Source organism: Corynebacterium suicordis DSM 45110 (assembly GCF_015351405.1).
Lineage (GTDB): Bacteria > Actinomycetota > Actinomycetes > Mycobacteriales > Mycobacteriaceae > Corynebacterium > Corynebacterium suicordis.
Map to the genome: position 1 here is coordinate 230687 of NZ_JADKMY010000003.1, position 57671 is coordinate 288357.

39 protein-coding genes (1 of these 39 cut by a window edge) are annotated in these 57671 nt (G+C 61.0%); 17 read left to right on the forward strand and 22 right to left on the reverse strand.

What is annotated here, in order from left to right:
• Positions 1 to 211 precede the first annotated feature (211 nt).
• Both IRY30_RS09465 and IRY30_RS09470 read left to right on the forward strand, forming a co-directional pair.
• Complete coding sequence (locus IRY30_RS09465; protein ID WP_194557177.1) at positions 212 to 562, forward strand: hypothetical protein; 351 nt, start codon at positions 212 to 214, stop codon at positions 560 to 562.
• A 68-nt stretch (positions 563 to 630) separates the two neighbouring features.
• A complete protein-coding gene (locus tag IRY30_RS09470; protein WP_194557267.1) occupies positions 631 to 1008 on the forward strand; it encodes a hypothetical protein in 378 nt (125 codons plus the stop codon).
• A 169-nt stretch (positions 1009 to 1177) separates the two neighbouring features.
• Here the strand turns inward: IRY30_RS09470 and IRY30_RS09475 are convergent, their stop codons facing one another.
• Both IRY30_RS09475 and IRY30_RS09480 read right to left on the reverse strand, forming a co-directional pair.
• Positions 1178 to 2962 carry a VanW family protein gene (locus IRY30_RS09475; protein WP_228503370.1) on the reverse strand — a complete coding sequence of 595 codons (1785 nt, stop codon included), beginning with the start codon at positions 2960 to 2962 and terminating at the stop codon, positions 1178 to 1180.
• Positions 2963 to 3054: 92 nt separating this feature from the next.
• Positions 3055 to 4281 (reverse strand): glycoside hydrolase family 3 N-terminal domain-containing protein, encoded by a 1227-nt coding sequence (locus IRY30_RS09480; RefSeq protein ID WP_194557178.1) that lies wholly within the window; start codon positions 4279 to 4281, stop codon positions 3055 to 3057.
• Positions 4282 to 4613: 332 nt separating this feature from the next.
• Between IRY30_RS09480 and IRY30_RS09485 the strand changes: the two genes are divergently transcribed.
• Both IRY30_RS09485 and IRY30_RS09490 read left to right on the forward strand, forming a co-directional pair.
• Entirely contained in the window at positions 4614 to 4823 is a 210-nt protein-coding gene (locus tag IRY30_RS09485) for a DUF2613 domain-containing protein (RefSeq protein WP_194557179.1), read from the forward strand.
• Between the two features lie 87 nt (positions 4824 to 4910).
• Complete coding sequence (locus IRY30_RS09490) at positions 4911 to 8393, forward strand: DUF3367 domain-containing protein (protein ID WP_228503454.1); 3483 nt, start codon at positions 4911 to 4913, stop codon at positions 8391 to 8393.
• On the opposite strand, the gene IRY30_RS09495 is transcribed toward IRY30_RS09490, so the two are convergent.
• Positions 8324 to 9499, reverse strand: a complete 1176-nt coding sequence (locus IRY30_RS09495) for an acyltransferase family protein (protein WP_194557180.1) — start codon at positions 9497 to 9499, stop codon at positions 8324 to 8326. The two genes, IRY30_RS09490 and IRY30_RS09495, sit on opposite strands and share 70 nt — an antisense overlap.
• 166 nt (positions 9500 to 9665) lie before the next feature.
• Here IRY30_RS09495 and IRY30_RS09500 point away from each other — a divergent pair, with 166 nt between their 5' ends.
• Both IRY30_RS09500 and IRY30_RS09505 read left to right on the forward strand, forming a co-directional pair.
• Positions 9666 to 10913: a DUF3068 domain-containing protein gene (locus IRY30_RS09500; protein WP_194557181.1), complete on the forward strand. Its 1248-nt coding sequence runs from the start codon at positions 9666 to 9668 to the stop codon at positions 10911 to 10913.
• Between the two features lie 222 nt (positions 10914 to 11135).
• On the forward strand, positions 11136 to 12860 hold the full coding sequence (locus tag IRY30_RS09505) for a hypothetical protein (RefSeq protein WP_228503373.1): 1725 nt from the start codon (positions 11136 to 11138) through the stop codon (positions 12858 to 12860).
• On the opposite strand, the gene IRY30_RS09510 is transcribed toward IRY30_RS09505, so the two are convergent.
• A complete protein-coding gene (locus tag IRY30_RS09510) occupies positions 12811 to 13950 on the reverse strand; it encodes a glycosyltransferase family 4 protein (protein WP_194557183.1) in 1140 nt (379 codons plus the stop codon). The genes IRY30_RS09505 and IRY30_RS09510 overlap by 50 nt on opposite strands.
• 52 nt (positions 13951 to 14002) lie before the next feature.
• On the opposite strand from IRY30_RS09510, the gene IRY30_RS09515 reads away from it, so the two are divergent.
• The 4 genes from IRY30_RS09515 to IRY30_RS09530 all read left to right on the forward strand — a co-directional run bounded on the left by IRY30_RS09515 (position 14003) and on the right by IRY30_RS09530 (position 19549).
• The gene (locus tag IRY30_RS09515) at positions 14003 to 14806 is read left to right on the forward strand and encodes a class I SAM-dependent methyltransferase (protein WP_194557184.1); all 804 of its coding nucleotides are present in this window, start codon (positions 14003 to 14005) and stop codon (positions 14804 to 14806) included.
• A 307-nt stretch (positions 14807 to 15113) separates the two neighbouring features.
• Entirely contained in the window at positions 15114 to 16343 is a 1230-nt protein-coding gene (locus IRY30_RS09520; protein ID WP_194557185.1) for an acetyl-CoA C-acetyltransferase, read from the forward strand.
• A 51-nt stretch (positions 16344 to 16394) separates the two neighbouring features.
• Positions 16395 to 18665: a 3-hydroxyacyl-CoA dehydrogenase NAD-binding domain-containing protein gene (locus IRY30_RS09525; protein WP_194557186.1), complete on the forward strand. Its 2271-nt coding sequence runs from the start codon at positions 16395 to 16397 to the stop codon at positions 18663 to 18665.
• A 161-nt stretch (positions 18666 to 18826) separates the two neighbouring features.
• Positions 18827 to 19549, forward strand: coding sequence for a DedA family protein (locus tag IRY30_RS09530; protein ID WP_194557187.1), 723 nt, complete (start codon positions 18827 to 18829; stop codon positions 19547 to 19549).
• A gap of 33 nt (positions 19550 to 19582) precedes the next feature.
• Here the strand turns inward: IRY30_RS09530 and IRY30_RS09535 are convergent, their stop codons facing one another.
• From IRY30_RS09535 to IRY30_RS09550, 4 genes are all read right to left on the reverse strand, one after another.
• Positions 19583 to 21040 carry a YeeE/YedE thiosulfate transporter family protein gene (locus IRY30_RS09535; protein ID WP_194557188.1) on the reverse strand — a complete coding sequence of 486 codons (1458 nt, stop codon included), beginning with the start codon at positions 21038 to 21040 and terminating at the stop codon, positions 19583 to 19585.
• A 286-nt stretch (positions 21041 to 21326) separates the two neighbouring features.
• The gene (locus tag IRY30_RS09540) at positions 21327 to 23150 is read right to left on the reverse strand and encodes a phosphoenolpyruvate carboxykinase (GTP) (RefSeq protein WP_194557189.1); all 1824 of its coding nucleotides are present in this window, start codon (positions 23148 to 23150) and stop codon (positions 21327 to 21329) included.
• 106 nt (positions 23151 to 23256) lie between these two features.
• Complete coding sequence (locus tag IRY30_RS09545; RefSeq protein WP_194557190.1) at positions 23257 to 23646, reverse strand: DUF6802 family protein; 390 nt, start codon at positions 23644 to 23646, stop codon at positions 23257 to 23259.
• Positions 23646 to 24503, reverse strand: coding sequence for a hypothetical protein (locus IRY30_RS09550; RefSeq protein ID WP_194557191.1), 858 nt, complete (start codon positions 24501 to 24503; stop codon positions 23646 to 23648). Before IRY30_RS09550 ends, IRY30_RS09545 begins: the two co-directional genes overlap by 1 nt.
• Positions 24504 to 24548: 45 nt before the next feature.
• Here IRY30_RS09550 and trmB point away from each other — a divergent pair, with 45 nt between their 5' ends.
• The 7 genes from trmB to IRY30_RS09585 all read left to right on the forward strand — a co-directional run bounded on the left by trmB (position 24549) and on the right by IRY30_RS09585 (position 33622).
• Complete coding sequence (trmB, locus tag IRY30_RS09555) at positions 24549 to 25379, forward strand: tRNA (guanosine(46)-N7)-methyltransferase TrmB (RefSeq protein WP_194557192.1); 831 nt, start codon at positions 24549 to 24551, stop codon at positions 25377 to 25379.
• Positions 25376 to 26035, forward strand: a complete 660-nt coding sequence (locus IRY30_RS09560; RefSeq protein ID WP_194557261.1) for an NYN domain-containing protein — start codon at positions 25376 to 25378, stop codon at positions 26033 to 26035. The genes trmB and IRY30_RS09560 overlap by 4 nt, the downstream gene beginning before the upstream one ends.
• 114 nt (positions 26036 to 26149) lie before the next feature.
• Entirely contained in the window at positions 26150 to 28516 is a 2367-nt protein-coding gene (locus IRY30_RS09565; RefSeq protein WP_194557193.1) for an MMPL family transporter, read from the forward strand.
• On the forward strand, positions 28516 to 29595 hold the full coding sequence (locus tag IRY30_RS09570; RefSeq protein ID WP_194557194.1) for a lysylphosphatidylglycerol synthase transmembrane domain-containing protein: 1080 nt from the start codon (positions 28516 to 28518) through the stop codon (positions 29593 to 29595). Before IRY30_RS09565 ends, IRY30_RS09570 begins: the two co-directional genes overlap by 1 nt.
• A gap of 30 nt (positions 29596 to 29625) precedes the next feature.
• Entirely contained in the window at positions 29626 to 30033 is a 408-nt protein-coding gene (locus IRY30_RS09575; protein ID WP_194557195.1) for a DUF3054 domain-containing protein, read from the forward strand.
• 138 nt (positions 30034 to 30171) lie between these two features.
• Positions 30172 to 32274, forward strand: coding sequence for a PhoX family protein (locus IRY30_RS09580; RefSeq protein ID WP_194557196.1), 2103 nt, complete (start codon positions 30172 to 30174; stop codon positions 32272 to 32274).
• Between the two features lie 106 nt (positions 32275 to 32380).
• Entirely contained in the window at positions 32381 to 33622 is a 1242-nt protein-coding gene (locus IRY30_RS09585; protein WP_194557197.1) for an MFS transporter, read from the forward strand.
• Here IRY30_RS09585 and IRY30_RS09590 read toward each other — a convergent pair.
• From IRY30_RS09590 to glf, 14 genes are all read right to left on the reverse strand, one after another.
• Positions 33619 to 35238 carry an AMP-binding protein gene (locus IRY30_RS09590; protein WP_288814811.1) on the reverse strand — a complete coding sequence of 540 codons (1620 nt, stop codon included), beginning with the start codon at positions 35236 to 35238 and terminating at the stop codon, positions 33619 to 33621. The two genes, IRY30_RS09585 and IRY30_RS09590, sit on opposite strands and share 4 nt — an antisense overlap.
• 287 nt (positions 35239 to 35525) lie before the next feature.
• Positions 35526 to 37082 (reverse strand): acyl-CoA carboxylase subunit beta, encoded by a 1557-nt coding sequence (locus IRY30_RS09595; protein ID WP_194557198.1) that lies wholly within the window; start codon positions 37080 to 37082, stop codon positions 35526 to 35528.
• A 51-nt stretch (positions 37083 to 37133) separates the two neighbouring features.
• On the reverse strand, positions 37134 to 42152 hold the full coding sequence (pks13, locus tag IRY30_RS09600) for a polyketide synthase Pks13 (protein ID WP_194557199.1): 5019 nt from the start codon (positions 42150 to 42152) through the stop codon (positions 37134 to 37136).
• A 206-nt stretch (positions 42153 to 42358) separates the two neighbouring features.
• Positions 42359 to 44215 carry a FadD32-like long-chain-fatty-acid--AMP ligase gene (locus tag IRY30_RS09605; RefSeq protein WP_194557200.1) on the reverse strand — a complete coding sequence of 619 codons (1857 nt, stop codon included), beginning with the start codon at positions 44213 to 44215 and terminating at the stop codon, positions 42359 to 42361.
• A gap of 249 nt (positions 44216 to 44464) precedes the next feature.
• Positions 44465 to 45388 (reverse strand): cutinase family protein, encoded by a 924-nt coding sequence (locus IRY30_RS09610; RefSeq protein WP_194557201.1) that lies wholly within the window; start codon positions 45386 to 45388, stop codon positions 44465 to 44467.
• A gap of 108 nt (positions 45389 to 45496) precedes the next feature.
• A complete protein-coding gene (locus IRY30_RS09615) occupies positions 45497 to 46054 on the reverse strand; it encodes a DUF732 domain-containing protein (protein ID WP_194557202.1) in 558 nt (185 codons plus the stop codon).
• Positions 46055 to 46186: 132 nt separating this feature from the next.
• Positions 46187 to 48118: an alpha/beta hydrolase-fold protein gene (locus IRY30_RS09620; protein WP_374708560.1), complete on the reverse strand. Its 1932-nt coding sequence runs from the start codon at positions 48116 to 48118 to the stop codon at positions 46187 to 46189.
• 508 nt (positions 48119 to 48626) lie between these two features.
• Positions 48627 to 49649 carry an alpha/beta hydrolase gene (locus IRY30_RS09625; protein ID WP_194557204.1) on the reverse strand — a complete coding sequence of 341 codons (1023 nt, stop codon included), beginning with the start codon at positions 49647 to 49649 and terminating at the stop codon, positions 48627 to 48629.
• 161 nt (positions 49650 to 49810) lie between these two features.
• Positions 49811 to 50836: a decaprenyl-phosphate phosphoribosyltransferase gene (locus IRY30_RS09630; protein WP_194557205.1), complete on the reverse strand. Its 1026-nt coding sequence runs from the start codon at positions 50834 to 50836 to the stop codon at positions 49811 to 49813.
• Complete coding sequence (locus IRY30_RS09635) at positions 50833 to 51372, reverse strand: phosphatase PAP2 family protein (RefSeq protein WP_194557263.1); 540 nt, start codon at positions 51370 to 51372, stop codon at positions 50833 to 50835. Before IRY30_RS09635 ends, IRY30_RS09630 begins: the two co-directional genes overlap by 4 nt.
• A gap of 161 nt (positions 51373 to 51533) precedes the next feature.
• Positions 51534 to 53639 (reverse strand): glycosyltransferase, encoded by a 2106-nt coding sequence (locus IRY30_RS09640; RefSeq protein ID WP_194557206.1) that lies wholly within the window; start codon positions 53637 to 53639, stop codon positions 51534 to 51536.
• Positions 53640 to 53830: 191 nt separating this feature from the next.
• The gene (locus IRY30_RS09645) at positions 53831 to 55852 is read right to left on the reverse strand and encodes a hypothetical protein (RefSeq protein WP_194557207.1); all 2022 of its coding nucleotides are present in this window, start codon (positions 55850 to 55852) and stop codon (positions 53831 to 53833) included.
• Between the two features lie 142 nt (positions 55853 to 55994).
• A complete protein-coding gene (locus tag IRY30_RS09650) occupies positions 55995 to 56843 on the reverse strand; it encodes a GDSL-type esterase/lipase family protein (RefSeq protein WP_194557208.1) in 849 nt (282 codons plus the stop codon).
• 292 nt (positions 56844 to 57135) lie between these two features.
• Positions 57136 to 57671: the end of a UDP-galactopyranose mutase gene (gene glf / locus IRY30_RS09655; RefSeq protein ID WP_194557209.1), read on the reverse strand. 634 nt of this gene lie beyond the right edge of the window; the window shows 536 of its 1170 coding nt (coding positions 635-1170); its start codon lies beyond the right edge, outside the window — the gene reads right to left on this strand; its stop codon occupies positions 57136 to 57138.

The window sequence follows — 57671 nt, forward strand, 5'->3', positions numbered from 1 at the left end:
GGTGAACACAAGCTTAATAATAATGTTTTTACGTGCAAGAATCGCCGATTTTGGGCTCCTAGCCGCAGGCAATCCTCAGTCTTGTTGAACAATTTGCAGGCTTTCTACCTGTCAATTTGCTGTAACGCTCCGGTTATCCACATGTGAGACAGATCGAAAGATCCTCCACACCGGGGTTCAATATTCACAACTTCACGGAAGGCTTTACAAGATGCGCAACCTACGCAACTCTGCACTGGCAATCGCCACCGCAACCACCCTCACCCTCGGCGGAATGACCGTCGCTGGCGCCCAAGAGGGAGACGTTCTTCCCAACAACGAGTCGAACGTCAACCTCTCTGAAACCGGTTCTTCTGCCGGTTCCCTCGGCGACGCTCTCGAGTTCGATCAGGAACTCAACCCACGCGACATCTTCGGCTCTGACAAGTCCGAGTTCGAAAACGCCCCAATCTGGAGCCAGGTTCTGTACGGCACCGGCATTGCTGCAGTAACCGCTTCTATCTTCGGCCTGGTCATCGCCCCAATCGCGAACTTCATCTACGCCAACTTCCTCGCTCAGTAATTAACTCAGCGTCCCCCGTTTCACCCAAACCGTCCCCCGTTTCACCCAAACAAAGAAGGAATACTTTCATGAACAACTTCCGCAAGGGCGCTCTGGCTCTGGCCACCGCTTCCGCACTCACCTTGTCCGGCACCGCAGTCGCAGGTGCACAGACCCCAGCAGAAGAGCCAGCAGGCTCCACTGCCCTGTCTTCCACCGAAGACAGCGACAACACCGCTACCGGCTCCTCCAACCTGCTGTGGAAGATCGGCAACGTACTCGGCGCCGATCAGGCAGTGTCCGGTGAGGACATCTTCGGATCCACCCAGACAGAGAACCAGCCTGCTTGGGCTGCAATCTTCAAGTTCGGCACCATCGCTGCTGTTATCGGCACCATCACCGGCACCATCACCGGCATCGGCATTGGCATCGCCAACGAGCTGAAGAACCGCGGCATCATCATCTAAGTAACGCTATCGGGCTTCCCGCCCCTAGCTTCACGCTGAAGATGACCTCATGGTCTCTTGCGAAAAGGCTCCCTCGTTTCGCACGAGGGAGCCTTTTCTTATGTCTTCTTTTCCCCGCCTAGACCAACGCTGACCTACGCTGGCGGGGCTAGCCGGGTGGTAACTCTGACTAGCTACAGGTCACGATCGGCTGGGGATCGTACACGGTGGTTTGCGTCTCGCGAGAGAGCTCCTTGCCGCTCAGGTCCCGGATCACGCGGGTGTCTGTGGTGGTAAATCCGGGAGCTCCAGAAGAAGGAGAGCAGTGATCATTCTTGTCCACGGTGCGCTTCTCCGGCTGAGTCGGATTGGTGCGTGGGCCAGAAATGGATTGCACGTCCACCTGCTTTTGTCCCTTGATCCGCACGGTCACGGAATCGCCGCTGACAAAGCTCTCAATCCGCACTGGGACATCGAAAGTGTTCCTGAACTGCAGGTCAATCGCGCCTTCGTAGACGGTTGCCTCGCGCCCGGCTGGGTAGCGGCTGATGTAGTAGGAGTGTGGCGTGTGGGCCACGTCCTCCATGCCCGCGAAGTAGGAGGCGTTATACAGCGTGGTGGCGAACTGGCTGATGCCACCGCCCACGGCCTCTGATGCGCGACCATCGATGATGATGCCCGATTCCACAAAGCCCTGCGCAGTTCCGCGGGGTCCGGTGTGTCCGTTCAGGCTGAAGGTCTCGCCCGGAAGGACGATTGCGCCGTCGACCATGCTGGCGGTGCGGCTGATGTTCGTGCCGGAAGCTCCGGAGAAACCACCGGTGGTGAATTCGCCCATCACTTCATCGAAGGAAGCCTTTTCTGCTTCTTCGGTGGTGTATTCCGCAGGCTTGTCCTCGTAGACCACCTGCCAATCGCGCTTCTTTTCATCCATGGCTTTTTCCTCGATGCTGCCGAGGGTCTTATCCCATTGGATAATCACGCCGTCCTGGTGAGGTACCACTCCAAGTGAACCGCCAGAGGTGGTGAAGGAAGCGTTGCGGAACTCCTTCTCGGTGGAGTTCAGCTGCTCAGCGAGGATCTGCTGGGCAGCCTCGTTGTTCCAGTTGGGCCGCAGAGCCTCGGCATCTTCCGGCTTCTGGTTGCCGGAAACATCTGGCACGAAAGTCAGGATCCGACCCATGTCAGAAGGCTGGATGACTCCCTTGACATCATTGCGGCCGAAGAAGTTGATGGGCGCTGAGGTGGCCGGCTTGATTACATCGCGCTCCAGCTCGCGGGCATCTTCGGCGGAGATCTTCGCCTCGGTCACCGTGGCCTCGCCATTGACTGTGCGGGTGGTGTTCAACCAATCGCTGAGCACCAGCTCGCGCAGCTGGGAAGGCTCAATGGTCTGACCCGGCACATCGTCCTTGACGTTGGCTGCACCGAAATCATCGATGGAGAGACCAGCGTTCTCCGGCTGGCGGGTCAGTTCGCGGGACAGCCGATCCATGGTGCGGTTGAAAGGATCATCCGCCACCGCAGAGATGATGCCCACTTCGCGTTCCTGGAAGAAACTCTGGATGCGGGTGATGGGGTTCAGCGGTTGCTGACCTGCCTGATCCACGGTGGCTCCCCAGTTCACCTGCAGTCCGGACTGACCGGGATCCATTTGGGTGGACATATTTCCGGCGTTCACGATCACCGGTTCGCGGACTTTATCGCCCAGATCCAGCCGCAAGCGCTGCTCAGCTTGCTCTTCGGTCATCCCCCCGATGGCCACTCCACCCACGGAAGTTCCCCGCGGCACGCGGCCTTCCGACATCACCATATCTACGCCATACAATATGCCGGAGATGCCGACGATAGCGATGAGAATCCATGCCCACACGGGCACTCTCCGACGCGCCCGGCGCCCACGCTTCGCTCGCTTGCTCACGAAAGTCTCCTGCTTCACACTCGACTGCATCACATGCAGTGCCTGTGCCTGCATTTGTCTCCGTACAGTCTAACGTGTCAGTGCCGTGGGCTGGGAATTTCCCCAGAGTGCAGAAAACAGTGTGCACAAAGCAGAGTGCGCAAGAACTACAGCGCCGCGCGGATCACCGCATCGTGCACATGCTCGCTGGAGATCCGGCCCTCTTCGATAGCCTTGCGAACCGCAGCCACCGTATCTTCCACTCGGATACTCCCGGCAGCTGTCAGCGCTTGGTCTGCGCCGGCCTCAAGGGAGGCGACGGCGGCGTCGGGTCCCGGATGCAAGTTCGTCACGGCCTTCATGCCGGTGAGATCGTCGGTGAAAATCGGTCCTGCCAGGGGCTTTGCCCCACCAGCCACCGCGCCCTGGGAGTAACCGCCGGCACGCAGGAGCTGATAGACAGCCGGGTTCAGTGAAGCAGGAAGCTCCGCGCCGATTGCGCCTTGGCCGTCAATGCCTGGCGTCTGCATGTGGCCTACCATCGCCGCCATCCCCGGCATGTTCGCGAGCTGCGCGAAAGGCACCATGTCCTGCTGATCCAGTTGATCCAGGGGTGGGGTGGTGACGGTGCCCATGTGAGAATCGCCCTGCGCGTGGCCGTGGCCGGGGAAGTGTTTCATCACGGGCGTAATCCCCGCGTCCAGCAGCCCCTGCGCATAAGCGGTGGCGTACTGGGAAACCACCGCGGGATCATCGCTAAACGAGCGCGAGCCGATGGCATTATCCTCCACATTCTCCCCACCAGCCAGATCCAGCACTGGCGCGAAGTCCATGGTGATCCCCAGGTCACGCATCTTTTTCCCATGTTCGAACATCATCCCGCGCACCTGTTCCGGGGTGTTGTTCTGGGCCATTTCTTTAGCCGACGCCAACTCTCCCACAACTCCGCTCAAACGCTGCACCAAGCCGCCCTCTTCATCCACGGAAATGACCAGGTCTCCCCCGGCGCGCTCCTGAAGAGAGGCCAGGGAACGGGATGGATCGCCCTGCCCATTAAGTATGGAGAAGTCAGCTCCGGTGCCCATGAATAAATGCCGCACGCCCAAGTCCACGGCTCGCTCGGCCTGCTCATAATCCGTGACTCCTACGGCCAGCAAGGCACCCGCCAGCTCTTCGGCGGGGATGGCGCGGATGCAATCCTGGGCTACTGCTGCCTCAACTCGCTGGCATTCCGCGATTGACGGATGCTCGGAGAATCCCTGAGCAGTGGGAGGCGGGGTTTCCGAAGTGGTGTGGGTGGTGGTTTGAGACGGCTGGGTGGTGTCCGCTTCATCTGTGGCGGTGGAACATCCAGCCAACACCAGTACGGAAAGGAGAGCTAATCGGCGACGCATACTACTAACCTAACCACTGCGCAGACACGCAGCCGAATAGTGCTCCGGATGGCCCCGGGAAAGCCCAGAGAACTGCGCCGCTGGAGAAACTATCGGATTAGCGCGTCAAAATTGCTTTGTACCTAAACCTTTTTGGTAGAGTCACCATTAATGATGTGGAGCACGACCACTGCTGCCATCTGAAACGGCCGAGTGTGAATCTATACATCTGCCCAGCAAGTCGGATAGCATCAGCAATCATCGCAGGGGCTTTTGAACTTCTTGGTTTGAACTGGATTGCTTCAGCTTCACAATTAAGCTCTGCACATTTATGTAGGTAAAGGAATTGGCACATGTCTTTTGAGAACGAGTACCAGCGCAAGCGCTCTGTAGGCCCAGCAATTGCCGCTGTTGTAGTTGGCGTGATTCTCGGCGGCGCTGCAGCCCTCGGCGCTGGCGCAATGGCTGATAACTCCGTGCTGCCTTCTGCAGAGGAAATCGCGGTGAACCGGGATAACGCTTTCCTCGGCTCCGTGCAATACGGTGGCCGTATTGAAGGTTAGGCGAGAACCGTTACTCGTCTTTCTTCCCGCGCGTGGCTAATTAGTCTCCTCGCGTGGCTAGCACTCGCTTTTCTCCAAGCCCCCGGTCTGGTTGTTGCTGATACCAAGCACGATCTCACAGCAGACCCGTGGGGCTTTTTGGCGCAGGCGCTGACTCCCTGGACCAACATCTTCCCCTTGGGCCAGCTGCAAAATCAGGCCTATGGCTACCTTTTCCCACATGGTTTATTTTTCGGCCTGCTCTCTTGGCTGCCCGATTGGATAACCCAACGGCTGTGGTGGGGGCTGCTGCTCTTCATCGCCTTTGCCGGGACTTTCAAGCTTCTGGAGCGCGCTGGGGTGGGAACCCGCAGCTCCCGGGTGATCGCGGCGATTCTCTACGCGCTGTCCCCGCGCATCCTGGCCACCCTGGGTGCCATCAGTTCCGAAGCCTGGGTAGTAGCACTGGCACCCTGGGTGCTCCTCCCCGTGGTGTGTGCCACCACCTCAACATCCCGGAAATACACCCGCCTCATGGCGCTGAACTCTGCCCTCGCCGTGCTGCTGCTGGGCGCGGTGAATGCTGTGGCCACCGTGGCGGTCATCATCCCGGCGGTGATGTGGTGGGGGGCTTCACTACTCAATAGGAAGCACCGCAAACAGGCGCTTTACTTCGGTCTATGGTGGATCCCCGCGGGCATCGCCGCATGTTTCTGGTGGGTGGGACCGCTTCTCATCCTAGGCCACTACTCACCGCCATTCACGGATTTCATCGAATCCTCCGGCCTCACCACCCGCTGGTTGAATCTCATGGAGGTGCTGCGCGGCACCACCAGCTGGACCCCGTTCCTCTCCTCGGAGCGTGCGGGCGGATTCGCGCAAGCCACGGAACCCGTATTCATCGTGGCCACGCTCGTGGTGGCATTGGTGGGCCTATGGGGAATCATGCAGCGCAGCATGCCTTTTGGCTGGCGCTGGTTGAGCATCCTGTTGGCGGGCATCTTGATCATGACGCTCGCGGTGGATCCATTCTCCCCGCTGAGCAGCGCCTACCGGCATTTCCTGGACACCTCCGGCGCTCCCCTGCGCAACCTGCACAAATTTGACCCGCTGGTCCGCTTGGCACTGGTTGCCGGGGTGGCCCATGCTCTGCGGGGCATCCGCTGGCCGGGACTATCCCGCCAGGGATGGGCTGAGTGGAAGCACCCAGAAAAAAATCTTCACGTGGTGCAGGGAATTGCCACTGGTTTATTGGTGGTGTTGGTTACCGCCACCGCGTGGTCTGGTCGCATCGCTCCGGCTGATGGATACAAGGCTGTTCCGGAATATTGGCAAGAGGCCGCGCAGTGGCTCAATCACAATGCCGATGGGGTGCATCAAAGCAACCATGAGGTAGCCCGCACTCTCATCCTCCCAGAGGCTCGGTTTGCGCGGCAGACCTGGGGAAATACCCGCGATGAACCCGCCCAGCCACTGCTGGATGTGCCATGGGTTGTCCGTGATTCCATTCCCCTGGTGCAACCCTCCGCTATCCGCGCGCTGGATGGCACGCAGGCAGCGCTGGAGTCCGGAGAATCCATCCCCACGTTGGCTGCGACGCTGTGGAACCAAGGCATCGGACAGATTCTGGTGCGCACGGATCTCACGCAAGCTGCCAACACCCCAGGTGCAAAGAACACACTGCGCACGATAAAGAGCTCCCCCGGCTTCACCCAGGCAGCAACGTTCGGCCAAGGTGATGGCGGCGATGGATCAGCCGGTTCCCCGGATGCCATCACGATCTTTCGTGTGGAGCCACCTCAACTCGCGGCCCAGGATTCCACCGCCCAAAATTCTAATGCCCAGAATTCCAATGCCCAGGATGCAACCGCTGGCGACGTGCGAATGGTGGATCGCCAGGATGCGGAGATCATCGCCGCAGGGCCAGAAGTTCTGCCGCGCCTCGCGGAGGCCGATGCTGCCCTCGGCAGAAACACCATGCCGCGCACCCGCCTGCTGGCCAGCGGTTCCGCAGACGTGCAGACCGTCACGGACACCCCAGCGCTGCGGGATCACAACTATGGCAACGTGGTGGACGCCAATTCAGAGATCATGGCCCCGGATGATCACACCAACGTGCTCAACCGCGTCCGTGATTATCCCGCGCTCCCCGCGCCGAACGATCCCAACAGCTACACGCGGGTTGCCACGACGGGCAGCATCATTGCCAGCAGTTCCGCTGCGGATCCCACCAACTTCACGGGCGCGCAAACCATCAGCGGCCTCAATGCCGCGGTGGATGGACAAACCAGCACCGCATGGCGCCCCGCCGATGGCGTGTCCTCCGGGCAATGGATGGAGCTGCGCATTCCCGCCTGGAAAGACCGCCTGAAGCTGGAGTTCACCACCCAGGGCTCTCCCGCCCGCATCCAGGTCAGCTCCCTGTTCCGGGAGGGCGATTCCGATCCCCGCGTGGAAGAGGACACCCAAGAGGCCGTCCGCACCTCCACCACCGTGATCCCCAATGCGGGCACCACCGCAGCGGTTTCCCTGCCAGTCGGCAAGGCCAATGCAGTGCGCATCACGGTGTTGAGTTCCTTCGGTGATTTCGGCATTTCAGAGGTCAAGCTCATCGACGGCCGCACCGGCGCTGATCTCACTCCCCAGCGCAATATCACCGTTCCGGAGCCAGCCGCGGACAACCCCAGCGCGATCAATCGCTGGGTCTTTGGCCAGGAGATTCCCGAGGGGACAATGCGTCGCACATTCACCGTCCCCGAGCGCACCGGTGGCATGGCCGTGGACGCACAGGGGCGCACCAACGTGTTGATCAACACTCCCGATTGCGCCGATTCCCCATCGACCGTCCACGTGGATGAAGAGGAGCACTCGTGCGGTGAGACCATCACCCTGGCTCCCGGTGAACACACCATTTCTTCCGACGCCAGGTGGGTGGCCCTCAGTGCTGCTGAACCGCTGCTAGCGGAGGCTATTCAGAAAACCCCGGCTGCAGAATCCCTCGCCAAGAACGAGGAGAACGGTGGTGAAGGCTACAACGTCGAGGCCTCCGCCGAAGAGCGCATCATTTTCTCCCCCAGCGATTCCAATCCCGGTCGCGTGGGCACGTTGCGCAGCTCCGAGGGGGAGCTCACGCTGCAGCCCATCACGGTCAATGGATGGCAGCAGGGTTGGATCATTCCAGCCGGCGCTAGTGGCACCTTCGCGATGAGTTTTGCTGCCACCACGTTCTATCAGGGCTGGCTCATCGTCGGTCTAATCCTGGCATTGTTGCTGGTGGCAGCCACGCTGTGGGGTTGGTGGAAGTACCGCGGGCGCCTCTCGAATGAGCGCATCGAGCGACCCGAAAACGGGATCGAAACCGATACCGAGCCAGAGAGCGAACGCACCGAGGCGAGACTCAGCGGGATCTTCAACGGCAGCACCTCGTACAAGGTGACGCGCGGGGCATTCCTCGGTGGATTCGCCGTGGCCATCATCCTGGCGGCCCGCCACCCTTGGGGCAGCGAGAGTTACGCGGGTGATTATTGGCTGGTCACAGTGGCTTTGCTGGTGTCCTTGGTCGCGGTCATTGCGGCACGGTTCTCCCGTTGAGTTCGCCACCACGTGTTGATTGCTCGGCGCGCGGGTTCCTCCACGAGAGCGAAGTTCAGCGCGGCCACCGGCACGGTGAGTAGGAATGTGGCCACGAGTACCAGTAGCGTGTGGCCCTGAAAAAGCCCGATGCCCAGCAGTGGGAACACCAGCGAGAGCATGGCCATGTGCCAGAGGAAGATACTGTAACTCCACCGTCCCAACGCCTGCATCCAGGTGCTCTCCAACCACTTTGACCTGCCGCCCAGCGCATAAGGCATGATCAGCGCCGCGGCAAACAAGGTGCCATACAAGGTACGGCGAGCGAACTCCGCGGGTTCCGCGTGGGTCAAACCCTCTGGCCCATCACTACCCGCAATCGCCAGCAAAGCCAGCGCGCAGAGCCAAAACACCCCGCGGTATGTGGTGAGCCACCGTTGCACGCGCGGGCCCACCTGCCCCTCGAGTTCAGCGGAGAGGAATCCCACGGCAAACCACGCCGCGAAAGCGGGAGGCATGATGTGCGGGTTCAAAGCTCCTGGCTGGAGTGCTTCGGTGAACGCAGGAATGAACGCCCACCCATAAGAGATCAAGGCGATCCCCAGGATGCAGAACATCCGTACCCGCCAGGATGCTTTTCCGAACAGCATGGCGATGAGCGGCAGCACGATGTAGAAGGCCATCTCCACGGCCAAGGACCACAAGTGTGTCAGGCCGCCCAGCAGGCCGCCTTCGATGTAGATCTGCACCAGGAAAATGTTCCCCAGAATCGCCTTCCACCCCGCACCCGCAGAGACGGGGAATATCAGCAGAACCAATAACACCGTGACCAGATAGGCGGGCATGATGCGCCCGATCCGCTTCACGTAGTAGCCGAGAAGGGTGGAGGCAGCGGTGGCGTCGAAAAGATTCCACGAAAAGTCTGCCCGGTGCCGCCGCCACAAAAGGAAGCCGGAGAGCGCAAAGAAGACGGGGACAAAGAAGTCCGTGCGCGCCATCATGCGATTGAACAGAGATCCCGTGTCTGCGCCAGTTTGGAAGGCCACGTGGGTGATGATGATGCCACAGCACGCGACAGCACGAAGCCCCTCGAGCGCGGGGAGGAAGGATTGAGAGGATTTTTGCATGATGATTAGCGCCCATCTTAACCCTCGAGCCAGCGGAAACACGCCGCAAAACGGAAAATCGTAGTTTTGCCTACTAAAATGGTTTTATCCGTTAAAGTAATAACAATCGCCTGTGCAATTGCTGTACATGTTGCGGAACATTTCTTTTAAAGGTCAGGATTAATTTATGAAGAAGTTTTTCTCCTTCGTGCTTATCGTCTTGGGCGCAGCCGCCCTGGTTCTCGCGATAGCATTGCCCACCTACGTGGTTCCTAAGGGAAAGGTGCTGCCCCTCAACGCGGTCTCCACCACGGGCACGGATCCCATTGAGAGCAACCTGCTGGATTCCGCGGCCTTGGGCGCAAACAAGGTGCTGCCAGAGCACGCCAACAAGGCTGAATGTCGTGGCGATAAGCCACAGATCAGCTGCTTCATCGGCACCGGCACCCCACTGCAGTCCCAGCGCTTCACCGTGGCTCAGGAGCCTTCCGACGACAAGCAGGTGACCCTCGAAGTGGGTAACACGCTGTTCCGCACGGACCGCGATGAACCCCGCAACCTGCTGAGCGCCACCATTGATCGCATCACCCTGGATCGCGAAACCCAGATGCCAATCGATGAGGCTGTCTCCACCCTGGACCTGCAGCCCACCATGCCTGGTTCTGAAGGTGCCACTGAGCAGTCCAACACCCCAGGCGAGAGCTTCACCTCCGCCAACGAGCCATTCACCCGCCCTGGTATCCAGTACCAGTTCCCCATGGGCACGGATCGCAAGTCCTACCCATACTTCGATAACCATGTTCTGACCACCAAGGATATCGACTTCGTAGAGCAGATCGAGATGGACGGCGAAGAGGTCTACCACTTCAAGCAGACCGTTGAGCCCACCGAGGTCTACCCCAACCTGCGCAACATGTTGGAGGCCGATGGCGAGCTGAGCAAGAGCGATGAAGCCTCCCTGGCTTCCCTGCGCCTGAAGTTCCCCGCCGAGCAGTGGGGCCTGAGCAAGGACGAGATCCGCAATGCTCCAGCCGCAGAGAAGAAGGATGAGAACAAGCCTGAAGGCGAAGAAGAGACCCTTCCCGATGTAGAGATGTCCCGCTTCTACACCGTGAACCGCAACATCTTCGTGCAGCCAGACACCGGCGTAATCGTGGATGGTCACGAGGAAATCTGGATGTACTACGCGCAGGATCAGGAAGAAGCCAACGAGATTGCGCAGCCGGAAAACCGCAAGGAAGAGATGGCCAACCCTGAGCGCACCGCGACCTACTTCCCAGCGAAGTGGAACCAGTCCGCAAAGGATGGACAGATGGAGAAGGCCAAGGAAGGCCTGAAGTCCATTCACACCATGGGCACCGTGGTTCCATGGATCCTCGGCATCGTCGGCGTGATCTTCCTCATCCTCGGATTCCTGTTGTACCGTCGCCCATAGTTCACCACCCGCAGTAAGCAGAAACCCGGCCCTTCAGGTCGGGTTTTTTGTGTCTCATGCTCCCTCTATGATGGTCAGGTGCTTTCCTTGTCGACGCCACACTCGCGCCTTACCCGAGCCGCCCTACCCCTCTGGGCGGTATTCATTTCAGCTGTCTCCGCGTGGCCGTTCTGGAAGGCGCTTGCCAGCCCCTCTGAGGGCTATGCCTTCATGGTGCGGGACATGATGGTGCCAGCGGACATGCCCCTCAATGAGCTCAGCCTGGGGCACGCTGATGGAGCGCCGCGAGCGATCCCGCAGGACACCCTGCTGTCCATCTTCCTTCCCCCGCTCTCCACGGTGTGGGTGGTGGCGGCGGTCGTCATTGCGTGCTGCATCATCGGCGTGCTCTATTCCGGCTGGTTGGCCAGGCGCCTGCTGGGTGCGAGCCTGCCAGTGCAGCTGGTGGTCTCGCTGCTGGTGATATGGAACCCATTCACTGTGGAGCGTTTGCTGCAGGGACAGTGGAGCGTGGTTATAGCAATGTGGCTGCTGCCTGCCCTTGCTTATGCCAGCATGTATCGGCATATTGGCTGGACGTTGTTCCTCCTGGGGGTGTGCGCCATCACCCCGACCGGCTGGATCTTCGGCGCGGTAGTGGCCTTGATCTGCGCACGTTCTCTGAAGTTTCTGCTCCTCACCCTGCTGGCGCTCGTGCTGCTCAGCGCGCCGTGGGTGTTGGTGACGCTATTCCATAATCCGCAGGTATCCACCGATGCGCTGTCCGCCCAGCTCTTCGCGCCGCGAGCGGAACCCGGCGTGGGCACCCTGGGGGCACTGGTCGGACTCGGCGGGATATGGAACGCCGAGGTGGTGCCGGATTCACGCACGCTGTTATCTTCCCTGCTCAGCATTGTGCTGTTCTTCTTCATGGCCTTCGGCGCGTGGCGTTTGTTCCAGAACCCGCAGGCTGTCCGGCCGGGAGCGGGTCACATCGATGCGGCTCGTATCGGAATGGCAGTGGGTTCCAGTGCGACGCGGGCCTCTGCATTACGAGTTTCTGAACGGCGGGAAGCCACGCTCCACCACATCGCTCTGCGCCTCGTGGGCTTGAGCTTCCTGGCGATTGCCCTCCCATTCTTGTTCTCCACCGACCCCGGGGTGCTGCTCCTGGGCTGGATGGGCGAGCACATCCCAGGGGCGGGGCTTCTGCGGGATTCCCAGAAATACGTGGCGCTGGCCATGCCGGGAATGGTATTGATGCTGGCCAGTGCACTGATCGGTGTCTCGGAGCGATGGCAATCCGTCGTCGCTCGGGCCGTTCTCAGTGTGCTCGCTGGTGCCATGATCATCGGCACCGTACCGCTGCTGCCCAGCGAGCTGAGCCCGCTGCAGCCGCGTCCACTGGCCCCAGAGTGGACCCAGATCATCAACGAAGTCTCCCAGTCACACAACTGCTCTGTCCTGCTGCTGCCTCCCGGTAACTATCGGATGCACGATGGCATCCCCGTGGTGGACCCCGCGCTCAAACTGCTGCCCGGCCACCCCATTGATCCCGGGTTCCTCATCGTGGATGGTCACGTGGTGGATGGCAACCTCAAGATTGTGCGTCTGCTGCAGCAGACCATGCTGGGGGAAGACCGCCTCGCGGACAGCGGAGTGGGCTGGGTACTGGTGGATCGCAACTCCTTCGGATCCTCCGTGGACACCGCCGAGATGGATAGGATGCTCAGCGCACACAAGGTGGTTGTCAGTGGCAGCGGGCTGGAGCTCTACGCGGTGAACAAACCTCACCCACTCCCGCCGGAGAAAACCCATGTTCCCCTTTACGTGGGCATCGTCCTGTACTGGCTGGTGCTGGGCCTGGGGCTCCTGTTGAGCATGTGGCGTTACGTTCTGTGGCGCAATCCGCTGGGGATCACTTCCCAGCCAGACCCCGCAGAATCTGCTCCCATTTCCGACCAGTAGCTTCCCAGCTGAACTGCTGTGCGCGCTCCTGGGCAGCCTTGCCCATCCGCACTCGCTCCTCAGGGTTATCCAGCATCCACTCCACCGCGTTGATGAAGCCACCTTCACTACCCGCGAGAAGCCCCGTGGTGCCATCAATCACCGAGTCCCGCAGCCCCGCCGAGCTGCTATAACCCACGGTGGGCACACCGTGCTGCGCGGATTCCACCACTGCCAGGCCCCAGCCTTCCTTACGGGAAGGCATCACGTGCACATCCGCGCCTGCCAAGACGCGGTGCTTCTTACTTTCCGAGACATGCCCATGGAAGGTCACCAACCCCTCCACTCCCAGCTCATGGGCGTATTCCCGCAGTTTTTTCGCCCACCAGCCATCGCCGATGATGTCCAGTCGCAGCTTTGGGTGGCGATTACACAGGGCTGATACCGCATACATCGCGTGCTCCAGCTGCTTGTGCGGAACCAAGCGGGAAAGGGCTACGAGGCGGATGGTGGAGGAGTTGGCGTCGGGAAGAAAAGGAAGCGGGGGCACGGGGTCCACGCCATTGCGGATGATCTCCACCTGGTCCCTTGCCACGCCCAGCTCCACCAGCTCCTCGGCGGAGGGGGCGCTCACCGTCACCCACTGCGCCCGGCGGTGCACCCAGGGGGACACGCGCGACTCGATGAACCAGCCCAAACGGGAGAGGAAAGGCCCGGCCACGGACCACTGCTCGCGGTGGCAATGGTGCGTGAGAACCACCGTGGGCGCGCTGGTGAACAGGGAGGCGAAAAAGGGCACACCGTTCTGGGTGTCCACCACCACGTCCGCATCGCGGAAATCCCGCAGCGGCCCCTTACCGAAACGCGCCGCCAACAGGGCCAGCCACGCGCGTGGGTAAACGGTGAGGTTGCCGCCACCGCGGGAAAAGGTGACCCCGGGGCACTCCGCGCGATCCGTCTCCCACCGCTTGGCACCTTCATAATTCGCAGTGCGGAAGAGAACTTCATGGCCCTGCTCAGCCAGATACTGCGCGATTCTTTCCAAGTACCTTTCGCTGCCGCCGCCTTCGGGATGGGTGGTGTCTCGCCAGCAAAGAAGTACTACTTTCATGATGTGTAGTACTTTACCGCTAAACGTATGTAGCGCTGAAGGATCACAAAAAATGAGAAAATTAAGTCCCGCTTGGCTGGTTCCGCCCGCGCTGCGCGTGTGGAGAAGCAAGGCCACGCTGAAGCGCGCATTCGGGCTCCTCGGCGCCTTTCGGTTTGAGCAAACCGATCCCGGCAAGTTCTATGGCCTGCTGGCCCGCGACACCGTAGACCTCATCCGCGCAATCTGGCAGGGGGCAGATCCCGCAGGTCAGGCCACGTTGCAAGGCACCCGGATTCTGGACGTAGGTGGCGGACCAGGCTACTTCGGCATTGCTTTTTCCGACGCCGGGGCCGAATACATCACCTGTGAGCCAGACGTGGGCGAGATGTCTGCCGCCGGTATCCAACTGCAATCCTCGGTCCGGGGATCTGGCCTGGACCTGCCGTTTCGTAGCGAAGCCTTCGATATCACCTACAGCTCCAACGTGGCCGAGCACGTTCCCGAGCCTTGGCGCATGGCGGAGGAGATGCTGCGGGTAACCAAGCCTGGCGGGGTGATGATCTACAGTTACACCATCTGGCTGGGTCCTTTCGGCGGGCATGAAACTGGCTTGTGGCAGCACTACGTGGGCGGGGAGTTCGCGGCGCGCAGGTACAAGAAGACGCACGGGGTAGAGCCCAAGAACCGCTGGGGCGAAAGCCTGTTTGACGTGGGCTGCGGGGAAGGGATGCACTTCGCCCAACAGATGGAAGGCGCAGAGCTGCTGGCAGCTTTCCCGCGCTATCACCCGTGGTGGGCGTGGTGGATGGTGAAGATCCCGGGACTGCGCGAATTCGCGGTGTCCAACTTGGTGCTGGTGTTCCGCAAGCAGTAGGGCTGGTCCGCGCGGGGGGTTGTGGCAGGTGCACGGCGTGCTCCTGCACGTTGCTGGGGGTTGAGGCGCGTTGAGGCGCGTCAGCGGGTGCTGGCGGGCCCTGGTGCTTTTGGGGGTATCGAAAAACAGTGATCGATACATAAGTAAGGGGGCTCATTGGTACAGTGACCCGTGACACACGGACATGTGCGAGAAGGTGTGAGACACGCCTCGGTTGTTGCGGGTAGCGTCGATAAATAGACCACCCACCAACCAACCAACCCCGACCATATGCCCCAACCTTCGACGATTGGAAGCAAGGAACGTCATGACCAGTAGCACTGGCGCCTCAGAGGCCTTTATTTACGACGCAGTACGCACCCCACGTGGAAAGGGTAAGCCAGGCGGCTCCCTGCACACGGTCAAGCCTGTGGATCTGCTCAGCGGACTCATCGAAGCGCTCATCGAGCGCAACCCAAGCATTGATCCAAACATCATCAGCGATGTCATCGCTGGTGTGGTCACCCCAGTGGGCGACCAGGGCATGGACATCGCCCGCACCGCAGCCCTCAACGCTGGCCTGCCCTACACCGCAACCGGCCTGCAGGTGAACCGCTACTGTGCTTCCGGCCTGACCGCCGTGAACCTTGCGGCGCAGAAGATCCGCTCCGGCTGGGATGACCTGGTCTTCGCCGGTGGCGTGGAATCCATGTCCCGCGTGCCCATGGGCTCCGACGGTGGCGCGCTGGCACTGGATCCAGCCAGCAACTTCTACAACGACTTCATCCCACAGGGCATCTCCGCGGACATCATCGCCACCCTGGACGGCAAGACCCGCGAAGACCTGGATGCCTACGCTGCCCGCTCTCATGAGCGCGCTGCCAAGGCCTGGGAAGAGGGACGCTTTGACCGCACCGTAGTGCCCGTCAAGGACATCAACGGCGTGACCCTGCTGGACCGCGATGAGACCATCCGCCCCGGCACCACCGTGGAATCCCTCTCCGGCCTGCGCCCAGCTTTCGCTGCTGTCGGCGAGCAGGGCGGATTCGACGCTGTCGGCCAGACCAAGTACCCACAGATCGAGAAGATCAACCACGTGCACCACGCTGGTAACTCTTCCGGCATCGTCGATGGCGCAGCACTGCTGGCCATCGGCAGCGAGAAGGCCGGCAAGGACTTCGGCCTGGAGCCACGCGCCCGGGTTGTCTCCGTTGCCACCTCCGGTGTGGAGCCCACCATCATGCTCACCGCCCCAGCCCCTGCCTCCCGCGCAGCGCTGGCCAAGGCCGGTCTGCAGCCAGATGACATCGATGTCTGGGAGATCAACGAAGCATTCTCCTCCGTCGTTCTGCGCGCACAGCGTGACCTGAACATCCCTGACGAGAAGCTGAACATCTCTGGTGGCGCTATCGCCATGGGCCACCCACTGGGTGCAACCGGCGCCATCATCACCGGCACCGCCGTGGACGAGCTGCACCGCACCGGTGGCCGCTACGCACTGATCACCCTCTGTGTCGCAGCCGGCATGGGTGTGGCCACCATCATCGAGCGCGTCTAAGCGCAAAACTCCCCCTATTTCGAGAAAAAACGAAACCTCACAGGAGAAATAATGAGTGACAATATGTTCAAGTGGGAGATCGATGGCGACGGCATCCTCACCCTGACCATGGATGACCCAAGCCAGCCGGTCAACACCATGAACCAGACCTTCTTCCAGGACTTCCCCGCCATCGTGGAGAAGGCCAAGGCGGGCGTGGAATCCGGCGAGATCAAGGGCATCATCCTCACCTCTGCGAAGTCCACCTTCTTCGCCGGCGGCGATATCAAGAACATGATCAAGGCCACCCCGGCCGATGCAGCTCAGCTCACCAAGCAGCTGGATGATTCCAAGGCCACCATGCGCGCCCTGGAAACCATCGGCGTGCCAGTGGTAGCAGCTATCAACGGTGCTGCACTGGGCGGCGGCCTAGAGATTGCCCTGGCTACCCACCACCGCATCGCCTCTGATGCCAAGGGCATCAAGATCGGCCTGCCAGAGGTCACCCTCGGCCTGCTGCCCGGCGGCGGCGGAGTCACCCGCGTGGTCCGCATGCTCGGCCTGCAGGATGCACTGATGAAGGTGCTGACCACCGGCCGTCAGTTCGGCGCGGAGGATGCACAGAAGACCGGCCTGATCGACGAGGTCGTCTCCGCAGATCAGCTGCTTGATGCAGCCAAGAAGTGGATCCAGGCCAACCCTGAGGCTGCACAGCCTTGGGACGTCAAGGGCTACAAGATCCCCGGTGGCACCCCAACCACCCCGGCACTGGCTGCTGTTCTCCCCAGCTTCCCAGCCAACGTGACCAAGCAGATCAAGGGTGCGCCAATGCCAGCACCTCAGTCGATCCTCAAGGCTGCTGTGGAAGGCGCACAGCTGAAGAACATCGAGGAAGCCACCGCGGTGGAAACTCGTTACTTCGTGGACCTGGTCACCGGCTCCACCGCCAAGAACATGATGCAGGCCTTCTTCTTCGACCTGCAGTACTGCAACGGCGGCGGCTCCCGCCCCAAGGACGTGGAGAAGAAGCAGTTCAAGAAGCTCGGCATGGTCGGCGCTGGCATGATGGGCGCAGCAATCGCCTATGTGGCAGCCAAGTCCGGCATGGAGGTCGTGCTCAAGGACATCAAGCAGGAAGCTGCTGATAAGGGCAAGGATTACTCCGTCAAGCTGGAGGAAAAAGCTCTCTCCCGTGGCAAGACCACCGAGGAGAAGTCCAAGGCTCTGCTGGAGCGCATCAAGCCTTCCGTTGACTACTCCGATCTCTCCGATTGTGACATCGTCATCGAGGCCGTGTTCGAGAACACCGAGCTCAAGCACAAGGTGTGGGCTGAGATCGAGGCAGCCGTACCTAGCGATTGTGTGCTGGGTTCCAACACCTCCACGCTGCCCATCACCGAGCTGGCTGCGGGCGTTTCCCGCCCCAAGGAGTTCATCGGCATCCACTTCTTCTCCCCAGTGGACAAGATGCCTCTGGTGGAAATCATCCGTGGCGATGAGACCAACGATGAGACCCTTGCCGCTGCCTTGGACTTCACCAAGCAGATCCGCAAGACCCCAATCGTGGTCAACGACTCCCGCGGTTTCTACACCTCCCGCGTGATCAGCTTCTTCCTCAACGAGGCCATGCGCATGCTGGCCGAGGGCGTGGATCCCACTGTGATCGAGGCTGCGGGTCGCCAGGCTGGCTACCCTGCTCCTCCACTGCAGCTGCAGGATGAGCTGAACCTGAAGCTGGCACGCAAGATCGGTGCCGAGACCAAGGCCGCTCAGGAAGCCGCTGGCGAGTCCGTGGATGATGGCGGCGTGACCGGCATCGTCGACAAGATGCTGGACGAGTACGACCGTCCCGGCAAGCTCGAGGGCAAGGGCTTCTACGAGTATAACGAGGAAGGCCGTCGCGCCGGACTGTGGCGCGGACTGTGGGACGAGATGGGCGCAGGCAAGGTCACTGTTCCCGACGCCGAAACCGCCACCTCCGGCAACCGCCTGGAGACCGCAGAGGGTGAAGGCCCAGCGTTGATCGACCTGATCGAGCGCATGCTGTTCTCTGAGGCTCTGGAGACCCAGAAGGTCGTGGATGAGGGCGTTCTCATGTCTGATGCAGACGCCAACATCGGCTCCATCATGGGCATTGGTTTCCCAGCATGGACCGGCGGCACCCGTCAGTACATCAAGAACTACGATCGCCCAGCTGCCGCGGTTCTGCCCGAGGGCAAGACCGCCGAAGCTGATGGTGGCGACTACCCCACCACGGGAGTGGCTGGCTTCGTGGCTCGCGCCGAGGAGTTGGCTGCGAAGTACGGTGAGCGCTTCACCCCACCTGCTTCCCTGAAGGGCTAATCACTTGTAGCCCACTTCACCCGTGAGTGAAGTTTCCTGAACGCCCGCCCGTTGCATAACTGCAGCGGGCGGGCGTTCCGCTAAGGTGGGCACAGTTATTTGCTCCCCATATGCGCTACCGGCCCGTCACTGGCCGGGCAGTGGAGAAAGTGTAGGCATAAGTGTTCGATAGCATCGTTAATTGGGTTGTCAGCCTGATGGAATTGCTCGGCGCCCCAGGTGTGGGTGCGGCCATCTTCTTGGAGACGGTCTTCCCGCCCATCCCCTCAGAGCTGGTGCTGCCTTTGGCTGGTTTCACCTCCACCCAGGGCGAGCTCAATGCCGTTGCTGCGTTCATCTGGGCCACCGCGGGTTCGGTTATCGGCGCGCTGGTCCTGTACTGGCTGGGAGCCGCGGTGGGTGCCCGCCGCCTCCGGGCGATCGCAGAGAAAATGCCGCTCACCGAGGGCGAGGATGTGGACAGGGCGATCCGCTGGTTCCACAAGTTCGGCTCATTTTCGGTGTTCACCGGCCGCCTGATCCCCGGCATCCGCAGCCTGATCTCCATCCCCGCCGGCGTGGATCGCATGCCGCTGAGCAAGTTCGTGCTGTGGACCACGCTGGGCTCTTCGCTCTGGAATGCCCTGCTGATCTGGCTCGGAGTGAGCCTGGGCGCGAACTGGCACCAGGTCACGGACTTCATCGATCAGTATTCCAGCATCATTTACGTGGTGTTGATCCTGGCCATCGTGGCCGTGGTGGCCTTCCTCGTTTACCGTTCTTATAAGCGACGCCACGAGTCCCCCGAAGAGCGCGCCGAGCGTGAGCAACGCGCTCGCGAAACCTACGCTGCGTATGAGGAAATGGATCGCAAGCACAAGAAAAACCTAGCTGAAGACAGCTAGGTTTCCTGGCGGATCTCACGGGACGGGCAGTGTTTAGACTGCGCCGTCCTTCTTCACCGTGATGGTCCATCCGGCATCGCCGGTGGCCTCGAAGTTGGTGACTTCGTGACCATCAACTGATGCCCAGCGAGGGATGGCATCCGTGGCTTGGGTGCAGTCGAAATCGATGACCAGCTCTTCACCGGAATCGAGGCGGGTCATTGCGTCCTTGGCTTCGATCAGCGGGAATGGGCACACTGCGCCGAGTGTGTCGAGGGCATAACGTCCCTCTCCGAGAGAGCGCAGGCCGGGGACAGACTTGGCGTCGGAAGAAGATTCGGCGGCCACAACGGGGCGCTGTGCGGTGAGCACACCGGTGCCTCCGCCCAACACGCCCTGTGGGGCTTGGGCGAAATCAACGGTGAGCTTGCTGCCACCGCGGGGGCTGGAGGGCGCTGGGGCGAGGCCAGGTTCGGAACCAGCTTCGGCGAACTCGGCTGGCTTGAGCCACAGCTTGGCTCCCACCCAGATGCCGGCGGCGATGAATGCCAGGGCCACCCAGCCTTGGTAACCGAAGAGGGAAGTCTGCACCATGCCGTTGCCCACCGTGCAGCCACCGGCCAGGGACGCACCCACGCCCATCATCAGGCCGCCGGAAACGGAACGCTTGGTTTGGGTGGCATCAGGTACGCGGACGCGGAATTCGCCGGAGGCCTTCGCGGCGATGAAGGAGCCCACCAGCAGGCCCAGGACCAGCAGGGTTCCCCAGTTCAGGCGGGAGCTATCGCCGGTGACCAGGAAACGCAGGGTGTCCGAGGTGGGAGTGGTGATGCCCAGGCCGCTGTTGCGGCCGGTGGCGGCGGACAGTGGCCAAGCAATAACTCCCAGCACGCCGATGATCACTGCGGTGGAGTAGAAGTGCCAGGGCTTTTCGGCCAAGAGGTGGGCAAGCCCGGTCTTCTTGGGCTTGAGCTGTGCCATCTTGGGCCGGGCATTTTCCTGCTGGAGGAAACGCGCGGTGAGGAAGGCCACGAAGGCGGCGAAAGGAATGGCCAGCCACCACACGGAGATGCCCAGCGAATCCTGGACCGAGGTAGATTCCAGGCTCCACGCACCCATGGCGTCGTTGAAACCGGAGAGCACGCCAGCCTTCATGGCAGCTGCAGACACCGCGTACATGACCAGGGCAATCCAGCTGCCCACCAGGCCTTCACCGGAGCGGTACCACGTGCCGGACGCGCAACCACCCGCCAGGATGATGCCCATGCCGAAGACCAGCCCGCCAACCACGACCCCGAGTGGCGCGAAGGTATCGGCTTGCGCATCGATGACACCAGCGGTGCCCAGCGCGGCCAGACCAACCGCGTGCACCGCGATGACGATGAGCAGGGCATTGAAGCCGCGCCAAGATTTTTGGGTGAAGATGTCTCGGATCATGCCGGTGACGCAGAAGCGTCCGCGTTGCATGACAAAGCCCAAGATGACTCCGAGGCCAAGGCCAGTGAGAAGCATGGAATTCCTTCAAGAAACGTCTGAGGGGTCTGCGTGTGCAGACCTGTGTCAATTACTAGACATGTCACGTTAGTGCGAACATACCGATCTGTCTAGTAGCTGGCTGTGCCCCGAATGTACTGCCCCGCTGTCTTGCCCGCTCCCCTCCCCCGCTCCCCTCCCCCGCTCCGCTCCCCCGCTGCATCGCTCCAGACAGCACAAAGCCGGTGCGACTCGCACAATCGCGATTCACACCGGCTTATCTTCGGGTTCTCTATGCAGAAAACCCGCAGCTAGCAGCTAGTTCCTAAGAAGTAGCCTTCTCCACTCGCTCCTTGAGAGCGTGGAATTCATCCCACACCTCGGAAGGAACCTTGGGGCCCATGAACTTGAGCCACTCTTCGTTATCCGCCAGATCGCGCTCCCAATCCTCTGGGTTGACGGACAGCGCTTCGCGGATGTCTTCTTCGGTCTCGCTCAGGCCATCGGTTTCCAGATCCTCGAAGCGCGCGGTGTTACCCACCACGGTCTCCTCGGCATCCACGCGACCTTCGATGCGGTCGATGACCCACTTGAGCACGCGGGAGTTCTCACCGAATCCTGGCCAGAGGAAGCGGCCATCTTCGCCACGGCGGAACCAGTTCACGAGGAAGACGTCCGGCATGTTCTCGCCGCCCTTCTTGCCCATGTCGATCCAGTGCTGCAGGTAATCGCCCACGTTGTAGCCGATGAATGGCAGCATCGCCATTGGATCGTGGCGCAGGGAGCCCACGGCAGCTTCCGCGTTCGCAGCGGTCTGACCGGAAGCCAGGGTGGCGCCGATGAACGTGGCGTGATTCCAGTCGCGTGCCTGGGTCACCAGCGGAACGGTGTCTGGGCGTCGGCCACCAAAGAGGATGGCGGACACGGGAACACCCTTGGGGTCGTTGAATTCTTCCGCAGCCGTTGGGCACTGCGCGATGGGCACGCAGTAACGGGAGTTCGGGTGGGCGGCGTTTTCGCCGGAATCAGGGGTCCACTCGTTGCCCAGCCAGTCGGTGAGGTGCTCTGGACGGCCTTCCAGGCCTTCCCACCAGACGGAGCCTTCGTCGGTCTGGCCGACGTTGGTGTAGAGGGTGTTGCCTGGCTCCACGGTCTTCATGGCAACCGGGTTGGAGGAGTAGTTGGTGCCTGGAGCCACGCCGAAGAATCCATTTTCTGGGTTCACGGCGTAAAGGCGGCCATCTTCGCCGAAGCGCAGCCATGCGATGTCATCGCCCACAACCTCGGCACGCCAACCGGGGATGGTTGGCTGAATCATGGCCAGGTTGGTCTTGCCACAGGCGGAAGGGAATGCCGCACAGATGTAGTAGGCCTTGTCCTCAGGGGAGATCAGCTTGAGGATGAGCATGTGCTCAGCCATCCAGCCCTCTTCGCGAGCCATGGCGGAGGCGATGCGCAGCGCGTAGCACTTCTTGGCCAGGATGGCGTTCCCGCCGTAGCCGGAGCCGAAGGACCAGATTTCACGGTCATCCGGGAAGTGGGCGATGTACTTGGTGTCATTGCATGGCCATGCCACGTCCTGCTCGCCCTCTTCCAGAGGTGCGCCCACGGAGTGCCAGCCCTTGACGTATTCGCCGTTGTCGCCGATCTTGTCCAGCGCTTCCTTGCCCATGCGGGTCATGATGCGCATGGACATCACCACGTAAGCGGAGTCCGTGATTTCCACACCCAGCTTGGGGTTTTCATCATCGATGGGACCCATGCAGAAAGGCACCACGTACATGGTGCGGCCGCGCATTGCGCCGGAGAAGTGCTCCAGGATCTCATCGCGCATCTTCTGTGGCTCTACCCAGTTGTTCGTGGGGCCAGCATCCTCTTCCTTCTGCGAACAGATGAAGGTGCGGGATTCCACGCGTGCCACGTCAGCTGGGTTAGAGCGGCCCAGGTAGGAGTTAGGCTGCTTTTCCTCATCCAACTTCACGAGGGTGCCGGCTTCTACGAGCTCGGCGGCCAGACGGTCCCATTCTTCGTCAGATCCATCGCAAAACTGCACTGCGTCCGGCTGGAAAAGCTCAACGCTCTTCTCGATCCACTCCAGCATTTCCTTGTGGTTGGTTGGCGCCTCGCCGACAAGTCCACGAATGGTCATCGAATATCTCCCTCTGGTTGGATACTGTCTCAATACCCAGAATAACTTTGCGGGGCTACACATTGAGAATACTGTGAGCCCAAGCACTGAGACTTTTCCATACAGCCTAGCCCCATTCCCCCCGTTCAACACATATCCACCGATCCTGACGCCACGTATCATCCCCGATATCGGGGGACTTCGGGGGTAAGCCAGCGGGTGTATTATCGCCTTCACCAGCATCTTCTTGCCATCGCCACGCAGACCACTGCCCATCGAATGTGACATTGGAGACGTAATCGATGCGCCCGTCCCCATCCGTGTCCGCGAGGATGCTCATGCCCTCCTCATCGGTGAACGTGGCGGATTCCTCATCCTCCAAGGCCGGGACCAGATAATCCGTCCCGCGCAGTTCCATGAGCAGGCCCTGGCCCGCACCGGGCACAGCATCACCCGGGTCTACCAGCGGAGAAATGGGATTGAGCTGGGCTGGGGCGGCGTCGAGATCAAAGAACATTACCGACCACCCACCGCATCGGCCACGCGGGGAATCTGCACCCGAGTCAGCACATCCGTGGTGATCTCCACCCACTTTTCCCGCCACAACGCCGCCTGGCGAACACTCCGCGCCTGCCGCTCGGCCGAGCGCACCATCCACACGCGCACCGCCGCACCCAACAACGCCAGCAGGAGACCCGCGGCCACTCCCCACCACGGCTGGCCGAGCATCCGGCCGAACGCAAAGCCCACCGCCAGGCCACCGAACACTCCCGCGCCCAGGGCCAGGAGCTGCGGCATACGGCTCTCCACGTCCGCGCTCTTGGCCTCCCCCACCTGCTCCGGAATGCTCGGGCAGGCCACGCCTTGGCGCAACACCGCCAACCGCAGGCGCTGCACAAAGGCCTGATGAGCACTGGCTGCATCCGGGTGCTCGTTGATTATTTCCGACGCCACCCGGTTCATCTCCAACTTCACAGCCACCCGAACCCGCTCGGTCCTCTCCAGGTCAGCCCGGCGCGCATCCGCCTCCCAGCGTTGTTTGTTCAAGGCGATGGCATCCACCGCATCCTGCACATCCGCCACGCGCGTGCAGTGGTACACGCCGGGTTGCTGCGGCCATGCCTTCTCGTACGCAGCCTTCTCCTGCACCGACTTCTCCAGTTTTGCTGGGCGGTAAAGCACCACGGCTCCCATTGCCTGGGAAATGGCATCCACCACCCGTTGATCCTCTGGTGTCCACGAACCCACCACTGCCACCACGCCGTCCAGATCCTCCCCCGGACCTGCACCCACGATGGCTTTGCAACGAGTCAATTGGCTGGCCACCGCATGCGTATGCTGCTGATCCGGCCCAATAACTGCGATCTTCTTCACGTGCGCTCCCCCTAAATAGACCCGCAATCTGTAACAATAAACGGGATGAACGATTCCGATAACGCCCCAGCAGAACAGTCCGTAACTAAGCCGAGCGCTGCGAATCCGCACACGGAAAATCCTGATGCCAGTGCCGTTGGCGCGGCCCCCCAAGGTCGCCCACCACAGACTGAGTTTAACGATGGCCGAGACTATCCGCGACTGGGCAGCTTCAGTTTCCGTCGCGGCACGCTCACCGAGAACCAATCCGCGTTGTGGGATGAGCACTGGCCATCCCGGGGAAAGGTGCTCTCTGACGAGGTCATCGACCTGGATGAGTGGTTTGGCCGACAGGCTCCCAACGGCACCATCGTGGAGGTCGGATCCGGCACGGGCACGTCTACTGCAGCGATGGCCCCGCTGGAAAAAGACACGAACATCGTGGCGGTGGAGATCTACCGCCCGGGCCTGGCCAAGCTGTTGGGCGCCTCGATCCGCGGGGAGATCGATAACATCCGCCTCATCCGCGGTGATGGAGTGGAAGTGCTCCAGCGCATGTTCGCCCCGAATTCCCTGGCCGGGGTGCGCATCTTCTTCCCCGATCCATGGCCCAAGGCCCGCCATAACAAGCGTCGCATCATTCAAACGGGCACGCTGCACCTCATCGCCGAGCGCCTCCAGCCCGGCGGCATCCTGCACGTGGCCACAGATCACGCGGATTATGCGGAGTGGATCGATGAGCTGGTAGACACCGAGCCGATGCTGGAATACCTGGGATGGCCGGAGGATCAATCCGAGATTCCCGTGCTGACCAACCGCCAGATCATCACCAAGTTCGAGGGCAAAGGTCTGGAGAAGGACCACTTGATTAAGGAATACCTATGGCGGAAGCGATGAACGAGCCCGGGGATTTTCCCCACCTCCTCGGCTCTGCCACGCAGCCTGACCCCTGCCTGCTGCTGGTGTGGGACGCGCCAAACATGGACATGGGCCTGGGCTCCATCCTGGGTAACCGCCCCACCGCGCCTTACCGTCCGCGATTCGACGCCGTGGGCCGCTGGCTCATCGAGCTCTCCCGCGAGATGGAAGCGGAGTTCGGCAGTGCCGTGACCCCCGAGGCGACCGTCTTTACCAACGTGGTGCCCGGCAGCGCGGATCTGATTCGCCCATGGGTGGATGCCCTGCGCAACGTGGGTTTTGCGGTGTTCGCCAAGCCCAAGTTGGACGAAGAAACCGATGTTGATGAAGACATGGTGGCCCATATTCGTCGACGCCATACTGAAGGCGTTCTGGACGGAGTAATCGTTGCCAGCGCTGACGGGCGAAACTTCAAAGAGCTGCTGGAAGAACTGGCAGAAGACATACCCGTGACCGTGATTGGTTTCCAGGAACAAGCGCACTGGGCGGTAGATTCTGCGGTAATCGACTTCGTGGATCTCGAGGAAATCGAGGGAGTCTTCCGTGAACCACTGCCTCGCGTGAGCTTGGAGGCTCTGCCGGATATGGGCGCCTGGTTGCAACCATTCCGATCCCTCATGACCTTATTGGATTAATTGTTCATTCAATGTGATTCCATTAACGTAATCCAATTGATTTGTTTTACCCGTTTCACCTGTTCTACTCGGTCCATCAAGACCACCCAGATCACTCGCTAAGGAGACCGCCGGATGTTCAGCACTTGGGGCGACATCGCCTACCGCTTCCGCCGCATCATCCCCTTGGTGATTGTCGCTGCCATCGTGGCGCTCTTCGCCGTCTTCGGCACCCAGTTGGGCGATCGGATGAGCCAGGAGGGTTGGGATGATCCGCATTCCCAGTCCACCCGGGCAGCAGCCGTGGAACAAGAGGTTTTCGGGCGCGATGATTCCGGCGATGTGATCCTGCTGGTGCGCAGCGAGACCCCAGGTGGCGCGGTGACCGAAGAGGTCAAGCGCTCCATTTCCCAGCAGCTCGATGCGCTGCAGAAAGAGCACAGCGAAAACCTGGGGCCGATCAACAGCTTCTTCAACAATGGCCCCCGCCAGCTAGCCAACGCGGATGGAACCGCCGCTTTTGCCTCCATCGCCATGGCAGGCACTGGCGAAGATGTGCTGAAGAATTACCGCGCGGTGGAAGATGATCTGCGCAACATCTCCGCTGATGGCGTGAGCGTGGAAGTAGCGGGCGCCACCGCTGTCTCCGGTGCGCTGGATGAAGGCATGTCCCACGATATTAAGCGCGCGGAGCTCATCGCCCTGCCCGCCGTGGGATTGCTGCTGCTGTTGGTGTTCGGCGGAGTCATCGCCGCGGGCATGCCACTGCTGGTGGGCGTACTGTCCATCATGGGTTCGGCTGGCGTGCTTTCGATCCTCGCGCAAACCACCCAGATCAACGTCTTCGCTCAATCCGTGGTGACCCTCCTGGGACTGGGATTGGCCATCGATTACGGCCTCTTCATGGTGTCCCGATTCCGCGAGGAGATGGCCGAAGGCAATGAAGTGCGCGTGGCCGTGAAAAACACCACCGCCACCGCCGGCAAGACCGTAGTGTTCAGTGCGCTGATGGTGGCAGTGGCCCTTTCCGGGTTGCTGATCTTCCCGCAGGCCTTCCTGAAATCCGTTGCCTACGGCGCCATGTCCGCCGTGGCCTTGGCCGCCATTCTTTCGGTTGCTGTGCTGCCCAGTATCTTCGCGATACTCGGGCCAAACATCGATAAGTGGGCCATCAAGAAGCAATCCCGCAAGCGTTCGGAAGTGGTCAACGGCGTGTGGGGCAAGATCCCTACTTTCGCCATGCGTCACTCCAAGGCCGTCACCCTGGTGCTGGTGGCAGGCCTGCTGGCCCTGGCCATCCCCCTGACCGGAATCAAGCTGGGTGGCCTCAATGAGACCTACCTGCCACCGAGCGAAACCACCCGCGTGGCTCAAGGCCATTTCGACGAAAGCTTCCCCACCTTCCGCACGGATCCAGTCAAGCTGGTTATCCAGGGCGACCCTTCCGTGGTGAGCCAGGTGTACCAGCAGGCCAATCAGGTAGAGGGCCTCGTTGCTCCGTTCCAGGTCTCCCAGGCCACCAAGGACAACGTGACCGTGCTCTCCGCTGCCGTGGCGGATCGCAAGGACTACGGAGAAGTGGTCAATTACCTGCATGATCTCCGGGTCGATGGGGCCAACGTCATGGTCGCCGGCACCCCGGCGCTGGAAGTGGAATCCATCAACGCGCTCTTCGAGAAATTGCCGTGGATGCTCCTGTACATCATGCTGGTGAGCTTCGTACTCATGGCGCTGATCTTCGGTTCCTTGATCATCCCCGCCAAGGCAGTCATCATGAACATCCTCGGCACGGGCGCCACCTTGGGCGTGCTGACCCTGCTGTTCGTGGAGGGTGTGGGCGCGGACTTCTTCAACTTCACCCCGGGCCCATTGATGAGCCCCGTCCTGGTGTTGATCGTGGCCATCATCTTCGGTTTGTCCACGGACTATGAGGTCTTCTTGGTCTCCCGCATGGTGGAGGCGCGCGCCCGCGGCGCCAGCACGGATCAGGCGATCCGCTTCGGTACCGCCACCACTGGTTCCATCATCACTGCCGCCGCACTCATCATGATCGTGGTCTGTGGCGCGTTCGGCTTCTCCAGCATCGTGATGATGAAATACATCGCCTTTGGCATGGTGATTGCCCTGATCCTGGATGCGACCATCATCCGCATGCTGCTGGTTCCGGCCGTGATGCACATGCTCCGGGAAGACAACTGGTGGGCGCCCAAGTGGGTCAAGTCCCTCAGCGAAAAGGTGGGGCACAACGAGAAGCTAGAATCCGCTCCAGCTGCGGCATCCGCAAAGTCCACCGCCGCCTCTACTTCCGCCTCCTCATCCTCAGCACCGCAGCGGCTCACCGTGGCTGAGCTGGCCGCTAACCGCGAACTGCGCGGCCGCGCGAACCGGGGCCAGCGGGCCATCACCGCCCGCGATACCGAAGGCGGAGCGCTGGAGCACTCCCGCACCGTTCCATTCTCTGAACTCATGAAGCGAATGAACGACGAAGGTGGCGCCAAGTAGTGACTTGGCAGAAACTCCGCCACTATTCCCGGACCAAGCGCGCCCAAAGCATCTTCGTCCTCGCGATCTTGGGTGCCATCGCGTTCATCGCGCGAGATCACATGCACTTCATCGGCGATGGTTGGCGAGAGCTCAAAAGCGCTGATCTGAAGTGGATTCTGATCGCCGCGGGCTTCTCCCTGCTCTCCATGGCAGCGCAGGCGGAAGTGATGGTGGTGCTGCTGCGCAGTGCGGGAGTCAACGTCAAGCGACGAGCCGTGAACGTGCTGGGCTTGGCAGCCAATGCGTGGAGCGCGTCCTTCCCCGGCGGGCCAGCGCTCAGCGCGGCAATGATCTTCCGCGAGCAGATGAAGTGGGGAGCCACCCCGGTCATCGCCAGCTGGTACATGATTCTCTCCGGTGCACTGGCCGGAGCGGGCATGGCCATCTTGGCCATCGGCAGCGTGTTCTTCTTGGGGCTCACGGTTAAACCACTCACCCTGGCTCTCTCCGTACTGGGATTGCTGGTGGTGGCGGTGATCACCAATTGGGTGGCCACGCACACGCAGAAAGTGGAAACCTGGCTGATCGCCCGCTCCCGTGCGTTTAACCGCTGGCGCGGGCGTCCGGAAGATCGCTTCACGCAACCCATTGAATCCTTTACTAATCAGCTCTCCGCGGTGGAACTCAGGTTGAGCCGTCTAACCCTGGCCATCTTCTACTCGATGATGAACTGGATTCTAGAGATCGTTTGCTTGCTGGCCTGCATCATGGCTATTGGCGGGGAGCCACCCATCGCCGGCGTGGTGCTCAGTTTCCTCGCATCCAAATTGGTGGGGCAAGCCCAGATCACTCCCGGCGGTCTGGGACCTGTGGACGTGGCGCTGACCACCACGCTGGTGGGTCTGGCCGCGATGACCTCCGTGCATGCCTTCGCCGCTGTGCTGGTCTACCGCATGGTGAACTTCGTGGGACTGACCCTGCTGGGATGGATTGTGTACTTCGGTGCCAAGCTCGCGCGCCCGGTGCTGGACACCACCCCAGTGCGGGAGGAACCGCAAGGGGTTCAGGTTGGCGTCGAGAAAAAAGAAAATTCTTGAGGTCTTGCCGGTTGGCTCTACAATGACCCCATGACTGTCTCCGCCGCACCACTTCCATCGCGCAGCAAATCCGCTGTCACTGCCGTGATTTGTGATTTGGTGGCCATCGCCGCGTTTGCCCTGTTCGCATGCATCGCTCACCAGAGCGCGGAGGCTCCCCTGAACTTCCTCAGCTGGCTGAATACCGCGTGGCCGTTCTGGCTGGGCGCGCTGGCTGCATGGTTGCTGCTGTGGTTCGGATTTCTGGGTGGACGTTCGGGCCATGAGCTCTCCTCGGCACTGCCGGTGTGGCTGGGAACCGTGCTGGCGGGGCTGGGCGTGTGGACTCTGCGCAATGGCGAGCTTCCGCACTGGTCATTCGTGATCGTGGCCTGCACGGTGAGTGCGCTGCTGCTGTGGGGATGGCGAGCCGTGGGGCGCTTGATAGCTAAGCCTTAGTCGTTTCCCGCACACTCCTCGTTCACCTGATGTGCACATTGAGTCCAGTAATCATTCACTCCGGTGCAATAACGTTTACTTCGTTCAAGACGATGACGCACCGCCCACAACCGGTGCACCTGTGACTAGGAGTTCTCAATGGGTCTCAAGGGCCGTAATTTGCTGGCTAAGATGGATTTCCGTTCTAGCCGTTCCCACCGGACATGCATCTACAAGTGCGGCGACGCCTGCAGCAAGCCAGTCCCCAACACGTCCGATAACGCTTACTTCGGCGACCTCATGGAGCGCGCATTCACCCGCCGCTCCGCCCTCCGCACCGGTGGCGCCGCTGTGGTCACCGTGGGTGGCGCGTCCTTCATCGCCGCGTGCTCGGATAATGGCAATGGGCTCGACGCCAACTCCTCCGAAGCAGCCGGTTCCTCCAGCGCTGCTGCTGATGTTCCCACCCCACAGGGCCTGAACTTCGAGATGGTCGCACCCAACACCGAAGATGCAATTACGGTTCCCAAGGGATATTCCAACGATGTTGTCATCCGCTGGGGCGACAAGGTCGTAGAGGGTGCGGGCGAGTGGTCCGTAGACAACCAGAACGTGGAAGATGCCAAGCGCCAGTACGGCTTCAACAACGACTTCGCAGCCCTGCTGCCGATCGAAGGTCAGAAGAACCACTTCCTGCTGGTTTCCAATCACGAATACACCACCCCGCAGCAGATGTTCCGTGGCTACGATGCGGAAAACCCCACCGAAGAACAGGTCATGATCGAAATGGCCAACCACGGACTCTCCGTGGTTGAGGTTGAGGGTAACGACAAGGACGGTCGCCTCAAGCCAGTGATGGGCAAGTACAACCGCCGCATCCACGGCCACACCCCATTCGAACTGCGCGGTCCCATCGTTGGTCACGACCTGGTCAAGACCACCAAGGACCCCGAAGGAAAAATCGTTGAGGGCACGTTTAACAACTGCTCCGGCGGTGTGACCCCATGGGGAACCATCCTTTCTGGTGAAGAAAATGTGGATCAGTACTTCGCCGGTGGCGAAGAGGTCAAGGATGAGGCAGCTCGCAAGCGCTTCAAGCGCTACGGCATCGAGGATGCAGAAACCGCCCGCAAGTGGGAGCGCTTCGAGGACCGCTGGGATGTTCGCAAGGAACCCAACGAGCCACACCGCTTCAATTACGTGGTGGAGATCAACCCTTGGGATCCACAGTCCACTCCCGTCAAGCACACCGCCCTGGGCCGCTTCAAGCACGAAGGCTCCAACATTCACGTAACCAGCGATGGTTCCGTGGTGGCATACACCGGCGATGACACTCGTTTCGAGTACCTCTACAAGTTCGTCTCCTCCCGCAAGATCCGCTCCGGCAACACCCCTGAGGATCGCGCAGAGAACATGAAGATCCTGGACGAAGGCACCCTGTACGTGGCTGCCTTCCAGGGCAATTCAGATGACTTCTCCGAGTCCGGCAAGCTTCCGGAAGACGGCGCATACGATGGCGACGGCGAATGGAAGAAGCTGGTCACGGTCAAGGCCGATGGTTCCGCTGAGTCCCACATCGACGGAATGTCCGCTGAGGAAGTAATCGTCTTCACCCGCCTGGCAGGCGACAAGGCAGGCGCCACCAAGATGGACCGCCCAGAAGATGTTGAGCCACACCCAACCACCGGCAAGGTCTACGCTGCACTGACCAACAACGAGTACCGCGGTGCGAACCGCGAGGGCAAGAACGATGCTCCGATCGCTGAGTGGGCTCCGATCCAGGAGAACAAGAACGGCATGGTTCTGGAGCTCGATGATGAGCACACCGGTGAGAAGTTCAAGTGGGACCTGCTGCTGGTCTGTGGCGATCCCGAGGCAGCTGAGACCTACTTCGGTGGCTTTGATAAGTCCAAGGTCTCCCCGATCTCCTGCCCGGACAACCTGACCTTCGATTCCTTCGGCAACCTGTGGATCTCCACCGACGGCAACGCGCTGGACTCCAACGATGGTCTCTTCGCTGTGGCTCTCGAGGGCGATGCCCGCGGCTTGACCAAGCAGTTCCTCACCGTGCCAGCAGGCGCAGAGACCTGTGGTCCGATCGTCTTCGAAAAGCGCGTGCTGGTTAACGTTCAGCACCCAGGTGAAGATGATGAAGCCAGCGTGGAAAACACCACCTCCCACTGGCCAGATGGCGGTAACTCTCTGGCTCGCCCAGCCACCGTGGTGGCATGGAAGGATGACTTCGGCACCATCGGTGCTTAAGTTTTCCTCAAGTGACTCAGTTCTCTTGAGCGCTTAAGTTCTCTTGAGCGTTTAAACCCCAGCCCGCTTTCGGTGATTAACACCGGGAGCGGGCACACTTGTAGGCATGGCTACTGGCACCCCGCAGCACGACGATCACGCCGCCGACGGTCTCAAGCCCGCAGACCCGGGCTACCGTCGCGCGATGATCGGCGCGCTCTGCGCGGGCTTGGCCTCCTATAACGCCCTGTATGCCACGCAAGCAGTGCTGCCCAATCTGTCCAGCTCCTTCGGCATCAACCCCACCACCGCCGCCCTCACGGTGAGCGCCACCACGGGTGCTTTGGCGCTGGCAGTGATTCCCACCAGCATTCTCAGTGAAAGATTTGGTCGACGCCGCGTCATCCAAATCTCAGTCCTCGCCACCACCGCTATCTCTCTTCTGCTGGCCCTGATGCCATCAATTGGTTCGCTCATCGCGTTGCGTGCACTACAGGGAATCGCGATCGCCGGGGTGCCGGCGGTGGCGATGGCCTACCTCTCGGAGGAGATCAGCTCCCGCCACTTATCCAAGGTGATGGGTTTTTATATCGCGGGTAACACGCTGGGCGGGTTGATTGGGCGCCTCATCCCCGGCACCGCGCTGGAGTTCTTCGAATGGCGCGGCGCGGTACTATCCGGGGCGATCTTCGCTTTTCTCTCGGCGATTCTCACCGCCGTGATCCTCCCCGGGCAGCGTAATTTCCAGCCCAAGCAGATCACGTGGTCTCACGAGTTTTCAGCCCTGCGCGGGCACTTGCGTAACCCCACACTCATCAAGCTATTCCTGCTGCCATTCCTGATGATGGGCGCGTTCGTGTCCCTGTACAACTACCTGGGTTACCGACTCGTCAGCGATTTTGGTCTGCCCAGCTCACTGGCCGCTTTTGTCTTCATCCTGTACCTCTCCGGCACATGGTCCTCTGCCCGGGCAGGAACCTACATCAAGAACTTCGGGCGCGGAGCGGTGCTCACGTGTTCCCTGCTTCTGGCTGTTGCCGGATTACTGCTCCTGCTCACGCCATGGCTGTGGGCCACATTGATGGGCACGCTGCTGTTCACCGCGTCATTTTTCGCAGCGCACTCCACGGCCAGCTCATGGGTGGGCCTAGCGGCCACCTCGGATCGAGCTGAAGCTTCCAGCATGTACATCCTCAGCTATTACCTGGGCTCTTCGATCCTCGGCTGGGTATCGGGATTCTTCTTCCACCATGGATGGATCACGCTCATTGCCTGGCTGGGCAGCTTGTTCGTGATTGCTTTTGGCGTCGCCCTCACACTCCACCGACCACGGTGGACCCACGCGCCCCACCACGGGCACGTCAACTAGCCCACGGGCAGCTCGCGAGGCATGACCTTGCCAGTCGGGTTACGTGGCAGGCGATCCATGAAGACCACGTCACGAGGAACGGCTGGTTCCAACAGGTTCTCGCGGACCCACTGCTGGATGGACTCTTCGGTCAGCGCTTCACCCTCTGGGGTTTCATCGCGCACCACCCACAGCTTGATGCGCTGGAAGGTCTCCTCGTCCTCCACGCCCTTGGCGTAGAGATCGCGGATGCCCGGCATGGAGAAGAGCACTTCTTCCACGCTGCGTGGGTAGACGTTTTCGCCGCCGACGATGATCATGTCGTCCGCACGGCCCAATACGAACAGACGGCCCTCTTCATCGAGGTAACCGCGGTCGCCCACCTCGAGCAGTCCGCGCTGCTCCACCATTTTGTCTCGCTCATTGGTGTAGTTGCGCATACTCATGATTCCGCGGCAGTAGATCCGGCCCACTTCATTGGGGCCAAGGGACTTGCCGTTCTCGTCCAGAATCCTCAAGCGCACACCGGCCACAGCCTTGCCCACTGTGGCTGGATTGGTTGCCATTTCTTGGGCATCTGCAACGGTAGCCACAGAGTTTTCCGTAGAGCCGTAGAAGTTGCGCACCACGGGGCCGAACTGCTCAATCAGCCCGCTCACCAGGTCCTCGTGCATCACGTTGCCGGAGGAGACGATGAATTCCAGTGGCTGGATATCGTAATCACCCTGCTGGGCCACCTTCAGCTGCTCCTTGATGAAGATGGGAGAGGTGACGATGGCATCACACTTGTATTTCTGCAGGTCTTCCATTGCCTGTACGGGATCGAACTTACGGCGGAAAACCACCGTGGAGCGGTGCGCAAACAAGATGTTGACGTTAGCCCAGCCCCAGCTGTGGAACAGCGAGGCAGTCTGCTGCACGGTCAGGTTAGCTTTCCAACCAATGCGCGGAATGATGGAAATGACCGGAATCGGGATGATCGGCTCCCGGTGGCGCACACCCTTTGGCGTGCCGGACGTGCCAGAGCTCATGATCACGATGCTGCCCTGCGGTGGCCGGCGGGGAAGCTTTACTTCCTTTGCGCTCGGCGCACTATCGATCACTTGCTGGAAGGTCTTCCAGCCAGGGTTTGCTCCCTGCGGGTTCTGCAAATCCTCCGCGTGCGCGATGACTACTTCGCTTTCATCCCAATCCGCAGGCAGATGATGGGCAAATTCCTCGTCAAGGAAAATTGCGTCCAATTCATGCTCACGAATGGATTCTTTGAGCTGATTCGAAGAGCTTGCCACATTCAGCAGGTAAATCGAGGCTCCGGAAAAGCCCTTTGCAGCCAGGATCATCGGAATCATGCGGGAATTGCGGGCCATCACGCCCACGCGCCCGTTCTTATCGATGCCCTTGGAGAGGAACACCCGTGCCAAGGCTTGGGCATCATCGCGCAGCTCGCTATAGGTGATCTCTCCCATGTCATCGATGATGGCCGTGCGGTCGGGATCAGCGTACGCCGCGTACCAAACCTGCCGGGCACACGTGAAGCCGTAGCGTCCGATGCCTCCCCACAGCATCACCTTTCCCCATGGCCCGGTGCCCTGCACAACCACGCCGGAGCGCAGCACACCCCAGATGCCGGTTGCCACGGTAGCGACATCTAGCGCTATCCCTTCAACACTGTAAGCTGCGCTTTTTGCGCGATTCAACACGTTCGAGATGCCGGAAGTTCCAATAGCCACAGAAAAATTTCCCTCTTGCAGACGTCAGTTCAAAGTCTTTAAGTTTAACGATTTTGTCTAGAAAAGTGTTACCGGGGCAAACTATCCCACAGCACGTTTCTCAGCGGCTCCTTAACTGAATTTGGCGCATTTTGGCCGCTCACCACCAAACTCGCCAGCGCACGCCGCCGAACTCCCCCCCCGGGGAAATCCCCTTACATCGGCATGATGGTGTGCTTCTTCTCCACATGCAGCATCTTCTTGTTGCGCAGCTGCCGGAGTGCCTGGCGCAGGCGCACGCGCGTCTCCGAAGGCTCCACCACCGCATCCAGGTAACCGCGCTCCGCAGCCACATAAGGGCTGGTCATGTTGGCGTTATAGAAGTCCATGAACATTTTCTTGGCCATGGGACGCTGCTCTTCCGGCATCGCTGCCAGCTGCTTGCCCTGCATCATCACCACGGCAGCTTCTGCGCCCATCACCGCGATCTGGGAGGTAGGCCATGCCAGGTTGACGTCGGCACCCAGGTTCTTGGAACCCATCACCGCGTACGCGCCGCCGAAGGCCTTGCGCACCACCACGGTCACCTTGGGCACCGTGGCCTCCACCATGGCGAAGCCCAGCTTGGCTCCGCGGTGGATCAGCCCCACCTTTTCCTGTTCCACACCAGGCAGGTAACCCGGGGTGTCCACCACGAACACCAGCGGAATGTTGTACGAGTTGCAGATACGGATGAAGCGGGAGGCCTTATCGGCGGCGTCGGCATCCAAACATCCCGCCAGAACCATCGGCTGGTTGGCCACCACGCCCACGGCCTGCCCATCCACGCGGGCAAAACCGGTGTAGATGTTCTGCCCGTATTCGTCCTGGATCTCCAGCAGGTCCTCGTCATCGAAGAGGCGGCTGAGCACTTCTTTCATGTCATAGCCGGCGTTGGGATCATCGGGGATCACGCTGTCCAGCTCTTCATCGCGCTCGGTGAGCTCGTCGGAGGGCGCCCAGAACTTGGGGGTCTCGTCGTAGAGGCTCATGGGCAGGAAATCCATGAGATCTTTGACGTAGTTGAACGCCTCTTCCTCGGTGGGCGCTACGTGCGAAATGTTGCCGTTGCGCGCCTGCGCGTGGGCGCCGCCGAGTTCTTCGTGAGACACCTTCTCGCCGGTCACGGATTCGATCACCGCGGGGCCGGTCACGAACATCTGCGTGCGCTTATCCACGGCCACCAGGAAGTCGGTGGTGACGGGCGCATATACCGCGCCACCTGCGGAAGGGCCCAGCAGGATGGAGATCTGCGGGCTCTGTCCGGAAAGCGGCAGCTGTCGCCGCGCAATCTCGGAGTACATCGCCAAGGAGGTCACCGCGTCCTGGATGCGCGCGCCACCGGAATCGTTGATGCCGATCATGGGGCAGCCAATACGCTGCGCCATGTCCATGATCTCGGCCACCTTCTTGCCGAAAGTCTCACCCACCGAGCCGCCGTAAACGGTCTTATCGTGCGCGTACACAGCCACAGTTCGGCCGTTGATCTGCCCGTATCCCGTCACCACGCCATCGCCGTAGGGCGCATCCGGATCACCGGGCGTGCGACCCAGCGCACCGATTTCGATGAACGTGCCCTCATCGAGCAACTCGTCGATCCGCTGCCGCGGGGTGGTGAGCCCTGCTTCATCGCGCTTGGCCTTGGCTTTTTCGGATCCCGGGTCCTGGGCCTTTTCGAGGCGTCGGTGCAGCTCTTCGAGTTTCTGCGCAGTCGTTGCAGCTGTGTCAGTCACGGTGATGGGGCTTTCTTTTCGTCTCGGTGCTTCTTCTTTTCTTTCCGACGCCTACTCCTGCGCCGCCTCCGCGTCTTCCCTCAGTCTCTGGGTGATCACTGCACCCACGGTGGCGATTTCCGGCTCATCCACGATGGCCAGGTGATCGCCGTGCAGCTGGATGATCTCCAGATCTTCCACGATCTGACCCCAGCCACCATCCGGAGCTACTTCAACGTAGGCGGGTTCCAGCTCGATGGCGCCATCGTGCATGCGCTCGGCACGGAAGAGAGTGACAGGCGCGTTGACTTCAGCCCAGCGATGGAAGCTCAAGGATTCCAAGATCCGATTATCCACGAAGCTGGCTCGCTGGTGCTCCAGCACTCCGGCGGGCAATCCCATGCTTGCCAAGGCTGGGGAGGCCAGCATCTCCTGGAACATCTCCATCATCACGTCCTCACCCTGCTCTTCCAGCAGGTCGTGAGGTACTTCCATAGGCAGGCCATAGGTGCGCTGCGCGAATTCCGCGTAGCGATCCCAGCGGGCGTGCATTTCCTCGGAAGTATCCGGAGCAGGGTTCTTCGGCTGGACGGTATCCAGCAGCACAATGCGCTGGATCTCCACCGATGGCTTGCCCTCACGGGCGCGCTGCTGCAGCTGGGAGGCCACTTCATAGGCCAGCGCGCCACCGAAGCTCCATCCGCCGAGCACCACGGGCAGGCCCGCGGAATACTCGATGATCTCGTCGATGTAGGACGCGGCGCGTTCTTCCAACGGGCCTTCCAGGCGCTCGACGCCGTAGATTGGCACGTCTTCTCCGGTGCGACGCATCAGCGGTTGGAACACCACGGAGGATCCACCGGCTGGGTGGAAGAGGAATACCGAGGGAATGCCCGCGGCATCGGCGGCTTCGGAGCGGGCGCGGAGCACGCGGATATTGCCCTCAACCTCTGCTTCCATGACCTCGCGCACCATGTCTGCCAGCGGTTCCAAGTTCGGAGCTGCCTGCACATCAGCTGCGGTGATCTGCGCACCGGAGCGCTCGGACAGCCGTTCCGCGATAGCCGTGGCATGCTCATCGCTCAAGGTGGGTAGCTCGGAGGTCACGCCCCCGGCGGCCTTGCCCGTGAGCTTGGCCCAGGTGGCAAAGACGAGGCGTTCCGAGGCATCGCGCGGTGCCACGCCACCCGCCGTGGCGGTGTAATCCGTGGTCTTCTCGGCTGCTGGCTCGGCTGCAATTCGTGCATTTGCGTGGTCTGCCACTGCCTGCGCGGTAGCTAGCTCCGATGTCGCGGATGCTGCCGCCGATTCATCTGGCGCGATCGATTCAGTCGGTGCAGCATCGGCGGACGTTCCCGCGCCGTGGTGCTTCTCCACTTCCTGCTCCACGATGGAGATCACTTCATCCACGGAACCATCGCGCAGCATCTGGATCTGCAGTGGTGGGATGTTGAAATCATGTTCCACGCGGTTCTTGATGCGCATGCCCATGAGGGAATCCAGCCCCAAATCAATCAGGGGAAGCTCGCCGGGCAAGTCCTCCACGTCATAACCCATGGCCTCGCCCACGATCTCCCGCAGGCGATCAGCCACGCTCTGCTCAGATGCTGGGTCCCAGCGTTGCGCGGAGGTGTCTACGTCGGGCAGTTGATTGGCGGGCCGGTTGGCAGCTTCAGACTTCTTCGGCTGTGCACCAGCTGCGGCGGATCCACCAGAAAGCTTTGCCAGTCCTGCCTCGGCGGCATCCCCCGCTGCTCCGCGCAGGGAGGCAGAGATGAAAGCTTCGCCGAGAAGTGGCATGGGGTCAGAGGTGGCGTCGAAAATATTTACGGCCCAGCCACCCAAGGACTGGGTGACCATGGCGGTCAACTGGCCCTTCGGCAACAGGGAAGAATGCTCCTGCGAGGCCACCACGGCGGCGGATTCATCCAGGTCAGCGGCGATTGCCTCGCTCAGCGCGGCCAGGGAAGGCACCATGTCCGCACCCACGGAATAGGCCACGGAACCGCCGGGCAGCTGCACTCGGGTGCCGGGGAGCTGCGCGTTGTTTCCGGAAGACGGACGCGCGTTGGTCCAATATGTGTTCTTGTTCCATCGCACACCGGGCACGTCGGCTGAGGTCCCCACGCCGGAGACCGCCTTGAAATCGATGTTCTGGCCCTGCACGTAGAGCTCGGCCAGCAGGTTGCCCATCGTCTGGGTCACGGGCTCCTTGCGCTTGAGGGCGAAGAGCAGCTTGGACTCGCCGGCATCGTGCGCGAAAGCGTTATTCATCAGCGGCATCAGCGCCACTGGGTTCGGGGAGATCTCCACGAAGGTGCGGAAGCCATCGTCGAACAACTGACCGGTCGCGTCCGCGAACAGCACGGACTGGCGGGTGCAGCGGACGAAGTAATCGGCATCGTGGAAGACCTCACCCGGCTGGTACACGCGATCCGCATCAACCGTGGAGTACAGCGGCACGGTGATGGGCTGTGGGTCGATATCGGAGATCTCGAAATGCAGCTCTCCCAAAATGGGATCCAGCATGGAGGTGTGGCCTGCACCCTTCACGTCCAGCAGGCGAGCGAACTTGCCCTCTTCCTCGAGGAACTCCACCAGCTTCTTGACCGGCTCGCGTGGGCCACCCACGGTGGTCATGCCCGGCGCGGCGTACACGGCGGGTTCCACGGCGGCGAATTCTGGGTGCTCCGCGGTGAAAGCAGCCAGCTGTTCAGCGCCGAACTCCACCACGGCCATGGCACCCTGCTTGTCTTCCGGTAGGTGCTGCTCGCCCTCACCCATGAGGCGGGAGCGGTGGCACGCAATGCGCACGGCATCATCCATGCGCAGGCCACCCACGGCATAGGCCGCGGCGATCTCACCCATGGACTGCCCCACTACCGCGGCGGGCTTGGCACCCAGACGGCGCAGCAGATCCGTCAGCGCGATCTGGATACAGGTGATGCCCACCTGCGCGCTTTCCAGGTCAAAGTTCTGTTCATCATCGAGGACTTTATCCACGATGGACCAACCGGATTCCCGCTGCACAACCTCATCCAGCTGCTGCAGGCGCTGCGCGAAGAATGGGGACTGCTCGTAGAGGTCCTTGCCCATCTTGCGGTGCTGTGAGCCGAACCCGGAGTACACCCAGGCCGCGCCCATTGCGGAGGGGGCATTCGCGGACTTGGTAGCACCGGTGTCCTTGCCCTCAGCGATGCGCTGCAGGCCATCGATGGCCTGCTCAACGTTGTTGGCCAGCGCCACGGCACGGGAGCGTCCGTGATTGCGACCAGCCAGCGCACGCGCCACTTCATCCAGAGCCACAGGCTTGGAGCCCGCGCTCTTTTCCTGCAACCATGCCACCAGATCCGCCGCGGCGGCCTTGCGCCGGCTTGGCAGCAGCCCACTGACGGGCAGCAAATACGTGGAATCTACATCCGCTGCTGCATCCAGCCCGATGGGTGCTTCACCTTCGCTGCTCTGGGCAGCTCCGCGGGCATCCTCTGCCTCGGGGGCTTCCAGCACCACGTGTGCGTTGGTTCCGCCGAAGCCAAACCCGGACACACCAGCCACTGGGCGACCAGAGTATTCCGGCCATTCCCGGCCGTCCTCCACCACTTCCAAGCGATGGCGATCAAAATCGATATACGGGTTTGGCCCGGTGAAGTTCAACGATGGCGGCAGCATGCCCTCTTGCATGGCCATGACCACCTTGATCACACCTGCCACACCAGCTGCGGCCTCGGTGTGGCCGAAGTTGGTCTTGGCAGAGCCCAGCAGGGTGGGCGCAGCTGACTCGCGCCCCTCGCCCAACACTGTTCCCAGCGCCGTGGCTTCGATCGGATCACCCAGGATGGTGCCGGTGCCGTGTGCTTCCACGTAATCCACCAGCGTGGGATCAATCCCCGCATCCGCGTACGCGCTATTCAGCACGTCTACCTGCGCATCTGGGTTGGGGGCGGTCAAACCGTTGGAACGCCCATCGGAGTTCACCGCGGAACCCTTGATCACGGCCAGGACGTGATCACCGTGGCGTCGAGCATCTGAAAGACGCTTGAGCACCACTACCCCGGCGCCATCCGAACGCACGATGCCATCCGCGTCCTCGGAGAACGCGCGAATGCCACCCGTGGGGCTCAGCACACCCAGCTCAGAGAAAGCCAGCGTGGCAAAGGGGTTGGCCAGCAGGTTCACGCCGCCGGCGATGGCCACGGAAGAATCGCCATCGCGCAGGGAACGCACGGCCTGGTGGATAGCCACCAGGGAGGAGGAACACGCGGTATCCATGGCGACGGAAGGGCCGCGGAAATCGAAGGCATAGGAAATGCGGTTGGCCACGATGGACGTGGAGTTACCCGTCAGCGCATAAGGGTGCGCCTCCTTGGGATCCGCGGAGATGAGCATGCCGTAATCGTTGTTCGAGGTACCCATGAACACGCCCACGGGCAGCCCACGCAGGGTGTTGGCGGGAATCCCCGCGTGCTCGAGCGCCTCCCATGTCAGCTGCAACACGATGCGCTGCTGGGGGTCCATGTTGGTGACCTCCAGCGGGGACAGGCCAAAGAATTCCGCGTCGAAAGACGCGATGTCCTCCAGATAACCGCCGGTCAGCTGGGCTTGTTCCATCCTGCGGACGGTCTCTTCATCCCCGGAGAATTCCGTCCACCGGCCGGCTGGAAGTTCGCCGACGCCAGACTTGTAACCCACGAACATGTCCCACATTTCGCGCAGGTTGTTGGCCCCGGGGTAGCGCGCGGCCATACCCACGATAGCGACATCCCTATCTTCCTGGCTGAGCTGCTCTCCCGATTGAGCACGCTGCACGGCGGCCCCACCTGGGCGCTGGCGGCCATTGATCACGTAATCCGCCAGCGCGCCGATGCTGTTGAATTCATAGGCCACCGTGGCATCCAAGGAAGTGCCGAGCAAACGCTCGAGGTCACCGGAGAGCACCACCACATCGCGGGAAGATAGACCGAACTCCTCCATGGGGCGATCATCAGAGATCTCCGCTACGGGCAGTTCAGTTGTCTCTGCCACCCAGTTCCGCAGCCATTCGCGCATCTGCGAAACGGTGGTGGGTCGAGGTGCCGCGGTGCTGTCTGCCATGCGGGGCAATGTCCTTCCAATAGGGATTCAATCTCTAGAGCGTGTCACACCTGCTACCGGAAACTGTGGGTTGGCGTTTCGGCCATGTGAGAACAATCGCTGCGGATAATAACCACGCTACATCGTAGTGCCCGACCTGCTGGGAGCAGTAGATGGGCACTATGCAGCGAGGATGCGCGCTGGTGAGCAGGCGCTAGAACACGTGTCTAGAATTTGCCATCCGTGTATGCCTTGGCCGCCACGCGACGGGCGATCTTGTTGGCAGAGGAGCGTGGGATCTGTCCCACGCCGACGATGCGAATGTCCTCTGGCTGCACGCCATGCTTCTTGGAGATTGCCGCGCGCACGGCTGTGATGGCTTCCGCGTCGTTGGCAGCATCTGCTTCGGGGTCGCGCTCGGCGATGATGACCAAGCCCTCGTCCTCGCTGCCAGCGGCGGTGGAGGAGAATGCGGCCAGCACACCTGGGTTGATCTGCTTGGTGGCCTCTTCCGCGGTGGCCTCGATGTCCTGCGGGTAGTGATTGCGGCCAGCCACGATGATCAGGTCCTTCAGACGACCGGTGATGAAGACGTTGTCATCGACGATCACCGCGAGGTCACCCGTGCGCATCCAGTTGTCCTCTGGGGCATCTCCGGCGCGGGAGTTTTCCAGGCGCTGAGCTGCGGACAACGTGTTGCGGAAGGTCTCGGTGGTTTCCTCTTCGCGGTTGAGGTAACCGGCGGCCATGTTATCGCCGTTGACCCAGATCTCACCGACCTGACCATCGGCCAGTTCCTCGCCGGATTCGGGATCCACGATTGCCATGACCTGCGGTGCACACACCTGGCCCACGGACATCAGTGGCACGGCAACTTCCGCGCCCTCTTGTTCTACCTTTGCGGTACCGGAAGCCAGAGCATCGCGATCCAACCAGCGGGTGACTGGACGCTCGGAATCCTGCGGGGTGGTGACCAGCAAGGTGGCCTCTGCCAAACCATAGGAAGGACGCATGGCTTCGCGCTTGAGGCCATAGCGGCTGAACAGCTCCATGAACTTGGTGACAGCAGAGTTGCTCACGGGCTCAGAACCGTTGATCACGCCATCCACGCGGCTCAGATCCAGATCCTTGAGCTCTGCCACGTTCTCCGGGTTGGCATAGCGGGTGGCCAGCTCCATGGCGAAGTTAGGAACCACGGTGTAGAGGTTCTCTTCGTCATCGCGCTTGGCCATCTGGCGCACCCAACGGGCGGGATCCTGGATGAAGTCACGAGGACTCATCAGGTCAAAAGGCACGCCCAGCAGCACTACGAAGACAGCGAGGATGATGCCCATATCGTGGTGCATTGGCAGCCACGTCACCAAGCGCAGCGGGAACTGCAGTTTGCAGGCAGAGAAGATCTGCAGCACGTTGGTCACGATGGACTTGTGGGTGAGGATCACGCCTGCCGGGGTGCGGGTGGAGCCAGAGGTGTACTGCAGGAATGCTTCGTCCGTGGAGCGAGGTGCCAAGGATGGGTCCGACATATAGGACATCATTGGGTTGACCCACTCATCGGCGAGTGAATCGGGCAGGGCGTCGACAGTAAGAACACGGGGACGCTGCGCGGCCGGGGTGTCCGCGAAATGCTTGCGCACTGCGGTGGCCGATTGCTTGTTGGTCAGCACCACGGTGGGCTCGGAGGAGCTCAACACGGCGGTGAGGTGACCGGTGTGGCCTGGCTCGTTGGGATCGTAGAGCGGAACCGGAACCATTTTGGCGTACATGGCGCCGAGGAAAGAGTAGAGGTATTCAGGAGAGTTGTTGGCGAGGATCGCCACGCGGTCACCGGGCTGCGCGACCTGCTGCAAGCGCACGCACACGGCCTTGATGCGGGTGTTGACCTGCGCGCGGGTGATCTCATGAACCTTGCCCTCGCGGGACTCGCTGAAATCCCAGTAGCGGATGAGAATGTCTTCGGTGGTGCCTTCCATCTGCGCCATCGTGTAGAGCATTTCGCACATACCGGACAAGGTGAGCTGATCCGGGACGTTGATCTTGCCCTGTTCATCGAAGAACTGGGACATTGCCTGATTGATATCCATTAAATTTCCTCTTTCCACCCTTCGTGGGGGCTTCGTGGTCAGGGCCGCTCGGGGATTTTCACCGCCGCATTGCTTCCACGGTCTTCGGGGCTTGGGCTTCGATGCTCAGGCTCCGCAGCGCGGGCGCGGTCTGGGACGTGTCTTATCGACCGTTCTACTTAGTTAGTATCGCACAACTACTGGCTGATATAACGCAACACGAGACACTTCTTTCACTCGTGCCCCAAAAGTCACTCGAACTATGTGCTACTAAGAGCCGTTAGTGAGCCCGCGTGCCCAATCCACGATCCACTGCGGAGTGGTCTGCCCAGCAATCACCGCTGGGTTGGTGGCATATTGCGCATGCACCGCATTGCCCGCCACCAATTCCTGAGCGCGCGCGATGGCGTTACCGAAATCCCGAGGGGAATCGCAGATCATATCGCCGGGCGCGCAGAAATTGTTCACGCGGTCATTGAGCTCGCCGAAGCCATCGGGCCGCGGTCCGCGCATGGACGCACCGGGGACGATCGGCTGCACCAAGCCACTCACAGCACTGAGCGAGATCTCCGCGCCCACGCCCGTGTTCTGGATATTGCCGATGAGATTGCCCTTGCCCTCTTCCTGGCGACCATCCGCCACCAGGGACACCCCGATCACGCTGGAAGCCGGTACTGGACCGCGACCGTTGCCGATCTCCGCGGCCATATCGCCCGCAATCACCGCACCCTGGCTGAAGCCCGCGATAATGAACTTGGTTGCCGGACACGCCTCATGAGTGGTGCGAAGCTCCTCGGCCATGCGGTCATAGCCCTCTCGGCGAGAATCGTCGTAGCTCATCTCGTGCATCGCGTTGAAGTTCTTGAACTGCGCGGTGTACGGCAGCGTCCACACCTTCAGCTGATCCTCCCCGAACTCCTGCTTCAGCGGGTTGGAAATCGACAGCATGAAGGAGTTGGGATTCGCGGTGGGATTCATCGGGTCATCCATGGGGTTGGACTCCCACGTTCCCGGTGCAGAGATGAACTCCTTCGCGGAGCACCCCGGTGGGTTGATTGCCTCGGTGGACTCGGTGGTCTCTGGGGCGCCCGGAATGTGCGGTGCGTTGTTGGAGGTGTTCAACCATTGACCGACGCCAACCACGATCGCCAGCAAGATGACGATCGCAGCAACCGCGATGAGGAGTTTGCGCATTATTGTTCCCTATTCCCTCTGGGCGGTTTCTCGCCCACAGCGTGAATTAGTGTGAGACAGCGTAGATTATCGCGAGCTAATGTGAGTCACGCGTGAGCCAGCTGTGAATTAGCTGCAGTATGCTTCGTTGGCTGCGTCCACGATTGTCTTCTGCACGTCTTCGGGATCTCCATCCACCACACCCTGGGTCTTCAGCTGTCCCGCGGCCAGAGCGGTGAAGACGTCTTCCCCACCGGCTTCCTTGGACTGGCAGTAGCCGCGGCCGGCTGCGATCAGCTGGTCTTCCGTGCCGCCCGGTTCGGATGCGCCCGGAGCCTTGGAGAGATCCACCTTGCCGTCCTTCAGACGGTTGAGATAATCCTGGTCTTCACTGCTGCGGCCGGTGCCGGAAGGCACCTCCTCCACTTGTTCCGCACCGGAGTCTTCGGCTGGAGCGCCGCCACCGTTGTTGTTGTTCTCCGGAGCGGGAGCGCTGCTCTCCGCACTGGGCTCTGCGCTGGCGCTGGCAGACTGGCTCACGCTGGGCACGCTGGAGCTGGCGGCATCACCAGGATTCTCCGCCGTGGAATCATCGCCACAGGCGGTCACGGCCAGCAGGAGCGGCAAGCTGGAAGCGAGCAGTAGGGTGCGACGAGATGCGCGGTTAAAACGATGAGCTTTGTTCACGATAACTCCCAGGTTGGGTGGAGATTAATTAAGGAAAGGGCCAGCTCCTCTCGATGAAAGAAGCTGACGCTCGGGTCGTGCTAGCGGCCCTTTGATGGGCCTATGAAGCTTCGGAGAGCACCAGCCAGTGGCTTAGCGAACTTCGACGCGTCCGTTGATTTCGCGGATTACTCCGTGCTCGAACTTGATCTCGTTGCCACCGGCAGGGATTGCGGCCTGGTCAGAGATCGGGAAGCCGAGCTTTCCGTTCTCCCAGTTCTCTGCAGCCCAGGCATCGCGGATCTTGCCGTTGTAGATGGCATGAGCGCCCGTACCTGCGGACCAGTAGATGGCACCGCCAGCGAAGTTGGTGAACTTGCCGCCACGGGCAGCGTCGAGCTCAGCCGAGCTTGGCACACCGAGCTGGGAATTGAGTCCACCGAGCAGCAGGTACTTCTTGGCGATTTCGCCCTGAACGTAGTTGCCCTGATCCTTCTCATCCAGGACGACGACACCGTTCTGGAACTTTTGGATCAGACCCTTGCCCGCAACCTTTTCTGGGGCGGAGATTGGGTAGCCCAGAGGACCGTTCTCGTAGCCGGTCTTGCCCCAAACGTCCATCACGGTCTTGGGAACTTCCACGGCACCAATTTCTGGGGTCCAGTAGATGTTGCCGTTCTCGAATTCAGCGAATGCACCCTTGGCCAGCTTCTTCTCTTCACCCTTTGGGTAGCCCAACCAAGACTCTGGTCCCTTGAGCTCAGAGTAGCGAGCGCCGATGCGACCCCACAGGTAGTGTGCACCGGTTGGCTGAGACCAGTAAGCGCGCCCGCCACGGAAGTCCTGAATCTTTCCGCCACGAGGGCCGTCGTACTCGTTGGAGATACAGGCGCCCATGTGTGGGTACTGAGACAGGCCTGCACCGATGGCGCCGCTTGCCTGGCAAGTGGTGCCGCGATCATCCTTGCTCAACCCGAAGGAATCAGCGATGTGTGGCCATGCCTGGGTCATCTCGAACTGCCAGTATGGCCAAGAGTGGGTGCCGGAAGGACGGAAAGCGGTGATCACATTCACGTTCTTCTTCTTGGCTTCGCGCACAAAGGTCTCGGTGGTCATGCGGGACATGATTTCCAGGCCGGTGCCGGCGTAGTTGTCGGAGGTTCCTGGGAGTGGACCCGGACGGTCATAAGGACCGGCATTGCCGTTTCCGGAAGACACGTAGACGGACATGTTCTTCAGTGCATCCACGCCCAGCTTTGGATCGTGGTCGATCCAGCCCTGGGAGCCGTATGGTCCCCACATCTTGGTGGCATCGAATCCGCCACCATCACGGGTAGCTGCACCCAGTGCCTGCGGCATACCGAAGGAGCTGGTGTCCAGGTAGCCGGAGAAGGAACCAGCGAACTTGTACATCTGCGGGTTGCGCTCTGCCAGGTTCATCGCGGCGGTGCCGCCCATGGACAGACCCACTACGGCGCGCTGATCGTTGGCACGCCAGCCTTCGCGCAGCACGGCAGGAAGCTCCTTGGTGAGGAAGGATTCCCACATGTAGTGCTTGCCGTTGTCTGGCTGCTGCCAGTCAGAGTAGAAGGAAGAGTTACCGCCCACTGGCAGAACCACGTTCACGTTCTTATCTGCGTAGAAAGAAGCGATGTTGGTTTCCAGGGTCCAGCCGGACTCATCATCGCGGGCGCGCAGGCCATCGAGGGTGAGCAGGGTGGGGAACTTCTTGGAAGGCTGGGAGTACCAGTCGCGAGCCATGAGGATCTGCACCTTCACGGGATCGCCCGGCATAGCCGCAGACTTGATGAAGACGTTTGCCCAGCGGTCGGTGATCCACTCCACGCGGTCCACGGAAACACCAGCGGGCAGGCCGGTCAGTGGCTGCTCGGTGACATCAATCGGGGTGCGGTCCGGAACGGAATCCGGCTCGAGGTAATCGGTGCCGGAGCCTGGGCTCAGGTTGCCGGAGATGCTTCCCACCTGTGCCTGTGCAGCAGGCAGACCCTGGCCGGCAACAACTGGGGTGAGGGGAAGGACGAGGGCTGCAGCCACTGGCAAAGCCAGGGTTGCGACAGGCGCCATGCGGCGGCTACTCGCTCCGGCAGGGCGGGTACGGCGGGAGAGGATCGCGGCAAAGCGCATGTTCAATCTTCCTTTTTAGCGTCAGTTTCAGTCTTATAAGCTGATGTTTTTATTAAATCGTTACACAAATCATGCTGGTCCGCGATTCACACACAGCCCGTCTTGCGACAAAGCTTCGCGTATCGCTTCTCGCCAACACATTGTCTAACCAGTGATACCGAAGCAGGTTCCCCGCCTCCTCCGGCCAAAAGTCCACGGCGTGTGACGGGGTTAAGTATGGCAAGAACTTCCATTTATTCCCGCACAACACACCGAAACCTAAAGGTTTAGTTGAAGGTTACCTTAACTTAGCCCCCAGAACATACAAAATATCGTGGGATTTTCCAGATCCTTGGCGTCGGCCCGCCTTAACAGCACACGAAAGGAGCCGGCCAACCTTTCGGTCAACCGGCCCCTTTGTGCATTATCGGAAGTGAGGCTTCCGCCTATTTATTAGGCGCGCAGACTATTAAGCGTGCAGAGCGCCCAAGATGTGTGGGCGAGCCTTGGCCAGCTCATCGTTCCAGTAGCTCCAGGAGTGGATGCCCACGATGGGGTAACTCACTACCGGCTGAGCGCCACCAGCACGGGCTGCCAGCTCGAACTTGGCAGTGGACGTACGGGACATCCACTCCAGGGTCACACCGGAAACCACGGCGATGGGATCCTTGATCAGGTTCTCGCGGGTACCGGTGATACCGGCGGCAGAAGAAATGTACATCGGCATGCCGGCGAACTTGCCGCTTGCCGCCTGCACAACTGGGTCATTGCGGAAGCGGATCGGATCCAGCGGGTTGCCCCACATGTTCCAGATCTGCGCGCCCGGTCCGCCCGAATCCAGCATTGCCAACTCGATAGCGGTATACATGCCAGGCCAGGTTGGGTTGAGGTAACCGGACATGGAGGTCACGTGCTTGAACTGGTCGCGGTGATGTGCCGCGAGGTTCATGGCCGCAGTGCCACCCATGGACAGTCCCACGATGCCGTTGTTGTTAGGAGAAACTCCGAAGTTGCCCTGCAGGTAACCTGGCAGTTCACGGGTGAGGAAGGTCTCCCAGCGTGGCTTGGCTGGGCCGTTCACGCCGTTCCATGGGCCGATCCAGTCCGCGTAGAACTGCGCCTGTCCACCCACTGGCATGACCAGGGTGACATCGTCGTTGACGAACTTCTCGTGAGCCTTGCCGTCGTAGGTCCAGGCGTTCCAGTCATCGCGAGCACGCAGTCCGTCGAGCAGGTAAAGACCAGCGTTACCACCGTTCGACGATGCCTGAATCTGCACGCGGATGTTCTGGTTCATGGCGGGGGACCAAACATCGCAGTTCTGTACGAAGAAAGCTACGTCATCCCAGCTACAGCCCGGACGCAGGAATCCACGGTTATCCGCAGAGGCGGTCGGAGCAGCCACGATGGCCAGCCCCAAAGCGGTTGCCAAGGCCAGCAGCAAAGAAGTCATCTTCTTCACTGCGCCGGCAGTTTTTACAGTCTGTGACATGAGGTCTCTTCTCTCCCAATAATGAATGCCCGCTTACGTTACCAAAAAGTTACCAAACTAACCATTTAGGTTTCCCAAAAAATAAAACCGTTCCCCTACAAAAGGGAAACGGTGCTGGTGAAGCCTAGAAAACCCGAATAAATAAAACCTAAAGCTCTGGTTTAGCTCAAGGCTGGAACCACGTACACGGCGATAGCAATGGTGGCGATCCACGCCAGAGCCAACACCTGCAGGGTGCGGTCAGACAGCGCGATCTCATCCGGGGCCCCGCCATCGCCACGATCTACGTCAGATGCGTAGCGCAGAATAGCCACCGTGAACGGCACCATGGAGATCTGGTACCACACCGCTGCTGCCCCATCGACCTCCTGGGAAAGATCAAAGCCCCACAGCGCGTAGCTCAACACCACAGCGGTTGCCGCCAGGGTCCACACGAAGCGCAGATAGGTGGGAGTGTAGCTCTCCAAGGACTTGCGGATCTTCGCACCGGAGTGCAGGGAATACTCCAGCTCCGCATAGCGCTTGCCAGCCGCCATGAACAGGGAGCCGAACGCAGCCACCAGCAGGAACCATTGTGAAAGCACGATATCCGCGGCCACACCACCGGCCATTGCGCGCAGCATAAATCCGGAGCTCACCAGGGCGATATCAATCACCGGCTGGTGCTTCCAACCAAAGCAGTAACCCAGCTGCAGCGCGATATATACAGAGACCACCATCGCCAGACCACTGCCGGAGCTGGCCAGGAAACTGCCGCCCACCGCGATGAGGATCAGCACTCCTGCCATTGCATAAGCCACGTTGACGGGGAGCATGCCCGCCGCGATCGGACGGAAGCGCTTGGTGGGGTGAGCCTGGTCGGCTTCCACATCGCGGGCATCGTTCACCAGATAGATCGAGCTAGCTGCCAGGCAGAAGGCAATGAATGCGATGAGCACGTCGGCCATGACCCGGCCGGAAAACAGCGCCTCGCTACCAGCTGCCAGCGGTGCGGCCACCACCAGGACGTTCTTCACCCATTGCTTCGGCCGCATTGCCTTGAACATGGCGTCTGCCAGGTTCTTCGGCGGCTGCAGCTTCTTGTCCGCCTTGCCCGTCCCCGTTGGCTGGGTTGGCTCGAGGCCAGAGGTGTGCGGTTCAGAGCCCAAGAGGGGTTCTACCGGGGATTCATTCTGATCGTGGCTCACCGTTGCTCCTCGTTCGCGCGTTCATTTTTCTTCTTCTTTTCGACGCCTCCACGGCGCACTGCCTCTGCGGTAGCCCAACCAATGAGACTGCCTACGGCCACATCTGTGGGGTAGTGTACGCCCAACACCAATCGCGAGGCCGCCATGACTGGCACACCTGCAAGTGGGAGCGGGGTTTTCTTCAGATACGCCAGGGAAACCAGCGCTGCCGTGGAGCTGGTGGCGTGTGATGAGGGGAAACTGAGCTTGGAGGGCGTGGCCACCCCGATCTGCACTCCCCGCGCGTGTGGCCGCGGACGGCGCACCACGCGCTTGAGAATCACGGAGATCGCGTGGGCGGTGAATGCGGAAACACCCATGGCCAGCCACTCTGGCTTCTTACTGGCCTGCTTTTCCGTGAGGAAACCTGCGCCGGAGATCGCGAACCAGCCCAGGGCGTGCTCGCCGAAGTGGCTCAGCCCACGCGCGGCGGGCAGAACTCCTGGGGTGGTGCCGATGGCGCGCTGGATACCCAGCAACGCGCGGGTTTCACCCAGCGGGTCGCCCTTGACTCGCGGGAGGGCCGCGGCCGCCCGGTGTGCGAGCACGGGAAGCTTCACAAACTTATCGGGCACTGCGGAGTGATCGTGCGTGTTCACCTCAGTATTTCCCTTTCTTAAGAGGAGATAATCGAGCGGGCCTGGTGCGGAAGAAACCCTTAGGCTTCCGGTTCGAAAATCTGCTTCCACGCTTCCATGCTGCTCAGCTCGGCGTGCGCTGCTTGGTAGCGTTCGCGCATGTCAGCAAAGCGATCCAGCACCTGCTTTTGCAGGGTGGCGGATTCCTTGGCCAGAGCCAGCATCTGGTCGCGGTCGCGCTTGCGGTACACCACGCCCTTGCCATCCGCGGTGGTCACGGTGGCTCCATCCAAGCGGGAGAGGTTGAACCAGCGAGCTTCGATCGGCGGGAGGTTGACCTGCGGAACCTCGTGGTGATGAGTCTGCGCCGGCCTCAGGTTGTTGAGCACTCCCTGGGTGAGCGTCTTGATCTTGGTCACCGGGTTGGTGGGAATGTTCAGCAGACCGGCAGGGCCGCCGCTTGGTGCGGGAAGGTCAGAGGCGGAGCGGAGAACGGTGGCGTCGGCAAAATTCTTTCGCAAGGTGTTGATGCGAGGAAGGGCGCTCTCCAGAATGCCGAAGAGGTTTTCCGGCCCGGCGAGGAAGTCCTTCATGGCTTCGTTCTGGATCGCCACGGTGGAGTATTCCAGGCAGAGGAGGTGCTTGGCAGTGGCCTTGGCCATGGAGATGACCAGGCCGCGGGGGTTGTCGTGACCCTGGATGGCGGCCACGATCAGGCGGTTGCGCAGGTGGAAGTATGCCTGCCAGTCGATGGCGTCGTCCTTATCGGACCAGGCCATATGCCAGATGGCGATTCCCGGCCATGAAGCGGTGGGGAATCCGGCATCCTTGGCGCGCAGGCCGAACTCGCCGTCATCCCACTTGATGAACAGCGGCAAAGGCTGGCCGATGGTGTCCGCCACCACGCGGGGGATCATGCACATCCACCAACCGTTGTAGTCCACATCGATGCGTCGGTGCAGGTCACGCGAGTGCGTCTCCTCCCCCACCACGTTGCCGTGCACATCGGTGCGCATGGCCTTCTTATCGCCCTCGCGGATCGCATCATCGCCGCGGTCGCGCAGCGGGTGCTTGTAGAAATCGTGGTCGTAGTGCGTGTGCGGCGCGGCGGTCCACATGAAGGATCCGCGGTCGATCACCTCGCCCATGGTGTGCAGGTGGGAGCGTTCCTGCAGGTTGAGCATCTGCCCGCCGATGAGCATCGGCGATTTCGCGTAGCGCGCAGCTGCCAGGGAGCGCAGCACGGAATCGGGTTCGATAGCGATGTCATCATCCATGTACAGAATGTATGGGCTCTGCGTTCCGCGCTCGGGGTGGCGTGCCTCGTACATGATGCGCGAGTAGCCGCCGGAGCCGCCGAGGTTACCCTGCGTGATGATGCGCAGACGCTCGCCGAAGTGCTGCTCGACCGCCGGGAATCCCGGCTCATCGTTGGGGTGCTTGTTGCCCTGATCCGGCATGATCACGGCCTCGATCACTGCGTCCACATCCGGGTCGCTGGCCAGCGCTTCCAGGGCCGCCACTGCATCGGCGGGGCGGTTGAAGGTGGGGATACCCACGGTGACCTGCGCGGCTGCCGCAGGTAGGTGCTCGCCGGCAGCGTAGGTGCGGGTCTGACCCGTTTTCTTATCGACGCCAACCCCAGCAGACTTCAGTACCTGTCCCTCTGCCTCCTTGGTGGCGTACCACCCAGCGGAGTGCAGAACGGTTTCCTTCTCACAGGTGATGTCAAACCAGATCCAGCCACCATCTTCGAACTGATCCAGGGGGATGGTGAATTCCGCTTGGCCGCGGCCGGATTCATCGGTGGCCACCACATCTCCGGTGATGGCGATGCGGGAGCCATCGATCTTGGAGCGGTAGAGGTCAATGCGCGCATCGCCGCTGAGATCAACGCGCAGCTGAACTTCTGTCAGCTGGGACCAACGACGCCAGTAGCTGGCGGGGAAGGCGTTGAAGTAGGTCTCGAAGGAGACTTCCACTCCGGCGGGGATCACAGCCTCCGTGCGGGACTGTGCCGTGATGCGACCCGGTGCAGCTTCATTTTCCACCACGTACAGAGAGCGCACGTCCACGGGCTCGCCGCGCTTGGGCAGCAGAATCCGAGCCAGACGAGTGGTATCAATTTCAGCAGTTGCTTGGGGTGCAGTTTCCTGACGTGCAGTTTCCGTTGTGGAATCAGACATACGGTTCAGCGCTGGCCTTCGCGAGTAGACAATAGAACAGAACCGATTATCCCCCATGAAGGTCCTCCGGGCAGACTGCGCCACACCCCCGCCCGGCGGCGGCCCGGTGATAGCTCAGCAGCGGCCTAGCGGCGGCCCAGTGGAAACTCAACGAATTCAGCGTGGAAAGCTACCGAGAATTAGTTGGTGAGCTAGTCGGTATAGCGCTGCTGAGGCCACACAATCTGCGCCTCCGGTACCGGCTGCACGCCTTCGTAATCATCAATGTCATCGCTGAATTTCAGGGTGCGTGAGGTAGTCAACGAGTACTTGATGTTCTCCCAGAAGCGCTCCGTGCTCATCGGCGCTCGGTAGGTCTGGAACAGCTCCACGAAGTCCTCCGTGTACAGGATCGGGCGGATCTCCTCGACCTCTTCCCCATCAATGAACGGTGGCAGGAACGGCACGTACACGGCACTATCGGCGTACTGCCACTCTTGTGGGAGGGATTTATCGTGACCCGGGCGGCCATCCTTAATCTGCGGCATGCGGGCCGCCAAAGGATTGGCCAAGCCCATTGGATCCACCACGCGCACATCCAGCGGGGCCAGCATTCCCGTGACTCCCAGGTTGAGGAAGTTCACGGTCATGGGATGGAATTGCAGGTCCTGCGCGCCTTCCTTCGCCCCGAGTTCCAGCGGGGTGCCAGGAGAGTTCAACCCCACCCCGCCAATGGGAATCCAATCGGTACCCGCGTTCGCACTGTCCTTGCGAATGGGGATCAACAGCCCGGAGCACTCCCGGGCTTCAGTTGAGGCCGGGTCGCCCCGGCGCTGCTCAGTGCACTCTTCCTGGGCATCCTTGTATCCGTACATCAGGTCCATCGCCTCATAATCAGAGGCATACAGAGGTGGTTCTTCCGGACTGGTTTTAGTCACCTGCATCCAGAATGAACGCTCATCCACCACATGCAGATCCGCGGAGCTTTTCACTCCTTCGCCGGAAAAAGTCACGGGGTGATTCACAGCGTTGATGCCCCACACCACGGCGAAGACACAACCGGATCCCACGGCCAGCGGCTGCACCAGCTTCAGCACCAGGTTGCTCTGTCCAGCATTCTGGGATTCCGCACCTGCCTGCAGATCCCACACCGGCACCACTGCCAGCGGCAGGAGGATTGCGAACAACGGGATCAGCAGCATGCGGCCGTGCATGAAGTCTCCGCCCACGCGGATCACATAGGCAAAGTGAATCAAGGCGCACACCACCAGGATGGCCACAATCGTGACCTGCCCCTGGAGGCGTGAGGTGCGGGGAGAATTGGCGTCGGAAAAAGAAGAAGAGGAACCACGGAAAGTGGGCAGCAACAACAACACCGCAGCCACCAACGCAAGCACGCCGAAAGCCGACCACATGCCGTAGGGATTGACGAAGTCACCGACGTAATCCCAGCCGCGCCCCCAGAGGGAATCGCTGGCGGATTTCGCCACAGCGGTTTGCGGCACGATGGCGCCGTAGTAGCCCATGCGGAAAATTTGATAGGCCAAGGGCAGGGGGATGGCGATGGCCAAGATCAACGCGCGCTGTGCCCAGGAACGGGCGGCGATGAGGATGATCAGACCCGTCACCGCTCCATAAAGTACCAGCTCAGGGCGCACCAGCCAGCTGAGGCCAGACCACAGCGCCAGCCAATAGATCATCCGGTTGCGGGCCATCCCATGACGCGCGAGGCGGGAATTCTCACGCACCCAGCTGACCAGGAAGAACCAGAGCACGGCCAGCCAAAAAATGGATAGACCCCACTCCAGGCCAGAGGTAGCGAAATCCCTGGCAGGAGGAATGGCCAGGTAAATGAGCATGCCGAAAGGCAGGAAGATGCTCCCACGGGAGCGATACATCAGCCCCGTGGCCAGGGTTCCCAGGCCCACGGCAAGGCCGGTGAGGATGAGACCCAGCCACAACGCCACGGTTTCCAGCTCCCCGCCCGTGAGCTGCGCAAACAGGTAGATGGCATACTGCCACAGCATGGAGGTGTTGGTCTCCACCCGCTCCCCCGCGTTGAAGACAGGTCCATTACCCGCCTGCAGATTGCGGACGGTGCGCAGGACGATCAGCCCGTCATCGCTGATCCAGCGCCGCTGCCACCCCGCGACAAGCGCCATGATCGCCAGTGCCAGTGCCCACACCACCGCGGTGACCGCAGAAAAATTCTGGGTCTTTCTCGCGGGGGTCATACGGGTGGCAAATCTGGGTTGTTCCGTCACGGTCTTCAATCACTGGCCTTCATGTTCAAACGCGGAATCCACATGCCAGACCCCGTAAGGATTATTCGGAACCAGTTTAGAGTGCCCCGCCCCGTAACTGGGAAAACACACTCTAGAGATTGCGCGAGAGAATGCGCGCAACTTCAGCGTTACCTTCGTGAGTCAGGTGCGTGGTGATGTTGAACGGCTTGGAGGTGTTATCGATGATTCCCACGATCCAACGCTGCTCGCGAGGAGCACAGGTGCCGTGGCCCAGGGTCTGAGCTTCGAGGTTCAACCAGCTAGAGCCGGTGGCCTGAGCTGCAGCGCGCTGCCAATCATGCGCGGCATCCAGAGCTGCACGGACTGGGCCAACGGCGATTGGAGGTGCATCCACACCATTCCAGTGCACCCAGCAAGACTCGCCGCCTGGGCCCACGATGTCTGGGTAGCCCACCATGGTGACCTTGGCGTTTGGTGCGGCCTGACGGACGCGGTTGATCTGGTTGCGCACCTCATTGACGTACTCGCGCTTCTGCACGTCATACAGGTTCGGCGCCTTCCAGTTATCGTTCATGCCGATCTGCAGCATCACCGCGCGGGTGCCCGGCGTGAGCTTGCCCTGGCCCAGAGCCTGATCCACCTGGGTGGCCAAGCGGTTGGTGCCAGCCAAAGGAGCGAAAGCTGCAGCACCGGAGCACGCGAAGTCCTCTACCTTGATGCCGGTCTGAGCCTGCATTTCAGAACCGATGCGGATGTTGCCACGAGCACAACGGCCTTCACCGGGAGCATTTCCGGAGACCTTGCCTGGGCCCTGCATGGTTTCTGCGACAGCGAAAACGGGGTTGGCCAGGAGGGAATCACCGAACAACACGATGTTGGTTGGGGCAGCCTGCGCTGCCGGGGCTACTGCCATGAAGCTGAACAGGGCCACAACCGCAGCGGTGAGCTGGGCAGCCATGCTGGTGCGTCGTGAGGACATGAAAGATCTCCGATTCAGGTAAAAACGTCAGGGCGTGCCAAGACTCATTCTTCGCACACCGAGCCTTCATCCCGGGAAACTGGAAAGAAACCCAAGAAAGGCACTGCGGACTCAATCGAGCCGACCGTGAGAAATGTTATGCCCTCGCAAACAATTTTTCAGCATTTTCTTAAACTCACTCCAGCGTGAGTCCAGCCTGAACCCAGCTCCCCCACGGAGATCTGCAAGGGAACAGGCCGGAAAACTAGCCCAAAAGCCAGCCGGAAATGTGAGCCCAGAAAGCCAGCCTGAACTAGAGCAACTCCTCCAGCTTGTTATCGAACATGCTCAGCGCCGAACCAACAGCCATGTGCATGTCCAGGTACTGGTACGTGCCCAAACGTCCACCGAAGAACACCTTGTTCTCCGCAGTTTCCCGCTCCGCCAACTCGCGGTAGGCCAGCAGCTTCTCGCGATCATCAGGCGTGTTGATGGGGTAGTACGGTTCATCCTCGTTCTCCGCGAAGCGGCTGAACTCCTTCATGATGACCGTCTTGTCCGCCGGGTACTTGTCTTCCCGCTCAGGGTGGAAGTGACGGAATTCGTGGATGCGCGTGTAGGGGAATTCGGCGTCGTTGTAGTTCATCACCGGCGTGCCCTGGAAATCACCGGTATCCAGCACTTCCATGTCAAAGTCCAGCGTGCGCCAGCCCAGGCGGCCTTCGGAGTAATCGAAGTAGCGATCCAGCGGTCCGGTGTACACCACGGGTGCCTCCGGGGATTGGGCGCGCAGCTCTTCGGCCACCTCGAACCAATCGGTGTTCAGGCGCACCTCGATGTTCTCGTGCT

Excerpts from the sequence above, each read along its gene's own strand:
- IRY30_RS09520 (WP_194557185.1), top strand. The coding sequence starts at position 15,114 with ATGACCAGTAGCACTGGCGCCTCAGAGGCCTTTATTTACGACGCAGTA.
- IRY30_RS09645 (WP_194557207.1), bottom strand. The coding sequence starts at position 55,852 with ATGACCCCCGCGAGAAAGACCCAGAATTTTTCTGCGGTCACCGCGGTG.
- IRY30_RS09545 (WP_194557190.1), bottom strand. The coding sequence starts at position 23,646 with ATGTTCTTTGATCTCGACGCCGCCCCAGCCCAGCTCAATCCCATTTCT.
- IRY30_RS09580 (WP_194557196.1), top strand. The coding sequence starts at position 30,172 with ATGGGTCTCAAGGGCCGTAATTTGCTGGCTAAGATGGATTTCCGTTCT.
- IRY30_RS09505 (WP_228503373.1), top strand. The coding sequence starts at position 11,136 with ATGATGGTGCCAGCGGACATGCCCCTCAATGAGCTCAGCCTGGGGCAC.
- IRY30_RS09485 (WP_194557179.1), top strand. The coding sequence starts at position 4,614 with ATGTCTTTTGAGAACGAGTACCAGCGCAAGCGCTCTGTAGGCCCAGCA.
- IRY30_RS09650 (WP_194557208.1), bottom strand. The coding sequence starts at position 56,843 with ATGTCCTCACGACGCACCAGCATGGCTGCCCAGCTCACCGCTGCGGTT.
- IRY30_RS09495 (WP_194557180.1), bottom strand. The coding sequence starts at position 9,499 with ATGCAAAAATCCTCTCAATCCTTCCTCCCCGCGCTCGAGGGGCTTCGT.
- IRY30_RS09515 (WP_194557184.1), top strand. The coding sequence starts at position 14,003 with ATGAGAAAATTAAGTCCCGCTTGGCTGGTTCCGCCCGCGCTGCGCGTG.
- IRY30_RS09605 (WP_194557200.1), bottom strand. The coding sequence starts at position 44,215 with ATGGATATCAATCAGGCAATGTCCCAGTTCTTCGATGAACAGGGCAAG.
- IRY30_RS09625 (WP_194557204.1), bottom strand. The coding sequence starts at position 49,649 with ATGTCACAGACTGTAAAAACTGCCGGCGCAGTGAAGAAGATGACTTCT.
- IRY30_RS09560 (WP_194557261.1), top strand. The coding sequence starts at position 25,376 with ATGAACGAGCCCGGGGATTTTCCCCACCTCCTCGGCTCTGCCACGCAG.
- IRY30_RS09470 (WP_194557267.1), top strand. The coding sequence starts at position 631 with ATGAACAACTTCCGCAAGGGCGCTCTGGCTCTGGCCACCGCTTCCGCA.
- IRY30_RS09525 (WP_194557186.1), top strand. The coding sequence starts at position 16,395 with ATGAGTGACAATATGTTCAAGTGGGAGATCGATGGCGACGGCATCCTC.
- IRY30_RS09540 (WP_194557189.1), bottom strand. The coding sequence starts at position 23,150 with ATGACCATTCGTGGACTTGTCGGCGAGGCGCCAACCAACCACAAGGAA.
- pks13 (WP_194557199.1), bottom strand. The coding sequence starts at position 42,152 with ATGGCAGACAGCACCGCGGCACCTCGACCCACCACCGTTTCGCAGATG.
- IRY30_RS09500 (WP_194557181.1), top strand. The coding sequence starts at position 9,666 with ATGAAGAAGTTTTTCTCCTTCGTGCTTATCGTCTTGGGCGCAGCCGCC.
- IRY30_RS09610 (WP_194557201.1), bottom strand. The coding sequence starts at position 45,388 with ATGCGCAAACTCCTCATCGCGGTTGCTGCGATCGTCATCTTGCTGGCG.
- IRY30_RS09465 (WP_194557177.1), top strand. The coding sequence starts at position 212 with ATGCGCAACCTACGCAACTCTGCACTGGCAATCGCCACCGCAACCACC.
- IRY30_RS09620 (WP_374708560.1), bottom strand. The coding sequence starts at position 48,118 with ATGGCGCCTGTCGCAACCCTGGCTTTGCCAGTGGCTGCAGCCCTCGTC.
- trmB (WP_194557192.1), top strand. The coding sequence starts at position 24,549 with ATGAACGATTCCGATAACGCCCCAGCAGAACAGTCCGTAACTAAGCCG.
- IRY30_RS09585 (WP_194557197.1), top strand. The coding sequence starts at position 32,381 with ATGGCTACTGGCACCCCGCAGCACGACGATCACGCCGCCGACGGTCTC.
- IRY30_RS09565 (WP_194557193.1), top strand. The coding sequence starts at position 26,150 with ATGTTCAGCACTTGGGGCGACATCGCCTACCGCTTCCGCCGCATCATC.
- IRY30_RS09480 (WP_194557178.1), bottom strand. The coding sequence starts at position 4,281 with ATGCGTCGCCGATTAGCTCTCCTTTCCGTACTGGTGTTGGCTGGATGT.
- IRY30_RS09575 (WP_194557195.1), top strand. The coding sequence starts at position 29,626 with ATGACTGTCTCCGCCGCACCACTTCCATCGCGCAGCAAATCCGCTGTC.
- IRY30_RS09640 (WP_194557206.1), bottom strand. The coding sequence starts at position 53,639 with ATGTCTGATTCCACAACGGAAACTGCACGTCAGGAAACTGCACCCCAA.
- IRY30_RS09510 (WP_194557183.1), bottom strand. The coding sequence starts at position 13,950 with ATGAAAGTAGTACTTCTTTGCTGGCGAGACACCACCCATCCCGAAGGC.
- IRY30_RS09475 (WP_228503370.1), bottom strand. The coding sequence starts at position 2,962 with ATGCAGGCACAGGCACTGCATGTGATGCAGTCGAGTGTGAAGCAGGAG.
- IRY30_RS09535 (WP_194557188.1), bottom strand. The coding sequence starts at position 21,040 with ATGCTTCTCACTGGCCTTGGCCTCGGAGTCATCTTGGGCTTTGTCATG.